Below are 57,325 nucleotides of genomic sequence, written 5' to 3'. Positions count from 1 at the left end.
CGTCACCGCCCGGCTCCATCCGGACGTCACCGCCCGTTTCCTCGTCGAGCTCATCGAAGAGGCGTAAGCGATGGCCGACGGGATGGCCTTCATCCGGACGCCGCCGCACCAGCTGGAGGCGGAGCAGGCGCTTTTGGGGGCGATCCTTTTGGACGGCGAGGCGATCGTCGCCGTCTCGGATTTCGTCCGGCCGGACGACTTCTACCGGCCGGCACACGGGAAGATCTTCGCCGCCATGCTCGCCGTCGCCGAAAGCGGCGAGCCGATCGACGCCGTCACCGTCGCTGCCGAGCTCAAGCAGCGGGGGGCCCTCGAAGAGATCGGCGGCGCCGCCTACCTCGCCGAACTTCAGGCGATGGTGCCGACCGCCGCCCACGCCGCCTACTATGCCGGCATCGTCGCGGAAAAGGCCCTCCTCCGGCGGCTCATCCAGGCGGCGACCCGGATCGTCGAGCGGGCGTACGATGAGGCGGATGACGTCGAGACGATTCTCGCCGAGGCGGAAAAGGACATCCTCGCCTTAAGCGGCGAGCGGTCGCGGCAGGGTTTCGTGCGCCTGAGGGACATCCTCACCGAGACGTACGTCCGGCTCGACCGCCTCGCCCGGCGGGAAGGGACGCTGACGGGCCTCGCGAGCGGCTACGACGATTTGGACCGCCTCACCTCGGGACTGCAGAAGAGCGACTTCATCGTCGTCGCTGCCCGGCCGTCGGTCGGGAAGACCGCCTTCGCCCTCAACATCGCCCAGAACGTCGCCGTCCGGGGCGGGGCGCCGGTGGCGATCTTCAGCCTCGAGATGTCGAGCGAGCAGCTCGCCCAGCGGATGCTCGCCGCCGAGGCGATGATCGACGGGCACAAGCTTCGGACCGGTTCCTTTTCGCCGGACGATCCCGACTGGGAAAAGCTCATCGCCGCCATCGACGTCCTCTCCCGGGCGCCGATTTACATCGACGACACGCCGGGGCTGACGGTATTCGCCATGAAAAGCCGCCTCCGGCGCCTCATGCGGGAGACGGGCCCCCTCGGTCTCATTGTCGTCGACTACCTGCAGCTCATCGCCGGCCGGGGACGCCCGGGAGAAAGCCGCCAGCAGGAGATCTCCGAGATCTCCCGACAGCTCAAAGGGCTCGCCCGGGAGTTCGAGGTTCCCCTCCTGGCCCTGTCGCAGCTTTCCCGGGCCGTCGAGCAGCGGCAGGACAAGCGGCCGATGCTCTCCGACATTCGCGAAAGCGGCAGCATCGAGCAAGATGCCGACGTCGTCGCTTTTTTGTACCGGGACGACTACTATCACCCGGATACCGACGAGCCGAACGTCGTCGAGGTCATCGTCGCCAAGCACCGGAACGGCCCGACGGGGAAAGTGCGGCTTGCGTTTTTGAAGGAGTATAACAAATTTGTCAATCTTGCGCCAGCCTATCGGGATGAGAGTATGATGCAAATATAATCAAATAAGAATCATTTGCAGCTCGGGTCGGTTGCCCCTCCCGATATCCCGTGGTATCGTGTACAAAGAATTGAAAACCCCGTTCGTCCGCTGGCCGGCCGCCCCCACGCGAGGAGGAGCGCATGGACACCGAGACGATCCGACGGCGGCTTTTGGCCGCCTGGGGAGAGGGGAAGCGGGGGTGGCGGGCGGCGGTCGCCTTCCTCCGGCCGCGGCGCCGAGAAGGGGCGTTGGCCGCCCTCATCACCGCCGCCCTCGTCGCCGCCGGCTTCGGCGTGGACCGGTACGTCGAAGCCCGGACGGTGACGCTTTACCGCGTCCTCGTCGACGGCGAAGACGTGGGCGCCGCCTCATCGCCGGACGCCGTCGACGCGTGGATCCAAAGCCGCCTCCGGCAGGCGTCCGCCCGGGCGGACGGCGCCCGGGCCGTCGTCGCGAACGCCCTTCAGTTTCGCGCCGAACGGGTGTATCGGGGACAGGCCGACGACGCCGGCGTCCTTGCGGCGCTCGGCGAGCGGCTCGCGGTGAAGGTCGAGGCGGTGCGGCTCGTCGTCGATGGGAAGACGATCGGCGTCGTCAAAAACCGCGCCGCCGCCGAGGCGATCGTCGGCCGGGTGGCGGCCAAAGTCGCCCGGGAACCCCTCGTCTACGACGGCAAGGCGAAGACGGTGAAGATCGCCCGGCTTTCGGCTCCGGCGCCGAAGCCGGAAGCGGAGACGGTTGTCGACGCTGCGCTCAAAAACGACGTCGAGATCGTCCCGGCCGTCGTCGATCCGGAAGCGGTGGACGACGAGACGGACGTCGAAGCGCGGCTCATGGGCGAAGACGGGGAAGCGAAGGTCGTCATCCAGCCGGGCGACACCTTAAGCGGCATCGCCGCCCGATACAACATGAAGCTGGACGATCTTCTCGCCTTAAACCCCGGCCTCACGCCGGAGACGATCCTCCAGATCGGCCAGGAGATCCTCGTCCGGCGGGCGAAGCCGGAAATCGTCGTCCAAACCGAGACGACGAAGACCGTCCGGGTGCCGATGCCGTACACGACCCGGACGATCGAAGACGCCTCGCTCTACAAAGGCGAACGCCGGGTCCAGCAACCCGGAAAAGACGGCGTCAAGGAAGTCACGTATCGCCTCACGCGGGAAAACGGCGACGTCGTCGAAGAGACGGTGGTGGACGAACGGGTGATCACGCCGCCGGTGGAAGCGGTCATCGTCGTCGGCACGAAGCCGCGGCCGTCGGCCCCTGCCGGGCAGTTCCTCTGGCCGACCCGGGGCGGCTACATCACGAGCGGCTACGGCTGGCGCTGGGGGAAGTTTCATCCGGCGGTCGACATCTCCGGCGTCGCCGACCGGACGATCGTCGCCGCCGCCGCCGGCACCGTCACCTTTGCCGGCTGGGACGGCGGCTACGGCAATCTCGTGAAGATCCGCCACGCGGGCGGGTACGAGACGTGGTATGCCCATCTCGCCCGGATCGACGTCTCCGCCGGCCAGTCGGTCGGCCAGGGGCAGCCGATCGGCGCCATGGGCGCCACCGGCCACGCCACCGGCGTGCATCTCCATTTCGAAATTCATCACAACGGCCAGGCGCAGGACCCGACGAAATACGTCGGCCGTCGCTAGCGTCCGGTCGGGCGGCCGGATGGCGGCCCGCTTCGGCGGGCCGCCTTTTTTCTACCGCCGCCTCCGCTCCCGCCGGGATTTCGCTATGCCGGGATTTCGCTATAATGAAAAAAACGGCCGCGAGAGGTGGCGCGGGATGGAGCCGGGGCCGGAGACGATTCTCATCATCGAAGATGAGGCGCCGATCGCCGATATCGTCGCCTACCACCTGGAAAAGGCGGGCTTCCGCGTTCGGGTGGCGGCGGACGGGGCGTCGGGGCTCGCCCGGGCGGCGGAAGACGGCGTCGATCTCGTCATCCTCGACCTCATGCTCCCCGAGCTCGACGGCCTCGACGTCCTCCGGCGGCTCCGAAACGTCCGGAACGTCCCCGTCATCATCGTGTCGGCCCGGGACGCCGAGGCGGACAAAGTCGTCGGCCTCGAGCTCGGCGCCGACGACTATGTGACGAAGCCGTTTTCCGCCCGGGAGCTCATCGCTCGGGTGCGGGCGCAGCTTCGCCGGGCGAAGGCGCCGGCGCAGGAAGCGTCCCGGCTTCAGGTGTTCGACCTCGTCATCGACTTCAAAGCGGTCGCGGTGACGAAGAAGGGCCGGCCGGTGGCGCTCACGCCGCGAGAGTTCGACGTCCTCGTCGAGCTCGCCCGGCACCGGGGGCAGGTGCTTTCCCGGGAGCAGCTCCTCGGTCGGGTCTGGGGCTACGGCTTCGTCGGCGACGTCCGGACGGTCGACGTCACCGTCCGGCGTCTCCGGGAAAAGGTGGAGGACGACCCCGGAGCGCCGCGGATCGTCCTCACCCGCCGCGGCGTCGGCTACTTCATCCCGAAAGACGAAGGACCCGGCCCGTGATGCGCCTCTGGACGAAGCTCGCCGCAAGCCTCGGCCTCATCCTCGTGTTTGCCTTTGAGGCGGCCGGCGCCTTCGTCTTCCGGAGCGTCGAAGGCGCCCACCTCGAGCGGTTTTCCCGGGCGCTGGCGGCCCAGGGGGAGCTTCTCGCCTTTCACCTGGCGCCGTACGTCGCCCGGGCGTCGGGGGAGCGGGAAGATTTCGTCCTGGCGGACATCGACAACGTGCTCAAAAATCTTTCCTCCCTCGCCGGGGCGCGGGTGCAGGTCTTGGGCGCCGACGGCGTCATCCTCGCCGCCTCGCCGCCGGATTTCGGCGCCGTCGGGCTCCGGAACACGGCGCCGGAGGCGAAAAGCGCCCTCGCCGGCATGCCCGCTTCCCGCCGGGGGATTCAGGAGGGCCTCGGGCGGGCAGAGCTCCTCGCGGTGCCGATCGAGCACGACGGGGCGACGGTCGGCGCCGTCCTCCTCGTCGCTTCGATGGAAGAAATCTATGCGGACGTCGGCCGCATCATGCGCCTTTACGTCGCCTCCGCCGCGCTGGCGCTGGGGCTTGCGATCGGCGTCGCCGGGCTCATCACCCGGGCGATCGCGGCGCCGGTGGAGGCCTTGACCCGGCAGGCGGAGGCGATGATGGGCGGGGACTTCGGCGTTCGGGTGCCGGTGTACGGAGAGGACGAGATCGGCCGCCTCGCCCGGGCGTTCAACACCCTCGCCGACCGGCTCAAAGACGCCCTGGACGCGTCCGACCGGGAGCGGCGACGGCTCGCCTCGATCCTGACCCACATGAGCGAAGGCGTCCTCGCCGTCGACCGGGAGGGGCGGCTTACGGCGATCAATCCGAAGGCGATCCGGTTGCTCGGCCTGACCGGATCGGCGGAACGGTGGATCGGCCGGCCGGCGGAGGCGGCCTTCGGGCTGGCGCCGGAAGAGGCCGAAGGATCGCTCTTTTCCCGGCCGGGGACGTTCTTGTTCGACACGCCGGAGGGCCGGACCGTTCGGGTGACGACGTCGCCGGTGGCGGAGGCGGGGGGCACGGGGGCCATCATCGTCCTCGTCGACGTGACCGAAGATAAGCGGCTGGAGGCGCGGCAGAAGGCGTTCGTCGCCGACGTGTCGCACGAGCTGAAAACGCCGCTCACGACGATCAAAAGCCATGTCGAGGCGCTCCTCGACGATCCGCCGCCGCCGGCGGTGCAGGCGAAGTTTCTCGCCACCGTCGCCCGGGAGACGGAGCGAATGATCCGCCTCGTCGGCGACCTCCTCTTTCTCGCCCGGCTGGAAGGGGAGGCGGCGCCGCTTCGCCGGGTGCCGCTTTCGCTCGAGCGGCTCGTCCGGGGCGCGGCAGAGCGGTTCCGGCCGGCTTTCCGGCAGGCCGGCATCGCCCTCGCCTTAGAGGCGGCCGGCGCCGATCTGTGGGCGGACGGCGACTGGGACATGCTCGACCGGGTGCTGGACAACGTGCTGTCCAACGCCCTCAAGTTCACGCCGGCGGGGGGGCGGGTGACGGTGACGCTTGGTCCGGCGGACGGCGGGGCCGCCGAGATTCGCGTCGAAGACACCGGCGTCGGCATCCCGGAGGAGGCCCGGGAGCGGGTATTCGAGCGGTTTTACCGGGTGGACAAGGCCCGCTCCCGGGCCCACGGCGGAAGCGGCCTCGGACTTTCGATCGCCCGGGAGATCGTCGAGCGGCACGGCGGCACGATCCGGGCCGAAGGGCGGCCGGGCGGCGGGACGGCGATCGTCATCCGCCTGCCGGCCGTCTCAAAGGCCGGTGGGGCGCCGGAGGCCGGAAGGGAGGCGTCCACATGGCCCGGGTAAAAAACGTCGCCCTGGCGCTTTTGGTGGCCTTAAGCTTCTGGCTGTCGGTCGCCCTCTGGCTTCCGCCGGCGCCGACGGCCTCCGTCGGGGAGACGCCGTACGCGGCGCCGATCCGCTTCGATCGGGAGGCGGCGCCGGAAGCGCTGCTTATGCCGACGCTCTCCGGCGCCGCCGGGGCCGACGGGACCTTCCTTCTCCCGCCCGAGGCGCCGGCGGTCGCCGCGGCCTTCGACGCCCTGCGCCGCTTGCCGGCGGAACGGACCGCGCCGCCGGAGGACCTTCCGCCGGGGCGTCCTGGCGGGTGGGTGCTGCCGCCTGCCGCCCCGGCGCCCGCGGCGAAAAGGCCGGAAGGCGGGGCGCCGGGCGGTGGGGCGGCTCCCGACCGGCCGCCGGGCGAAAGCGCGGCCGGCGAGGGAGGGAGGAGGCCGGAAGGACCGGGCACCGCTGGCCGGTCTCAGCCGCGGCCGGGGCTTTACTTCGCCTGGTCGGTCGGGCTTTCGCCGGCGTTCTTTTCCCGGCTGTTTCCGGACTGGCCGCCGCCGACCTTGCCCGAGGTCGACGCGCTCTGGGTTGCCTTCGAAGAGGCGGGCGCCGTCGCCACGGCGATCGACGGGGCGACCGGACGGGCGGAGGCGTGGCGTCTTCAGGCGGAGGAGGCCCTCGTCCAGACGGCGCTCGCCGGCGGCGAGACGATCCCCCTCGTCCCGTGGGCTCCGCCGCCGGCGGTCTTTGCACCGGCCATCCCGGCCGCCGGGGCGGAGCTTTCCGCGGCCGTCGTCCGGGCGATCGGCCTTCCGCCGGAGGCGGCGGCCGAGGCGCTCCTCGGGGATCTCGGGGCGCTTCGGGAAGCCCGGGAGCGGGACGGGACGTGGCTCCTTTCGGACGGCGCCCGGAGCCTCCGCCTCGACCCGCGGCAGGGGACGCTGGATTATTTCGCGCCGGCCGCGGGCCGGCCGAGGCCGGCCCGAGAGGCGTTCGAGGCGGCGGTCGCCTTCGTCAACCGCCACGCCGGATGGGGCGACGGGGATCGGCTGCTTGGCATCGGCGCGACGGCCGACGGCACCGTGTTTCACTTCGGCGGCACCGCCTCCGGCTTTCCGATCACCGGCGCCGCCCGGGCGGTGCGGGACCTCGTCGTCGTCGTCGACGGCGGCGAGGTCGTCCGCTACCGTCGGGGGCTTTTTCGCTGGCTTCCGCCGGACGGCGACGGCCGGGCGCGGCTTCCGGGCGTTCAGGAGATCCTGACGGCGCTCGAGGCGGCGGGCCGCCGGCCGGAGGCGGTCCGCCGCTCCCAGCTCGTCTTCGTCGGAGAAAAGACGGCGTCGCCGGACGCCTATCGCCTCGTCCCGGCGCTTCTCCTCTGGGCCGACGGGGACGTCCTCGTCCTGCCTCCCGATGAGGCGGAAGGGAGGCCGCCGGGATGAACTGGGAACGGGCCAAAACGTTTCTCCTCGTCGCCTTTCTCCTCCTCGACCTCTTTCTGTGGGCCGAGTGGCGAGCGTCGAGGCGGGAGGCGGCGGTGATCGAAATGAGCGGCGAGGCGGAGCTCCTCCGGAGCAAATTCGCCCAGCTCGGGCTCACGGTGCCGGAGGGGAAGGGGCCGCCCCCGGCGCTTCGCTATTTTTCCCTGGAAAAAGAGAGGCCGGCCCCGGCGGCGTCCGGCGACGGGCCGGCGGTGCGGCGCTTTGCCTACGATCCGGAGACCGGGGAGCTTGTCCTCCGCTGGGCGCCGCCGGTCAAGACGCAGGCGCTTGCGGGGGCGGAGTGGCTCCGGGCGTATCTTCCCGGCGCCGGCGAACTCCGGCCGGCGGACGGCGGCGGGTGGATCGAATTCGTTGAAGGTTATCCGTTGTTTGAGGCGCGCCTCGATCCGGAGGAAGGGCCGGGCGGCGTCGTCGGCCTTCGGGGCCGCTTCTGGATCGTCGGCGAAGGGGGCGATCCGCGGCCGCTCATCCCGCCGGCGGTCGCCGTCTACGCGCTCGCCGATCGGGGGCTGATTCCGCCAGGGAGCCGGATCGAGGCCGTTTTGCCGGGGTACCGGCGGGTTCAGCCGACCGGCGGCGAATCGTTCCTCGTGCCGGTCTGGCGGGTGGTGACCGGGGCGGGCGCCCTCGATGTGAACGGATTTCTCGGCACGCCGATTCCCGACGGGCCGCCGCGGCCCGAGGACCGCGGGTCCGTCGAACGAACGGATGAGGGATGACGGTGCGTTACAGCATTCTGGCGAGCGGCTCGTCGGGGAACGCGTTTTACCTCGAGGGCGGCGGCATGCGCTTTCTCGTCGACGCCGGCGTGAGCGCCCGGCGGATTCAGGCGGCGCTCGGGGCGTTCGGCGTAACGCTTACGGCTCTGGACGGCATCTGGATCAGCCACGAGCACGACGATCACGTGCGGGGCCTCTGGACGCTCCTCAAGCGGGCGCCGGTGCCGCTCTTTATGAACCCGAAGACGTACGCGGCCCTTTCCCCCCGGCTCGAGGCGCTCCGGGCGGAAGGGGCGGCGTTCCGGCTGCACCTCTTTCCGAGCGGAACCCGGCACCGGTTTCGCGGCCTCGACGTGACGACGTTTTCCGTCTCCCACGACGCCGCCGACCCGATGATGTTTCATTTTGCGGAAGTCGGCGGGCCGTCCCTCGCGCTGGTGACCGATCTCGGCGTCGTGCCGGATCGGGTCAAGGCGGTCATCGAGGGGGCCGATGCGTACGTGTTCGAGGCGAATCACGACGCGGCGCTCCTCTGGGGCGGCCGCTATCCGTGGCCGATCAAGCGGCGGATCGCCAGTCCGGTGGGGCACCTCTCGAACGAGGAGGCGGCCCATGCTCTGGCCGACGTCGTCGGCCCGGCGACGCAGCGGATCCATCTGGCGCACCTGAGCCGGGAAAACAACCGGCCGGATCTGGCCCTTCGGGCGGTGGGGGAGATGCTCGTCCGGCGGGGGCGCCACGCCCGTCCCGAGGCGATCCTCGACGTCGCTCGGCCGGATGTTCCGTCGCCGCTTTTTCCGCTCGAGCGGTCGGGCGTTTGGGCCGGCCGGTTGCCGGCGGGCGAAAACGGGCACACTGGATAAGGCCACCAACGCCAGCAAGGCAGGGATGACCGGTGGATCCTTATCGGGTGTTTGACGACCGGCGCCGCCCCCACCGATCCGGCTTTTGGCCGGTCCTCTTCGGCGCCGCCGTCGGGGCGGCCGTCACGGCGGCCGTCATGGCGGCGGCCCTCGAGCGCCTTCCGGCGCCGGGACCCGCCCCGATGGCGCCGCGGGAGGCGCCGGCGGTTCCGTCCCGAATGCGCGTCGAGGTGACGAGCGCCGTGAGCGACGTCGTCGAGCGGACGGAGGTCGGCGTCGTCGGCGTCGTCAATCTGGCCGAGCAGCCGGGATTCTGGGAGCGGCGGACGGCGCCGCTCCTTCAGGGGACGGGGTCGGGCATCATCTTTGCCGATGACGGCCGCTCGCTCTTCGTCGCGACGAACCATCACGTCATCGAGGGAGCCGGCGCGGTGGAGGTCGTCTTCCCGGACGGCTCCCGCGCTCCGGCGACGGTCCGGGGTGCCGACCGGCTGAGCGACCTCGCGGTGCTCCAGGTGTCTCGGCCGGCCGGACCGTATGCCGTCCTTCCGTTCGGCGACTCCGACCGGCTCCGGGTCGGGGAGCCGGCGATCGCCATCGGCAATCCGCTCGGCCTCGAGTACTCCCGGACGGTGACCGTCGGCGTCATCAGCGCCACCAACCGAAGCATCCCGGTCGACCTCGCCGGCGACGGGCACGTCGACTGGGAGCTGGACGTCGTCCAGACGGACGCGGCGATCAATCCGGGCAACAGCGGCGGCGCGCTCCTCAACATCGCCGGCCAGGTGATCGGCATCTCGAGCGCCAAGATCAGCGAAGTCGGCGTCGAGGGGATCGGTTTCGCCATCCCGTCCAACTTCGCCCGGCCCGTCCTGGAGGCGCTGGCCACGGCCGGGCGGGTGGTGCGCCCTTACCTCGGCATCGGCGTCAAGGACCTTCAGGAATTTTCCTCCGACGACTGGGCGACGACGCTCCGCTTGCCCCGGGGCGTGACGGAGGGGGTCGTCCTCGTCGACGTGGCGCCCGGATCGCCGGCGGCCGGCGCCGGCCTCAAAGAACTCGACGTCATCGTCGCGCTGGACGGGCAGCCGACGCCGACCGGCGCCGTCCTGCGCAAATGGCTGTACACAAAAAAACGCCCCGGCGATGCGGTGCGAATCGCCTTTTTCCGCGACGGCGTCCGCCGGGAGGCGACGGCCGTCCTCGGGACGATGCCGTAGGGCTTCATCCGGCGCGCCGGCCGGCGGCGGGCGGGAGAGAGGAAGCGGGAATGTACCGGTTTTCCGTCGTGGCAGTCGGGCGGCTTCCGGCGCCCCTCCGGGCCGCCGCCGAACACTATCGGCGGCGGCTTTCGCATCTGGCGGCGGTGCGGGAGATCGAGGTGCGGGAGGCGGCCGGTCCATCGCCGGAGACGGCGGCGGAGCGGGAGCGGGTTCGGGCCGACGAAAGCGCCCGGGTGCTCCGGGCGACGCCGAAAGGCGTCTTCCGCGTCCTCGTCGATCCCCGGGGGACGATGCTCACTTCGGAAGCGCTGGCGGCGCATCTCGACCGCTGGGGCATGGCCGGCCGGTCGGACATCGCCTGGCTCATCGGCGGAAGCGAAGGATTTTCCCGGGAAATGCCCGAGGCCGTCGATTTCGTCTGGTCCCTTTCCCCGCTGACGTTCCCCCATCCGTTGGCCCGGGTGATCGTCTACGAGCAGCTGTACCGGGCGCTTAAGATCCTCCGGGGGGAACCGTACCACAAATAGCGAAACGTTTTGGCGCCGGTCAAAAAGGCGCGGGGCGGCCGGCGCCTCGGGGCTGTGCCGCGCGTCTGAAATCGGGGAGGGGAAACCGTGGCCGAGGAAAAAGCGCTTTCGATCGGCGCCCTGGCGGCGCAAACCGGGGTCAGCCGCGACGCGATCCGGCTGTATGAGGCGGAGGGACTCCTCCGGCCGCTCGGCCGAACGCCGGCCGGCTACCGGCAGTTTGCGCCGGAGGCGGTGGATCGGGTGCGGCTCATCCGGACGCTTCAGGCCCTCGGGTTTACGCTCAAAGAGATCGGCCGCTTCATGGCGATCGTCGACCGCGATGCCGCCCGATGCGATCGGATCGGCGACTTCATCCGCGCGAAGCGGGAGGAGGTCGCCCGGAAGATCGCCGCCCTCCGGCAGCTGGAGGCGCTTCTTGCCGATCTCGACCGCCGCTGCCCGCACCTCGACGACCTCTTCGCCTGTCCCGTCGTCGACCACCTCCGGTGGACGGCGGTGGCTCTCGCCGGAGAGGGCGGCCGTTCCGCCGACGCGGCTGGTGCGCGTCCGGGGAATCCGGTATAATTTTCCTGGCATCGCGCTGGACGGGGGGTGAAACGCGTGGACGAAGCACTCCGGGATTTGAGCCGGCGCCGCTACGCGACCTGGTTGGCGGCGCCGCTTTCGCCGGAAGAGCGATCGGAGCTCGAAGGCCTTTCGGAGGCTGACGTCTTCGACCGCTTTTACCGCCACCTCGCCTTCGGCACCGGCGGCATGCGAGGGGAACTCGGCCTGGGGACGAACCGGATGAACGTCTACGTCGTCCGGCGGGCGACCGCCGGGCTCGCGGCGGCGCTCCGGGAACAGGTCGCCGGCCACCGGCCCCGGGTCATCATCGCCTACGACTCCCGCCGGGGGTCCCGGCGGTTTGCCGAGGCGACGGCGGAGGTGCTCGCCGCCTTTGACGTCGAGGCGCTCCTCTTTCCGGAGGTGACGCCGACGCCGGAGCTGTCGTTTGCCGTGCGAGCGCTTGCGGCCGACGCCGGTGTCGTCATCACCGCGAGCCACAATCCGCCGGAGTACAACGGCTACAAGGTCTACGGCCCGGACGGCGTGCAGATCACGCCGGAGGTCGCCGAGCGGATCACCGCCCACATGGCGGCTTACGACGACGTGTTTCGGGTGCCGGTGCGGCCCCTTTCGGAAGCCCGGGCCGCCGGGCTGGTGCGGGACGTCGGCCCGGAGATCGAGGCGGACTACCTGGCGCGGGTTGCCGGCCTCGGCTTCCGGGCACCGGACGATCCGGCGAAGGGGGCCCTGTCGATCGTCTATACGCCGCTTCACGGCGCCGGCGGCCGCCCGGTGCTGGAGGCGCTCCGGCGGGCCGGCTTTGCCCGCGTGCACGTCGTGGCGGCGCAAAAAGAGCCGGACGGCGACTTTCCGACGGTGGCGGTGCCGAATCCGGAGGAGCCGGAGGCGTTCCGTCTCGCCCTGGCGGAGGCGCGGCGCCTCGGCGCCGACCTCGTCCTCGCCACCGATCCGGACGTCGACCGGGTCGGCGCGGCCGTCCGGACGGCGGACGGGGAATACGTCCTCCTAAACGGAAACGCCATCGGGGCGCTCCTTCTCGATTACCTCATCGCCGGCCGCCGCGCCCGGGGGACGCTCCCGGCGGGCGGGGCGGTGATCAAGACGATCGTCACCGGCGACCTCGGCAAAGCGATCGCCGAAGCGAACGGCCTTCGGGTCTACGAAGTGCTCACCGGCTTTAAGTTCATCGGCGCCCTCATCGGCGCGCTCGAACGGGAGGGCGTTCCGTTTATTTTCGGCTACGAGGAAAGTTACGGCTACCTCGCCGGCGACTTCGTCCGGGACAAGGACGCCGTCCAGGCGGCGGTCCTCCTCGCCGAAGCGGCGGCGCATCACAAGGCGGAAGGCCGGACGCTCGTGGGCGCCCTCGCCGCGCTTCATCAAACGTACGGCGCCCACGCCGAGCGGCTCCGGTCCCTCACGTTGAAGGGCGCCGAGGGGGCGGCCCGGATCGGGCGGATGATGGCCGCCCTCCGCTCGGCGCCGCCGAAGGCGCTGGCGGGTCTTCCCGTCGTCGAGATCGAAGATTACCGCGCCGGCGCCGTCTTGGACGCCGCCGGCCGGCCCCTCCGGAAGCTTGCGCTGCCTCAGGCCGACGTGATCAAGGTTCGTCTCGAGGGCGGCGCCTGGGCGGCCGTCCGGCCGAGCGGCACCGAGCCGAAGATCAAGGTGTACGTCGGCGCCGTCGCCCGGGAGCGGGAGGAGGCAGAAGCCCGGGCGGAAGCCCTCGCCGGGGCGCTCGTCGAGCGCCTCGAGGCGGTGCCGTAAGCGCCGGCGCCGCGGGCCGTTGACATCCGAGAGCCCGGCGCGTACAATGGACCCAAAATCGAGGCGTGGCGGTTCCTTCGGGGCAGGGTGAGGCCCGGGCCGAGCCTTTGGCGCGGGCCAATTCCCGACCGGTGGTGATGCCGAAGGCCAAGCCTTCGGACGAGTCCACGAGCGGCCTCCGGCGACTCGGAAGCCGCAGGAGTTTGGTGCGAATCCAACACCGACGGTACAGTCCGGATGGGAGAAGGAAACGGCCACGGCGAAAGCGGGAGCGGCATGGCCGGCGGGCCCGCCGGGCGGGTTTGGCCGGAGATGCCGGGGGACTCGTATTGTCTTGGGACCTGCCCGCCTTGCCCGGCCGACTTCATCCGACCCCGAAGCGCTGTGCTTCGGGGTTTTTTCGTGCGCCGGAGGCCGCCTGAGGAGGAGGGAGGCGCATGTCGGACGAGCGGTGGATGGCGCTTGCGCTGGAGCTCGCCCGGGGGACGCGGGGTCAGACGCACCCCAATCCGCGCGTCGGGGCCGTGATCGTCCGAGACGGCCGCGTCGTCGGCCTCGGGGCCCACCTTCGGCCCGGCGAGGCCCACGCCGAAGTGCAGGCGCTCCGGATGGCCGGGGAGGCGGCCCGAGGGGCGACGATGTACGTGACCCTCGAGCCGTGCAACCACACCGGCCGGACGCCGCCGTGCACGGAGGCGATCATCGCCGCCGGTCTCAAGCGGGTCGTCGTGGCGGTAGAGGATCCGGATCCCCGGGTGCGCGGCGCCGGCATCGCCCGGCTTCAGGCCGCCGGCCTTGAGGTCGAGGTCGGGCTTTTTCGGGAAACGGCGGAAGCGATCAACGCCCCGTATCTCACCGGACAGGCGCTCGGCCGGCCGTACGTCTGGCTGAAGCTCGCCATGACGCTCGACGGCCGCATCGCCGCCGCCGACGGGCGGAGCCGGTGGATCACCGGCGAGGCGAGCCGGCGCCGGGTGCACGAGCTTCGGAGCGAAGCCGATGCCGTTCTCGTCGGGAGCGGCACCGTTTTGGCCGACGACCCCGACCTTTCGGCCCGCCTTCCGGGCGCCCGGCAGCCGCTCAAAGTCGTTCTCGACGGCCGGCTTCGCACGCCACCGGAGGCGCGGCTTTTTTCCCGCGGCGAGGTGCTCATCGTCACGACGCCGGAGGCCGACGAGGCCAAAAAGGCGGCGCTTCGGGCCCGGGGCGCCGAGATCGTCACCGGCCCCCGGGACGTGGCCTTTGCCCTGCAGGTCCTGTTCGAGCGGGGCATCCGCCTCGTCCTCGTCGAGGGCGGGGCGACGGTCGCCGGGGCCTTCTGGGCGGCCCGGGCGGTCGATCGCGTCAGCCTGTTCGTGGCGCCGAAAATCCTGGGCGCCGGGCTTCCGACCCTCGCCGGGCCGCCGGTCCCTCTCGAAGCGGCGGTGCCGCTTGAGGCGCTGGAAGTCGAGCGGCTCGGCGAAGATCTCGTCATCACCGGTCGGCCGCGGTTTATGCAGGCTTCATCCGGTCGCACGGAAGAAGCGGCGAGGCGCCGCCTATGAAAAGAGGCCGGCGGCGAAGACGGGCGTCGTCGCGAAAAGCGGGCCGGCGGAGGGTCGGCCGCCGCTTCGGCCGGGAAGGAGACGGAGCGATGTTTACGGGGTTGATCGAAGCGATCGGGACGATTCGGGCGGTCGAACCGAAGCCCGCCGGCGGGCGGAGGCTTCTCCTTGAACTTCCGGAACGCCTGGAGCTTCACGTCGGCGATTCCCTCGCCGTCGACGGCGTCTGCCTGACGGCCGTCGACGTCCGGGGGACGCGCGTGGCCGTCGACGTCGTTTTGGCGACGGAACGGGCGACGACCTTGGGCGAGGCGGCGCCGGGGCGGCGGGTCAACGTCGAGCGGGCGCTTTCCGCCGGCGGCCGGTTCGGCGGCCATTTTGTCACCGGACACGTCGACGGCATCGGCACGATCCTCGCCGTCCGTCCGGAGGCGGGCCCGGGGGCCGGGACCGAGGTCTGGATCGAAGCGCCGGCGGCGGTCACGCCGTACCTCGTCCCGAAGGGGAGCATCGCCGTCGACGGCGTGTCGCTCACGATCCAGGCGGTCGAGGGGACGGCGTTTCAGGTGGCCCTCATCCCGCACACCTCGGCGGCGACGACCCTGGGGGAAAAGGGCGTCGGCGCGCCGGTGAACCTGGAGGCCGATCTCATCGCGAAGCTGGTCGTCCGGGCCCTCGAGCCGTACGGGCGGTTTTTCGGCCGGCCGGACGGCGCCGGAGGGATCGGGCGATGAGCGAAGGGGCGACCTTTTCCGCGGTCGAAGCGAAGGTGGAGGCGGCGCTTAAGCGCCTCCGCGCCGGCGGCCTCGTCATCGTCGTCGACGACGAAGGGCGAGAAAACGAAGGCGATCTCGTCGGCCTTGCCGAGCGGGCGACGCCGGAGATGGTCAACTTCATGATCACCGAAGGGCGGGGGCTCGTCTGCGCGCCGATGGCGCCGGAGGTCGCCGATCGGCTGGCGCTTCCCCCGATGGTGCCCGAAGCGGCGGAGACGGATCCGTTCGGGACGGCTTTCACCGTCTCCGTCGACGCCCGGGAATCGACGACGGGCATTTCCGCCCATGAACGGGCGGCGACGCTCCGGGCGCTCGCCCGGCCCGACGCCGGGCCGGACGACTTCCTCCGGCCGGGGCACATCTTCCCCCTGCGGGCCCGGCCCGGCGGCGTCCTGGCCCGCCGGGGCCATACGGAAGCGGCGGTCGACCTCGCCCGGCTCGCGGGCGCCGCCCCGGTCGGCGTCATCTGTGAGATTCTGGACGAAGACGGCCGCCCGGCCCGGGGGGCGGCGCTGGAGGCGTTTGCCCGCCGGCACGGCCTCATGGTCCTCTCGGTGGAAGACGTCGTCCGCTACCGGCGGCGGGTCGACCCGCTGATCGAGCGGGTCGGCGAGGCGAAGCTCCCGACGGAAGCCGGCGATTTTCGCATCATCGTCTACCGGGAGCGGGCAAGCGGCGCAGAACACGTCGCCCTTGTCCCGGATGCGGGGGGCGAGCGCCCCGGCGCGACGCCGGACGCCGAAGCGGCCGGCTTGGGCGGGGCGGAAGGCATCGATCCGCCGCTCGTCCGGATCCACTCGGAATGCCTGACCGGCGATGCGTTCGGCTCGCTCCGGTGCGACTGCGGACCGCAGCTTCAGGCGGCCCTCGAGCGGGTGGCCGCCCCCGGCCGCGGGGCGGTCCTCTACCTCCGGCAGGAGGGGCGGGGGATCGGCCTCGGGAACAAAATCCGGGCGTACGCCCTTCAGGACGCGGGCCTCGATACCGTCGAGGCGAACCACCAGCTCGGCTTTCCGGCCGACGCCCGGGACTATGCCGTCGCGGCGGAGATGCTCGTGGACCTCGGCATGACGGAGATCGCGCTGCTTTCGAATAATCCGGCGAAGATCCGAGGGCTTCAAGCCCTCGGCATCGCCGTCGTCCGGCGGGAGCCCCTCGTCGTCGCGCCGGGGCCCCACAACCGCCGCTACCTGGAGACGAAGCGCCTTCGCCTCGGCCATTGGCTCTAGGCCGGAGAAAGGCGGCCGGCATGCGCCGCCTGCAGCGGCCGGCCGCCTAAGGCGACGCGAGGTTTCGGAGAGGGGGAGTTTGGTGCGGACGTTTGAAGGCGACTACGACGCCCGGGAGCTCAGCTTCGGCATCGCCGTAAGCCGCTTCAACGGCCTCATCACCGAAGCGCTTTTAAGCGGGGCCTTGGGCGCCCTTCGGCGGCACGGCGCCGATCCGGATCGCATCGACGTCGTCTGGGTACCGGGGGCGTTTGAACTTCCGTGGGCGATCGGCATGCTCGCCCGCTCCGGGCGCTACGACGCCCTCATCGCCCTCGGGGCCGTCGTCCGCGGCGCGACGGCCCACTTTGATTATGTCGCCGGCGGGGCGGCCTCCGGCATCCAGAACGTCATCGCCGCCACCGGCGTGCCGGTCGCTTTCGGGGTGCTCACGACGGATACGCTGGAGCAGGCGTTCGAGCGGGCCGGGACGAAGGCGGGAAACGCCGGCGAACGGGCGGCGATGACGGCGATCGAACTCGCCTCGCTCCGCCGGAAGCTCGGGACGGGGCAACTTTTGGCGCCGGGCGGACAAAACGGCGTTGAAACGTGATAAGATAAGGGGCGGACGGAGAAAGGAGCGACGGGCCGATTGCGATGAACGATCGCTTTCTCCGGGCCGCCCGGAAGGTGCCGGTCGACCGGACGCCGGTCTGGTTCATGCGCCAGGCCGGGCGGTACGACCCGGAGTATCACGCCTTGAAAGGCCGCCTTTCGTTCAAGGACATCGCCCGCCTTCCGGAGGTGGCGGCGGAGATCACCGCCCTTCCGGTGAAAAAGCTCGGCGTCGACGCCGCCATCCTCTACGCCGACATCATGACGCCGGTCGAAGGCGTGGGCCTTTCGTACGACATCGTCGCCGGCGTGGGCCCGGTCGTCGAGCGGCCGATCCGCTCCACCGAGGACGTCCGGGCCCTCGGCGCCTTTGATCCGGCGGCGGTCGCCGGCGTGTTCGAGGCGATCCGGCTCGTCAAACGATCGCTTTCCGTGCCCCTGATCGGCTTTGCCGGCGGGCCGTTTACGCTGGCGAGCTACCTCATCGAGGGGCGTCCGACCCGGACGTACCGGGAGACGAAGCGGCTCATGCTGCGGGCCCCGGACGTGTGGACCGAGCTCATGGAAGCGCTCACCGCCATGACCGTCCGCTACCTCGAGGCGCAGCTCGACGCCGGCGCCGATGCGGTGCAGCTGTTTGATTCCTGGGCCGGGCACCTGGCGCCGGTCGACTACGAGCGGTATGCGCTGCCGTACGTCCGGCGCATCTTTCAGGCTCTGGCGGGCCGGCCGGCGGTGAAGATCTATTTTCCCGGCGTCGCCTCCGGCGAGCTTTTGCCGCTTCTCCGCTCGCTTGCGATCGACGTCGTCGGCGTCGACTGGCGGGTGCCCCTGGCCGAGGCCAATCGCCGCCTGGACGGCCGGTTTGCCCTGCAGGGGAACTACGATCCCCTCTGGCTGGAGGCGCCGCCGGACGTCCGTCGGGCCTACGCCCGGACGGTCGTCGACGCGGGCCTTCAGGCGCCGGGGTTTATCTTCAACCTCGGCCACGGCCTCTACCCCGAGGCGGAGCTCGAGGCGGTGCGGGACCTCGTCGCCACCGTCCAGGAATATTCGGCCGAGCGCCTCGCCGGCCGGCGGGTCGGCGAAGGTTCGGCGGCCGGCGGACCGCCGGCGGTCGGGGGGCCTTCGGCCGGAGCCGGGGATGGGCCGGAGCGAGGTGAAGCGCGGTGAAGGAGCCGATCGGCGTGCTCGTCATGGCCTACGGCACGCCCCGGAGCTTTGCGGAAATCGAAGCGTACTACACCCACATCCGCCGCGGCCGCCGACCGTCGGAGGCGGAGCTTCACGATCTCGAACGCCGCTACCGGGCGATCGGCGGCACGTTTCCTCTCCGGGAAAACACCGAACGGCAGGTTCGGGCGCTCACGGACGTCCTGGAAGCCCGCCGTCCGGGGGAGATGGTCGTCCGGCTCGGCCTCAAGCACGCCCCGCCGTTCATCGAAGACGGCGTCGAGGCCCTTCGGGCCGCCGGCGTGCGGCGGGTTGTCGGCCTGGTGCTCGCCCCGCATTATTCGGCTCTGTCGGTCGGCGAGTACTTCGCCCGCGCCCAAAAGGCGGCCGACGCCGCCGGACTTGCCGCCCGCTTTATCGAGCGCTACGGCGACGATCCGGCCCTCATCGCCCTCTTCCGGGATCGGGTAGTCGAGGCGCTCCGGGCCTTTCCGCCGGCGTCGAAGGTGAAGGTCGTCTTTTCCGCCCACAGCCTGCCGGCGCGCGTCCGGGCGATGAATGACCCGTACGAGGCGGAACTCCTCGCGACGAGCCGGCTCGTCGCCGACGCCGCCGGCGTCGCCGACTGGACGTTTGCCTTCCAGAGCGCCGGGCAGACGCCGGAGCCGTGGCTCGGGCCGGACATCCTGGAGGTGCTGCCGGCCCTTCGGGCCGAAGGCTACGGGGGCGTCCTCGTCGCTCCGATCGGGTTTGTGACGGAACACCTCGAAATCCTCTACGACCTCGACATCGAGGCCCGGGCCGAAGGGGAGCGGCTCGGCCTCGACGTCCGGCGCATTCGGATGCCGGACGATGATCCGCGCTTCATCGGCCTTCTCGCCGATCGGATCGAGGCCGCGCTCAGGGCGTGGGAGGCGTGACGCGGGTCGTCGTCGTCGGCGGCGGGCTCGCCGGCCTCGCGGCGGCGTACGCCCTGTCGCCGGCTGCCGGCGCGCCGTGGCGCCTTCCGGCCGAGCGGTTGCCGGAGGTCGTCGTCGTCGAGCGCTCGCCGCGGTTCGGCGGCAAGATCGACACCGTCCGCCGGGACGGCTACGTCATCGAGCGGGGACCGGATTCGTTCCTTGCCCGGAAGCCGGCCGCCCGGCGGCTCGTCGCCGCCCTCGGCTTGGACGGCGAGGCGGTCGGCACCGGGCCCGAGGGCCGCGGGGCGTACGTCTTCTTCCGCGGCCGTCTGCACCCGCTCCCGGAAGGAATGGCGACGGGCATCCCGACCCGGCTCGGGCCGCTCGTCCGGACGGGCCTCCTGAGCCTTCGGGGAAAGGCCCGGGCGGCCCTCGAGCTTTTTCTCCCCCGGGGCCCGGCCGGCGATGAGGCCCTCGGCGCCTTTTTGACCCGCCGCTTTGGCCGGGAGGTGACGGATCGCCTCGCCGGCCCGCTCCTTTCCGGCATCTACGCCGGAGACGTGGACCGGCTGAGCGTCCTGGCGACGTTTCCGCACCTGAAGGCCCTCGAAGCCCGCCACGGGAGCCTGCTCCGGGCGATGCTCGCCGGGCCCCGGGAGCGGCCGCCGGCGATCGATCCCCCGTGGCCGGAGGCGGTCCAAAGCTCGACGTTCGTGAGCTTCCGGCGCGGCCTTTTGACCGTCGTCGAGGCGCTGACGACCGCCCTCGCCGCCGGGGGCGCCCGCCTCATCGCCGGCCGCGGCGCCGTGGCGATCCGGAAGGAGGGGTCGGCGTACGCCGTCGCCCTGGAGGGCGGCGAGGCGATCCGGGCCGAGGCGGTCATCTTGGCGGTGCCGGCGGCGGCGGCCCGGGCGCTTTTGGGGCCGGCGGGAGAGGCGTTTTTGCCCCTCGAAGCGGGGACGCCGTACGCCTCGGTGGCGAACGTCGCCGTCTGGACCGAAGCGGCCGCCCTCTCGGCGCTCCCGCCGGGGTCGGGGTTTGTCGTCGCCCGGGACGGGCGGCCGGCGATCACCGCCGTGACCTGGACGACGCGCAAGTGGCCCCATACGACGCCGCCGGGCGGGGCGCTTTTTCGCGTCTACTTCGGCGACGCCACGACCGACGTCGCCGAGCGGCTCACCGATGCCGAGCTCGAGGCGGCGGCGCTTTCGTTTCTCCAGGAGACGTCCGGCGTCCGCCGGCCCCCGGCGGGCGTCCTCGTCAGCCGGTGGCGGGCGGCGATGCCGGCGTACGGCGTCGGCCACCGGGAGCGCCTCTCGGCGCTCCGGGCGGCCCTCGAAAGGACGCTTCCCGGCATCTTCGTCGCCGGGAGCGCTTATGACGGCGTCGGGCTCCCCGACGTCGCCGAAAGCGGTCGCCGGGCGGCGGAGGCGGCGCTTGATTACCTTCAAGGGGGCGGCGCTCCGGCGCCAGGCGCCGGCGGGCCGCCGGAGGGAAAGGAGGCAGGGGCTTGAGCATTCACATCGGGGCCGAGCCCGGGGCGATCGCGCCGAACGTGCTGCTCCCCGGCGATCCCCTCCGGGCGAAGATGATCGCCGAGACGTACCTCGAAGGCGCCGTTCAGTACAGCCGGGTGCGGAACATGTTCGGCTACACCGGGACGTACAAGGGGGTGCCGGTGTCGGTCCAAGGGACGGGCATGGGAATGCCGTCCATCTCGATCTACGTCCACGAGCTTCTCCGCGACTACGGCGCCCGGCGCCTCATCCGCGTCGGCACGTGCGGGGCGCTCCAGCCGGAGCTCAAGCTCCGGGACGTCGTCCTCGCCATCGGCGCGGCGACGGACTCGCAGATGAACCGGCTCCGGTTTTACGGGATCGATTACGCCCCGACGGCCGACTTCCGGCTGCTTCAGACGGCGGATGCCGCGGCCCGCGCTCTCGGCGTGCCGGTGAAGATCGGCAACGTCTTTACGACCGACAGCTTCTACGCCGACGACGACCGGCCGCTTCAGGCGCTCATCGCCTACGGCACGCTGGCGGTGGAGATGGAGACGGCGGCCCTCTACACCCTCGCCCACAAGTTCCGGGCCCAGGCGCTTTCGGTCCTCACGGTGAGCGATCATCTCGTCACCCGGGAGGAGACGACGGCCGAAGAACGGGAACGGACGTTTCGGCAGATGGTCGAGATCGCTCTCGAGGCGCTCGTGGCCGAAGCGGCCCGGGAGGGATGACGCCCGGCGGCGGCGCGGGACGACGGATCGGCGCCGGTCGATCCATCTTGCAAAAAAAGACTCCTTCTCCGGGAAGGAGTCTTTCTTTTTTTGTCGAACTCCTTCCGTTTGGGAAGGAGGAGCTCGATGAGACGCCTGAAGGCGCTCGTCCGGCGCCTCGGCCGGCCGTGGCACGTGCAGATCGTCCCGGGGGATGCCGGCGAGATCCGCCACGTCCGCCTCCGCGGCTGGATGCTGGCCCTGGCGCTGGGCGGGGTCGCGCTTTTTTGGCTCGGCTTCACCCTGGCCGTGTTGGCGTTCGTCTGGAGCCGGCAGGCGCTTTTGGCGGCCGAGGCGCGGCTCGAAGCCGTCCGGGGCGAAAGCCGGCAGGCGGTCCGGCAGGCGGCGGAAGAGTCGAATCGTCTGCGGGATGAAAACCGCACCCTCCGGAGCCGGTATGAGGAGCTTTTCGAGCGGCTTCGCCGGCTGGAAGAAACCGTCGAAACGAACGACGAACGGTTGAAATCGATCGCGCCGCCGACTTCGAAGGCGCCCGCGAAGGGGCAGGCGGTCTTCCTCGCGGCCAAGCGGGAGACGGCCCGGATCGCCGCCCTCACCGCCCGGCCGCTCGCGGCCGGCGCGCCGCCGGCTTCGGCGCTCGTCGAGGCGGCGGAGCGGGGGCTTTCCGCCCTCGAAAAGGCGGCCGCCGCCCAGGGGGCGGCGATCGAGGAGACGGCGGCGGAAGTCGAAGCGTATCGGGAACGCTTGCGCCGGACGCCGGACATCGCCCCGGCGGCCGGCCGGGTGACGAGCGGGTTCGGCTTTCGCCCGGATCCGTTTACGCGAACGCAGCGTTTTCACGAAGGCGTCGATTTTGCCAATGCCGTCGGGACGCCGGTCGTCGCGACGGCGAAGGGGACGGTCGTCTTTGCCGGACGGGACGGCGGCTACGGCCTGATGGTCGAGATCGACCACGGAGGGGGGCTCTCGACGGTGTACGCCCACCTGTCGGCGATCGCCGTCCGGGTCGGCGAAACGGTGGACAAAGGGGCGGTCATCGGCCGCATGGGAAACACCGGCCGGAGCACCGGACCGCATCTGCACTACGAAGTGCGCCGCTACGGCCGCCCGGTCGACCCGGCGCCGTATCTGGGAGGGGAGATCCGTGTGGAAGCGGGAGAAGCCCAGGACTGAGTCGCCGGCGGGCATGACGGTCATCGACGCCGGCACGCGGCTCGAAGGCCATCTGTTCGCCACCGCGGCGGTCCGGATCGACGGCACCGTCGAAGGCGACGTCACCGTCGAGGGGGCGCTCGCGATCGGCGCCACCGGACAGGTGCACGGGACGGTCCGGGCCCGGGAAGCCCACATCGCCGGCAAGGTTCGCGGGGATCTGTTCGTCGCGGAAGCGCTCGTCCTCGAGCGGACCGCCGACATCGAGGGGACGGTGGAGTACGCCGTCCTCGCGGTGGAAGAAGGGGCGTCCCTGACGGGAACGGTTCGGAAAAAGGCGGCCGATCCGCCGGCGGAAGACGGCGGCCGCCGGAGCCGCTTTCAGACCCGCATCCGGCCCCACGCGGCGGCGCCGGAGCCGGGAGAGGCGGCGGAACCGGACGCCTGACGGAGCCCGCCGTCCGGGGTCCGGCCGGGCGCGGCCTCTTTTTCCTCCCGTCGGTCGCCGGGGCGCTGCGGAGGCATAAGGCAAACCTTTCCGTTCACACTATGATCGACGCCACCGCGATGAGGAAAAGGGGTGGACGCATGCAGCCGATCGACTGGCCGGCCGAGTGGGCCGGCTTCGTCCTCGAAGCCGAGGAGACGGTCGAAGAGATCCCGGCGCTGGCCCTCCGGCTCGTGCACCGGCCGACCGGGGCGCGGGTGCTGGCCCTCCTGGCCGACGACGACAACAAAGTGTTCGCCGTCGCCTTCCGCACCCCGCCGGCCTCGTCCAACGGCCTGCCGCACATCCTCGAACATTCGGTGTTGAACGGCTCTCGGAAGTACCCCCTCAAGGAGCCGTTCGTCGAGCTGGCGAAGGGATCGCTGAATACGTTTTTGAACGCGATGACCTATCCGGACAAGACCGTCTACCCCGTCGCAAGCCGGAACGAAAAAGACCTCTGGAACCTGATGGACGTCTACCTCGACGCGGTGTTTTTCCCCAACCTCAAAAACGATCCGATGATTTTAAAACAGGAAGGCTGGCACTACGAACTCCGCCGGCCGGAAGACCCCCTTCTCATCCGGGGCGTCGTCTACAACGAGATGAAGGGCGCCTACTCCTCGCCGGAGGGCGTCCTCTACCAGGCGCTCCAGAGCGCCCTTTATCCGGATACGCCGTACCGTTTCGACGCCGGCGGCGACCCCGACGTCATCCCGACGCTCACGCAGGAGGAGTTCGTCCGCTTTCACGACACGTATTACCATCCGTCCAACGCGTATTTCTTCTTTTACGGCGACCTCGACCTTAAGGCGGCGCTCAAAAAGCTCGCCGACGACTACCTCGCGGCGTTCGGCCGCCGGCCAGCAGGCGCCGCCCCGCTCCGCCAGATGCCCTTTGCCACCGCCAAGACGGTTCGCGCGCCGTACGCGATCCCGGCGGGGGACGACCCGACCGGCAAGGATTTTCTCGCCGTCGGCTTCGCCGCCCACGACGCCCTTGACGTCGAGACGGCCCTCGCCTTCGACATCCTGAGCTACATCCTCCTCGACAGCCCGGCGGCGCCCCTCAAAGAGGCCCTCCTCCGGGCGGGCTTCGGCCGGGACGTCTTCGGCCTCTACGAGCCGGCGCTCCGGCAGCCCCTGTTTGCCGTCGTCGCCAAGGGCGCCCGGCGGGAGGATCTCGAGCGGTTCGATGCGGCCGTCCGGGAAATGCTTTCGCGCTTTGCGGCGGCGGGGCTTCCGCCGAAGCTCGTCGAGGGGGCGATCGCCCGGAAAGAATTCCAGCTCCGGGAGGCGGATTTTCGCGGTTACCCGAAGGGGCTCGTCTATCTCCTTTCCGCCCTCACGACGTGGCTTTACGACGGCGACCCGCTGGCGCCGCTCCGCTGGGAACCGGCCCTGGAGACGATCAAGCGGGAGGCGCCCCACGGCTACTTCGAGCGGCTCCTCCGGACGCGGCTTCTTGCCAACGAGCATCGGGTCCGACTCGCCCTCGAGGCGACGCCCGGGCTCGAGGAAGAAAAGCAGGCGGCCCTCGAAAAAACCCTTGCCGAGCGGAAAGCGTCTCTCTCCGAAGCGGAAAAGGCAGCCCTCATCGCCGAGACGGAAGCGCTTCTTCGGCGCCAGACGACGCCGGACGATCCGGAAGCCTTAAAGGCGATTCCGATCCTCTCCCTCGACGAGGTGCCGAAGACCGTCGAGCCGATTCCGACGGCGGCGGAGACGGTCGCCGGGACGACGCTTCTCGTGCACGCGCTGCCGACGAACGGCGTCGTCTACGGCAGCCTCTATCTTTCCCTCGCCGACGTCGCCCCGGAGGACCTTCCCCGGCTGTCGGCCTTAAGCGCCCTCCTCGGCCGCATAGACACCCGCCGGCGGACGTACGGCGAACTCGCCACCGCCCTTGACCTCGCCACCGGCGGCTTCCGGGCGTCGGTCGAGACGATCGAGCGGGCGGACGGCTCGGGCTATACGCCGTACCTCGTCGTCCGCTTCAAGGCGCTTCGGCCGAAGCTGCCCGAGGCGCTCGCCCTCGTCCGGGAAATCCTCACCGAAAGCCGCTTCGATCACGTCCGGCGGGTCCGGGAGCTTTTCGACGAACAGGCCTCCCGCCTCGAAATGAGCCTGTACGACCGAGGCCACCTCGTCGCGGCGGGGCGGATGCTCGCCCTCTTTTCGCCGGCGGCCAAGGTCCGGGATCTTACCGGCGGCATCGCTTATTTTCACGCTCTCAAAGGCTGGCTCAAGGATGAGCGGGCATTTCGGGACGTCGTCGAGGGGCTGGACGGCCTCCTGCACCGGACCGTCCGCCGGGCCGCCCTCCTCGGCTCGGTCACCGTCGATCCGGACGGCGCCCCGGCGTATCGGGCGGCGTACGCCGCCTTCCTTGAGGCCCTGCCGGAAGGTACGCCGCCCCGGCCGGCGCCGCCGCCGGAGGTCGGCCGCCTGAGGAGCGAAGGCCTTCTTTCGGCGGCAAAGGTCCAGTACGTCGCCAAGGGGTATAACTTCCGGGCCCTCGGCTACGGGTACACCGGCCGGCTGGAAGTGCTCCGGACGCTCCTTACCTACGACTACCTGTGGAATCGCGTCCGGGTCCAGGGGGGCGCCTACGGGAGCTTCGTCACCTTCGACCGGAGCGGGAACGTGGCCTTCGCCTCTTACCGCGATCCGCACCTCGACGAGACGCTGGCCGTCTTCGACGAGGCGCCGGCCTTCATCGAGCGGTTTTCCGCCGACGGGCGGGAGATGACCAAGCTCATCCTGGGCACCGTAAGCCGCCTCGACCGGCCCCTGACGCCGGCGATGAAAGGCGAGCGGGGCGACTACCTCTATCTTGCCGGCCTCGACGAGGCGACCCTCAACGCCGAGCGGGCGGAGATCCTCGCCACGACGCCGGAGGACATCCGCCGCCTCGCGCCGCTTGTCCGGGACGTCCTCGCCCACGGCCGGATCGCCGTCCTCGGCGGGAGCGAGCGCCTGCGGGCGGCCGGCGACCGCTTCGACGTCCTCACCCGCGTCACCGACGACTGAACGCCGCCCGACGGGTCGCGTCGGGATCCGGCGGCGGCGGAAACGAAAGGCGGAGGAGCCCGCCGCCCTCCCCGACGAGGGCGGAGGTGCCGCCGCAGGCGGCGACCAGCCGCCGGAGGGCGCCGACCGCCTCCCGGACCGCTCCGCCGGCCGGCGCGGCGGGAAGGCGGATCACAAGCCCCCGCCCTTCCTCGGCCACCGTGATCCGGAGGGGGTCCGGCGAGACGTCCCGGACGGCGTCGGTGAGGAGATCGAGGGCGGCAAGAAGCTGCCGGCGGTCCACCCACGCCGGCCGCTTCCCTTCGCCGCTTACGGCCACCGCCTCCGGGTCCGGCCGCTTCGCCCGCCAGCGCTCAAGCGCCGGGAGAAGGACGAGGGCCTCAGGCCTGGGTGCCTCCGGCGCGTAGACCAGCGTCATGCGGTCGAGCGTCACCTGCATCGCCTGAAGCGCTTCGGCGACCGGCGCCCGCCACGGCGGGGAGAGGGCTTCGGGATGGGCGGCGAAGTACCCCATCACCGTGGCCAGCGGGTTCCGAAGCCGGTCGGCGACGTCCCGAGCGAGGGCGGTGGCCCGATCGGCGGGGGCGGCGGCCCGAACAAGCGCCCGATGGGCGACGGCCCAGGCGTCGAGCGCCCGGTCGACCGGCGCCTCGCGGCCGAGCATCAGCTCGAGGAAGGCGGCGCCGCCCGGGGCGCCGAAGTCCGCCTCTGAACCCGAGACCGCCGGGCCGGCGAGGCTCGTCCACCGGTGGAACAGCCGGTGCGGGTGTTCGGCGCCGACGAGCCAGGCGGCCCGCTCCCGCTTAAGGGCAGCGTCGAGCGCCGTCGGCGGATACGATCCCCCCCGCTTCAGGCCCGGCCGGAGGCCGTACGGCCGTCGGGTGAGGGGGTGATCGGCCGGCGAGACCGCGAGCACGCGCCCGGCGGCGTCGGCGATGAGCCAAAACGGCCGCCACGCCGCCGCAAGGCGTTCCTCGGCGGCGCGGGCGGCGGCGTCGAGCAGGCGGCCGAAGCCGGGCGCAGGGGAGGCGACATCGTAGCGCCGAAGCGGCTCTCCGGCGACATCCTGCCCGGCGTAAGCCCGCCAGAGGGCGAGCACCGTCGGGCGAACCGGCGGCCGGGGATCGCCCGCCTCAAAAAAGGCCCGCCAGGCGTCCAGCGCCGGATCGTCGTCCGGCCCCTTCTGCCCGGCGGCCAGAGGGAAAACCCGATCGGGCGACATCGCGACGACTCCGTTAGGCCGACCGGACCATCGCCGGCGGCCGAATTCTTATGCTATAATAAAATGAATTGGGATGATCGGACAAGGGACCAAAGGAGGCGTCGGCGATTACCGTCCATGAGCGGCTGATCGCGCTGGAAGGGATCGAAGGGGCCGGCAAGACGACCGTCGCCGAACGGCTGGCGGCGCGCCTTCAGGCCCTCGGCCACGCTGTCGTGCGGACCCGGGAGCCGGGCGGCGTGCCCCTGGCGGAGAAGATCCGCGCCCTCCTCCTGGACGAGGCCGGGGAGGCGCTCGACGCCGGCGCCGAAGCCCTTCTCTTTGCGGCCGCCCGCCGGCTTCACGTCCGGGAGATCATCGCGCCGGCGCTCGCCGCCGGGCGCTTCGTCCTCGTCGACCGCTACATCGACTCCTCGCTCGTCTACCAGGGGCTCGTCGGCGGTGCCGGCCTCGAGGCGGTCCGGGCGATCAATGCGTTTGCCGTCGGGGATTACTTTCCGGCGGTCACCGTCCTCTTGGACCTCGATCCGGACGAGGCGCTCCGGCGCCTGGCCGCCGATCGGCGCCGGGCGGCGAGCCGCTTCGACCGCCGGCCGCCGGCCTTTCACCGGCGCGTCCGGGACGGCTACCTCCGGCTGGCCCGGGAGGCCCCGGAACGGTTTATCGTCGTCGACGCCGGGGCGCCCCTGGAGGCGGTGGTGGAGGCGGCCTTTTCGGCCCTTCGGGCCCGCTACGGTCTGTAGCGCCCGGCGCCGCGGCGCGGGCCGGCCTTCGCCGGGGAACGCCCCCCGGTCTCCGAACGTCTGCCCTCCGTCCGAAAGGCTGACCCAGGCTGACCGAGAAAGAAGGGACACGATGCGCTACGCCCTCGCCGTCGATCTCGGCGGCACGTCGATCAAGTTTGGCCTTGTGAGCGAAGCGGGCGACATCGTCCTCCGGCACGAGCGCTCGACGCCGAAAGCCGGCGGCCCTCCGGCGGTTGTCGCCGCCATCGCCGAAGGGCTTCAGGCGCTCCTCGCCGGAGAGGCCGCCCCGGCCCTCGCCGGCGTCGGCATCGGCATCCCGGGCCTTGTCGATCCGGAGACAAAGACCGTCTCCCTCGCCCCGAACCTCGGCTGGGCCGACGTCCCGGCCGGCGCGCTGTTCGCCGAGGCGCTGCCGTGGCCGGTGGCGCTGGAAAATGACGCCCGGGCCGCCCTCCTCGGGGAGCGGTGGCGGGGCGCCGCCCGGGGCGTCGACGACGTCCTCCTCGTCACGCTCGGCACCGGCGTCGGCGGCGCCGTCTTGAGCGGCGGCCGCCTCCTCCGGGGGGCGCGGGGCCTGGCCGGCGAGATCGGCCACCTTCCGGTCCATCCGGCCGGCGCCCGCTGCGGCTGCGGCGCCGTCGGCTGCCTGGAGACGGAAGCGTCGGCGACGGCCCTCGTCCGGCACGTCGAGGCGGCCCTCCGCCGGGGGGAGCCGTCGGCGCTGGCGGGCCGCCCCCTCTCCCCGGTGGCGATCGCCCAGGCGGCGGAAGCCGGCGACGCGGTCGCCCGGGCGGCCTTCGACCGCGTCGGCCGCTTTCTCGGCCTCGCTTTGGCCGGGCTGGCGAACGCGTTGAACCCCGCCTTAATCCTCCTCGGCGGCGGGTTGGCGTCGGCGGAGGCCCTCTTCCGGCCGGCGATGAGGGCGGCCTTTTCGGCCCACGCCCTGCCGGCGCACCGGGCGGCGGTCGACATTCGCCGGGCCGCCCTCGGGAACGACGCCGGCCTCGTCGGCGCCGCCTACGCCGTCTTTTCCGCCGCCGTCGCCGGCTGAAGCCAAAGGCGGCGAAACGGCCCGGCGCCCGGGAGGAAGCGCCGCCGGCGCCGGAGGCTAGCGCCCGGGGATCGGGTCGCCGAACAGCTGCCGAAGCCGGTCGATGAGCGATGCACGCCGCCCGGCCGGAGGAGCCGGCGGCCGGCCTTCCCGTTCGGCCGGCCCGGAGCCTGCCACAAGGCCGCACGGTGCCGGCGGTTCGGTGCCCCGGACGAAATAGACGAGCGTTCCCCGGCCGCACGTCGCCCGCCCGCTCGCTTCGTCGACGTAAGCGGCGGCGACGCCGTCCGGGATCGGAAACAGGTGCGGCGGGACGTTCTGAAGCGCCCCCTCCAGCACGTCCGCAAACAGATGCTTGGCGATCGGACCGGCGATCCGATCGTCGATCGGCCGGGCGTCGTCCCGACCGACCCAGACGACGACGGCAAGATCCGGCGTGTAGCCTGCCATCCAGGCGTCGGTCGCCGTCGTGCCGGATTTTCCCGCGACAGGACGGCGGATGTCGGCGGCGATGAGGGCCGCCGTCCCCATCGCTTCCGGCGTTTCGCCGACGTCGAAGACGCCCTCCAAAAGCCGGGTGAGGACGAAGACCGTCGCCGGATCGGCCGCCAGCTCCCGCTTCGGCCGGGCCTCGTAGAGGACCCGGCCGTCTTTCGTTTCCACCCGCTCGACGAGGTGAAGCGGCGCATGGAGGCCGCCGGCGGCGAGGGTGGTGTACGCCTCGGCGAGCTCGAGGGGCGTCACCCCCTGCGCGCCGAGGGCGAGGGCCGGAACCGCCGGAAGCGGGGATCGGATGCCGAGGTCGTGCGCTCGCCGGACGACCGCCTCGGCGCTGGCGGCCATGAGGGCCGAGACGGCGTAAATGTTGTCGGAGCGCTTGACGGCCCGGAGCATCGTGATCGGGCCGTAGTAACGGTCGCCGTAATTTTTCGGCGCGTACGTCCGACCGCCGTCGTAGACGAAGACCGTCGGTTTGGAGTCGACGACGGAAAGCGGCGTCATGCCGGCCTCGAGGGCGGCGAGGTAGACGATCGGCTTGAAGGCCGACCCCGGAGGCCGGCGGGCGGCGGTCCGGTCGAACGGTTCGGTGCGAAAGTCTCGGCCGCCGACGAGCGCCCGGATGCCGCCGTCCGCCGGATCGGCGGCGACGATCGCCGCCGTGAGGCCGTCGGCGTCGCCGGCAGGGAGGCGCCGGGCGAGGGCGGCTTCGGCGGCCTGCATCGCCTTCGGGTCCAGGGTGAGGGTCACCGTGAGCCCGGCGTACGGCTGGACGGCCCGGGGGAGGCCAAGCTCGGCCTCGAGAAACCGGACGGCCGCCTCCCGGGCGTAGCCGTAAAGGTCCGGCGCCTGTTTGCGCCGGACGAGGGCCAGCGGCGCCTCGGCGGCCCGGGCCGCCTCTTCCGGCGAGAGGGTGCCGGCGTCGACCATCGCCCGGAGCACCTCCCGCCGCCGGGCCAGCGCCGCCTCCGGGTGACCGAACGGCTCGTAGAGTGCCGGCCCTTTGGGGATGCCGGCGAGGAGCGCCGCCTCGGGGAGGGTGAGTTCGGCGGCCGATTTGCCGAAGTAAAGCCGGGCCGCCGCCTCGACGCCGTAGGCGCCGTTGCCGTAGTAGATCGTGTTCAAGTACCGTTCGAGAATGGCTTCCTTCGTCAGCGTCCGCTCGAGCTTGAGGGCCAAAACCGCCTCCCGGAGCTTCCGGCTCCACGTCCGCTCGTGGCTCAAATAGGCGTTCCGGGCGAGCTGCTGGGTGATCGTGCTCCCGCCTTCAATCAGGCGACCCGCCCGGAGGTTGTGGACGAGGGCGCCGGCGATGCGGATCGGGTCGAGGCCGAAATGCCGGTAAAACCGCCGATCTTCCACCGCCAGCGTCGCCTCGATGAGCGCCGGGCTGATCGCCGAAAGGGGCACCTCGACCGGCGCGTCCCCGCCCGGAAGGGGCGTCCCGTCGCGAAACCGCCAGTCGATGCCCGGCCGCTCCGGCGGCGGAAGCGGTCCGGTGTTCACGTAAAGAAAAACGACGACCCCGGCGAGCCCGAACCCGACGAGCCCGATCAGCCTGGCGATCCAGCGGGCGATGCCGAAAAGCCGCCGCACGCGCTTCCCTTCTTTCCGGTCCAAACCTGTCCTGCCAAGTCGCCTTCTTTTTCCAGTATGGGAGGCGGCGGCGCCGGTCATACGTCCGGCGGCGGATCCGTCCGGCGGCCGCCGTTTCGCCCGGCGACATCGGCCGCTTTTTCTTCGGCGACCGGGGCGCCGCCGGGCCCTTGCGCCGGCGGGCGAAACGATTATAATCGCTCTGAAAGCCCGGCAGGGCCGGGCGATTTTCACGAGAGCGAGGTCGGGACCGTGGAGCTCTGGTTTACCGAACATCAGACCGAAGGCTTCGGCATCACCGCCCGCATCCGGCGGGCGCTTCACAGCGAGACGACGCCGTACCAGCGCCTCGACGTCCTGGAGACGGAGGCGTTCGGCACGATGCTCGTCTTGGACGGCATGGTCATGACGACGGAGCGGGACGAGTTCGTCTACCACGAGATGATCGTTCATCCGGCCCTCGTCACCCATCCGGCGCCGCGGCGGGTGCTCGTCGTCGGCGGCGGGGACGGCGGCGCCGTCCGGGAGGTGCTCAAGCACCCGGCCGTGGAAGAAGTCGTCCTGGTGGAGGTCGATCGGGCGGTCGTCGAGGCGTCCCGGCGGTATCTGCCGTCGATCGCTGGCGCCCTCGACGATCCCCGGGTCCGGATCACGATCGGCGACGGCTTCGAGCACATCGCCCGGGCCGAAGCCGCCTACGACGTCATCCTCGTCGACTCGACGGAGCCGGTCGGGCCGGCGGTGCGGCTCTTTGAGGCGGGCTTTTATGCCGGCATCAAAAAGGCGCTCCGGCCGGAGGGGCTTTTCGTCGCCCAGACGGACAACCCGTGGTTCAAGCCGGCCCTCGTGCAAAAGACGTTCGCCGCCATCGCCGGGACGTTTCCCCTCGCCCGGCTGTACGTGGCCAACATCCCGACGTACCCGAGCGGCCTCTGGACGTTTACGCTCGGTTCCCTGCGGCACGATCCCCTCGCGGTGCCGCCGGAGCGGATCCCCGACCTCGACACCCGGTACTACACGCCGGCCATCCACCGGGCGGCGTTCGCCCTGCCGCGGTTCGTCGAGCGGCTGCTCGCCGACGGTTTCGCCGCCGCCGGCGGGGAGACGGCCCTCGCCTCCGGCGCGCCGGCCGGCGGGGAGGGCGGCCGATGATCGTCCCCGAGGCCGAATCCGGCCGCCGCTTCCTCGGGTCGAAGGGGGAGGCGGAGGCCGCCGTCGTCCTCTTCGGCGCCCCGATGGACTGGACGGTGAGCTTCCGCCCCGGCGCCCGCTTCGGCCCCGAGGCGATCCGCCGGGCGTCGGTCGTCCTCGAGACGTACAGCCCCGCCCTGGACGGTGACCTCGCCGACGTCCTGTATGCCGACGCCGGCGACGTCGCCCTGCCGTTTGGGAACACCGCCCTCGCCCTCGAGCGGCTCGAGGCGGTCGCCGCCGGCCTCGTCGCGGCGGGGAAGGTCCCGTTCGCCCTGGGCGGCGAACATCTCGTGAGTCTTCCCCTCGTTCGGGCGGTCCGCCGCCGGTACCCCGACCTCGCCGTCGTCCACATCGACGCCCACGCCGACTACCGGGAGGCGTACGAAGGGGAGGTCCTGTCCCACGCGACGGTCATCCGACGGATCGCCGAGGCGGTCGGCGGCGGGCGCGTCTTTTCGTTTGCCGTCCGCTCCGGCACGGCGGAGGAGTTCCGGGCGGCCCGATCCGAACTCCGCTTTTTCCCCTTTGCCCTCGCGGAGCCGCTCGAAGCGGTCCTCCCGGAGCTCGCCGGCCGGCCGGTCTACCTCACCGTGGACATCGACGCCCTCGACCCGGCCTACGCCCCGGGGACCGGGACGCCGGAGCCGGACGGGATATCGCCGGCGGAGCTTTTTTCCGCCCTCCGGCGCCTCGCCGCCGCCGGCGTCCGCCTCGTCGGCGCCGACCTCGTCGAAGTGGCGCCGGCGTACGATCCGACCGAGCGGACGGCCGTTCTCGCCGCGAAGATCGTCCGGGAGCTTTTGATCGGCTTTTGGTCCCGCCGCCGGAGTGTGCTATAATAGAAGCACAACTTTGAGCGAATGCTCATTCATTCGGCAGAAAGGCGGGATCGACCGGCGATGTGGCTCGTGGTGAACGCCCTCCTGTTTGTCCTCGTCACCGGCTACGCCGTCTGGCTGTTTGCCCGGCTCCTGGCCGCCCGAATCGCTTTCATCCGGCTCGGCCGGCCGGAAGCGCTTCCCGGCGACCGGGGCGAGCGGATCCGGGGCTTTGTCCGCTACGTCTTCGGCCAGAAGAAGCTCCTCAAGGACCGGAAGAGCGGGCTGATGCACGTCGTCTTTTTCTACGGCTTCATCATCATCCAGTTCGGGGCGATCGACCTCTTTCTCAAGGGGCTCGTCCCGGGGATGCACCTTCCGGTGCCGTTTTACCCCGGCTTTCTCTGGCTGCAGGACGTGACGGTCTTTTTGGTGCTCATCGCGCTCCTTTTTGCCGTCTACCGGCGCTATATTGAGCGGCTCTGGCGGCTCGAGCCGACGCTCAAGGCCGGCCTCGTCTACATTTTTCTCGGGGTCCTCCTCCTCTCCCTCATGCTCTCCGGCGCCTTCGAGCTCCGGATGCACGGCCTCGCCTGGGACCCGTACCGGCCCGTCGCGAGCGCCGTCGCCGCCCTTTTCCCCGGCATGAGCCCGTCGGCGGCGACCGGGGCCTTTTACGCCGCCTGGTGGCTGCACCTCCTCGATCTCCTCGCCTTCCTCGTCTACATCCCGCAGTCGAAGCACATGCACCTCATTATGGCGCCGGTGAACACGTATCTCCGGCGTCTCGGCCCGCCGTCGAAGCTCCGGCCCATCGACTTCAGCGACGAGACGGCGGAGACGTTCGGCGCGGCGAAGATCGAAGATTTCACCCAGAAGCAGCTCCTCGACCTGTACGCCTGCGTCGAATGCGGCCGCTGCACGAGCATGTGCCCGGCGTCGAACACCGGAAAGGCCCTTTCGCCGATGCACCTCATCGTCAAGCTCCGGGACCATCTCACGGAAAAGGGCGCCGCCGTCACTTCCCGCTCGCCGTGGCTGCCGGAGGCGCTTTTTGCGACCACCCGGGGCGTCCGCCTCGCCCGGGGCGACGAAGCGCTCCGGGAGGAGGTGTTCGCCCGGCGCCTCGCCGGCGACGTCATCAGCGAGGCGGAGATCTGGGCCTGCACGACGTGCCGGAACTGCGAGGACCAGTGCCCGGTGATGAACGAACACGTCGACAAGATCATCGACCTCCGGCGCTACCTCGTCATGACCGAAGGGTCGATGCCGCCGGAGGCCGCCCGGGCCATGCAGAACATCGAACGGCAGTACAACCCGTGGGGGATCAGCAAATCGGAGCGCCTCGCCTGGCGGAAGCAGGCGGAGGCCGGCATCGCGCCGACGGTGAAGGAAAACCCCGACTTCGAATATCTCCTCTGGGTCGGCTCGATGGGCTCGTACGACGCCCGGAGCACGAAGATCACCCGGGCGCTGGTGAAAATCTTAAACCACGCCGGCGTAAACTTCGCCGTCCTCGGGGAAGAAGAGAAAAACTCCGGCGACACCGTCCGGCGGCTCGGGAACGAATTTTTGTTCCAGCAGCTCGCCGAGGAAAACGTCCGCCTCTTCGAGCGCTACGGCGTCAAAAAGATTCTCACGTTCGATCCGCACGCCTATAATGTCTTTAAAAACGAATATCCCGACTTCGGCTGGCAGGGGGAGGTCGTCCACCACACGGAGCTTCTCGCCCGGCTGATCGACGAAGGGAAGCTCGTCCCGACCCGACCCGTCGAAAAGACGGTGACGTATCACGACTCGTGCTATCTCGGCCGCTACAACGGCATCTTCGATGCGCCGCGGCGGATCCTCCGGGCGATCCCCGGCGTTCGGCTCGTGGAGATGGATCGGAGCCGGGAAAACGCCATGTGCTGCGGCGCCGGCGGCGGCCTCATGTGGATGGAGGAGCGGGAGGGGATCCGCGTCAACCTCCTTCGGACGGAGCAGGCCCTTAAGACCGGCGCCGGCCTCATCGCGAGCGCCTGCCCGTACTGCCTGACGATGATGGAAGACGGTCTCAAGCAAAAAGAGGCGGAGGCGGAAGCGTACGACGTCGTCGAGCTCCTTGCCCGCTCCCTCGGGCTTTTGGACGAAGCGCCGGAGGCGGAAGCCCGGGTCTCCTAGGCGCCGCTTAAGCCCTCGGACGGGCCGGACACCCGGCCAGGCGGCGGTCCGTGCGGCAAACGCCCCGGGAGCGTCCGGTCCGCCCGCCGGGCCGGAAGGCGGGATGGGGAGCACGGGACGAGAGGAAGGAGGCATTTGCGATGCGGGAAGTCGTCATCGTCGCCGGGAAGCGGACGCCGTTCGGTCGCTTTCAGGGGGCGCTCAAGCCCTTAAGGGCCGTCGAGCTCGGGGCCGCGGCGATTCGGGCCGCCCTCGAGGAGGCCGGCGTGGACGGCGCCGACGTCGACGAAGTGCTCATGGGCATGGTGCTCACCGCCGGCGCCGGCCAGATCCCGTCTCGGCAGGCGGCCCGCCTGGCGGGGCTTCCGTGGTCGACGCCGTCGGTGACGGTGAACAAAGTGTGCGCCTCGGGGCTCAAGGCCGTCACCCTGGGCGCCCAGAGCATCAAGGCCGGCGACGCCGACGTCGTCGTCGCCGGCGGCATGGAGTCGATGTCGAACGTACCGTACGCTGTCCCCCGGGCCCGGGAAGGCCTCCGGATGGGCGACGGGGTGCTCCTCGACCTGATGGTCTACGACGGGCTCACGTGCGCCTTCCACGGCGTCCACATGGCCCAGCACACGAACCGCGTCGCGCGGGAGTACCGCGTGAGCCGGGAAGCGCAGGACGCCTTCGCCCTCGAAAGCCACCGCCGGGCGGTGCGGGCGACGGAGGAAGGGAAGTTCGCCGAAGAGATCGTCCCGGTCGCCGTCCCGCAGCCGAAGGGGGGCACGGTCCGGGTCGAGCGGGATGAGGCGCCGCGGCCGGACACGAGTCTCGAAAAGCTCCGGGCGCTTGCGCCGGTCTTCGACGCCGACGGGACGATCACCGCCGGGAACGCCCCCGGGGTGAACGACGGCGCCGCCGCCCTCGTCCTCATGAGCGGCGAGGCGGCGGCGGAGCGGGGGGTGCGTCCGCTGGCCCGTCTCGTCGGCTACGCCCAGGTGGCGGAAGAGGCGCCGTACATCGCCACCGCCCCCGCCCGGGCGATCGAGCGGTTGCTCCAAAAGACCGGCCTTCGCCTGTCCGACATCGCCGTCATCGAGATCAACGAGGCGTTCGCCGCGGTGCCGATCATCTCCGGGCGGCTTTTGGGCCTGACCGACGAGGACTTCGCCCATCGCCTCAATCCGAACGGCGGCGCCGTCGCCCTCGGGCACCCGATCGGCGCAAGCGGCGCCCGGATTCTCCTGACGCTCATCCGGGAGCTTCGGCGCCGGGGCGGCGGCTACGGCATCGCCGCCATCTGCAGCGGCTCCGCCCAGGGCGACGCCGTCCTCGTCCGGGTCGACTGACGCCCGTCGTCCGGCGCGGTCGACGGGCGACCGAGGCCCGGCGGGCATCGCCCGCGGCGGGCGTCCGACCACAAAGGGGGGGTGGCCGTGAGCGGCCCGAAGGACATCCCGACGTTCGTCAAGGACGAACGGCTGGTGGAGATGCGCCGGGAGCAGATCGTCCGGGCCGCCGTCCGCCTGTTTATCGAAAAAGGGTTTCACCGGACGACGACCCGGGAGATCGCCCAGGCGTCCCGCTTCAGCATCGGCACGCTGTACGAGTACATCTCGTCCAAGGAAGACGTCCTCTACCTCGTCTGCTATGACATCAACGCCCGGATGCGGGAAGGGTTAGAGCCGCTGGAGGCGCTCGAGGCGCCGCCGGATGCGCTCCTTAGGCTGGCCATCGAGCGGCTCATCCGGGTCGTCGACGCCATGGACGACGAGGTGCTCCTCATCTATCAGGAATCGAAGTCGCTCCTTCCGGAGGCGCTCAAGGACGTCCTCCGGCGGGAGGCGGAGATCGTCGCCTTCTTCGCCCGCCTGCTTCGGGCCGGCCGGGCGCAAGGGGTGTTTCGCATCGCCGAGGAGGACATCGACCTCATGGCGGAAAACATCGTTGTCCTGGCGGAGATGTGGGCGTTTCGCCGCTGGGCGCTTCGCAAAAAATATTCGATCGAGCGATTTATCGCCACCCAGACGCGGCTCCTTCTGGGCGAGCTCGGCGTCCCGGCGGAAAGCGGCCGGCCGTCGGAGGGACGGCCCGCTGCGGTGGGGCCGTCAGACGTCCGGCCGGCGGAGGATTGACGGCCCGGCGCTTGCGGATAGAATGAAAAAGCGGAGGGATGCCGATGACAGGCAGCCGCGTGGAAGCGGAAGACGTCCGGGAGACGGCGATGATCGACCTCGCCCATCGCCTGCTTTTGGAGCACGGCTCGGCGCTCAACTTTCGCGAGCTGTTTCGCCGCATCGCGGAGCTCAAGGGGTTTCCGCCGGAAGAACACGACCGCTGGCTCGTCCAGTTTTACACCGACCTCAATACCGACGGCCGCTTCGTGAGCTTGAGCGACGGCGAGTGGGGGCTTAAGGCCTGGTACCCGACGGAGCAGTATGAAGACGGCGCCCAGTATCTCGCCCTCATCGGCGACGAGCTCGACGAGGAGCTCGACGTCCTCGGCGAGGAGGAAGAGGGCCTCGGCCTCGAGGAAGAGGAGGAGCGCCTCGATCTCGACGACGAGGGACTCCTCGACGACGAAGGGCTGGACGAGGCCTTAGACGACCTCGATCCCCTCGAGGACGAGCCTCTGGGCGGCGACGAGCTGCTTGCGGAGGACGAGGAAAACGACTAAAATAGGCGAAGGGCATCGGGAAAAGCAAACGCCCCCGCGGGCGCTTTTGCTTTTCTTTTATTTTTTTTGGCGGATTTCTGGGTGGATTTTGGACGGAAAGGACCGCGCGCGCCATGAACGATCCACGTTCGACCCGCTTCATCTTCGTCACCGGCGGCGTCGCCTCGTCCCTCGGGAAGGGCATCACCGCCGCCTCCATCGGCCGCCTCCTGAAAAGCCGCGGCTTCCGGGTGGCGATCATGAAGCTCGACCCGTACATCAACGTCGATCCCGGCACGATGAACCCCTACCAACACGGCGAGGTGTTCGTCACCGGGGACGGGGCGGAGACGGACCTCGACCTCGGCCACTACGAGCGGTTCATCGACCTCGAGCTCACGCACCTTTCCAGCGTCACCGCCGGGAAGATCTACGCCAGCGTCATCGCCAAGGAGCGTCGCGGGGACTACCGGGGGGAGACGGTGCAGGTCATCCCCCACGTGACGAACGAGATCAAAAGCCGCATCTACGCCCTGGTTGACGAAAGCCGGCCGGATTTTCTCATCGCCGAGATCGGCGGCACCGTCGGCGACATCGAGTCGCTGCCGTTTCTGGAGGCGGTGCGGCAGATCCGGCACGAGGTCGGCCGCGGAAAGACGGCGGTCGTCCACGTGACGCTCGTGCCGTACATCAAGGCCGCCGGCGAGCTCAAGACGAAGCCGACGCAGCACAGCGTCAAGGAACTCCGGAGCATCGGCATCCAGCCGACGATCATCGTCTGCCGGGCGGACCGATCGCTGCCGCCGGAGGTCAAGGAAAAAATCGCCCTTTTTGCCGACATCGATGCTCGGGCGGTCGTCGAGGCGGTCGACGCCGAAACGCCGTATGAAGTGCCGCTCCTTCTCCAAAAAGAAGGGCTCGACGACGCGATCCTCGCCCATTTCCACCTCACGGCGCCGCCGGCGGACCTCGCCGAGTGGGCCCGGCTCGTCGAACGGTTGAAGCGGCCGGAGACGGCCGTCGAGATCGCCCTCGTCGGCAAGTACGTCGCCCTTCACGACGCCTACTTGAGCCTCGTCGAAGCGCTGAAGCACGCCGGAAGCGCCCTCGGCGCCGAGGTCCGGCTGCGCTGGGTGGCGGCGGAGGCCCTCGAGGCGGGCGGCGAGGCGGAGGCGCTGGCCGGCGTCGCCGGCATCCTCGTCCCCGGCGGCTCCGGCGATCGAGGCGCCGAGGGGAAGATCCGGGCGATCCGCTACGCTCGGGAGACGGGCGTGCCGTTTCTCGGCATCGGCCTCGGGATGCAGCTTGCGGCGGTCGAATACGCCCGGAACGTCCTCGGCTTCCCGCGGGCCGGGAGCGTCGAGGTCGATCCGGCGGCGGACCCGGCGGTCGTCGTTCCGGTCCGCCCGGCGGCCGAGGGGGAAGATCCCCGGAGCGCCTTATGCCTTGGGAACGTCGCCCTTTCCTTCGCGCCGGGGTCGCGCCTTCAAGCGGCATACGACGCCGAAGGGGGCGTCGAGCGCGTCCGGCACCGGTTCGCCCTGAACCCGGCGCTCACCGATGTCCTGTTCGGCGGCGAACTTCGGGTCGCCGCCACCGGCCAGGGCCGGGTGCAGGCGATCGAGCTTCCGTCGCACCCGTGGTACGTGGCGACGCTCTATCATCCGGAATTCACCTCCCGCCTCAACCGCCCGAACCCCCTCATCCGGGCGTTTCTCGCCGCCGCCCTCGAGCATCGCTTTTCCGCTTCCGAACCGCCTTCGACTTCGAAAGGGGCGGCCGGCCGGTCGCAGTGACCGGCCGGCTTTTTTCGCCTGCCCCCGCACCGCCGTACCCGAAAGCTCCTTTTTGCGGTATAATTCTTTTCGGAAGCGTTTGATTCTGACCGGCGGCCGGCGGTGAAGGGAGGGAAGGTGATGGCGGACATCTTGGTGGTGGACGATCAGGCGGGCATTCGCCTTCTGCTGAAGGAAATCCTCGAACGCCAGGGGCATACGGTTCATCTGGCGGCGGACGGCCGGGAAGCCCTCGGCGCCATCCGGGCGCAGCAGAGGTCGTTCGATCTCATCCTGCTGGACATGAAGCTCCCGGGCCAAAGCGGCCTCGAGGTGCTTCGCGCCTTGCGGAACGAGGGGTTAAAGGTCCCGGTGATCATCATGACCGCCTACGGGGACGTCGAGCAGATCCACGAGGCGCGGCGCCTCGGCGTCGAGACGTATCTCGCCAAGCCGTTTGACATCGCCGAGCTTTCGCACGAGGTGGCCCGGCATCTCTCGCCGGCCGTCTGATCCGGCCCGCCGGACCGGTCTTTGGCCGATCCGCCGCCCGGTCGATCAGGCGGCCATTTTTGTTGTATAATAAGGATATCATCATAAGGGCACAATCGACCGATCGCCCGGGCGGGCGCCGGATCGGATCGGGCCGACCCCCGCCGGCGCCGAGCGCGGGGACGGTGGGGAGGAGAAGGTGCGCGATGCCGCTCGTTGCGATGACGGAACTCATGCGGCGGGCAAAGCGGGAGCGGTTTGCCGTCGGGCAATTTAACATGAACAACCTCGAATTCGTGCAGGCGATCATGGAGGCGGCGGAGCTCGAGCGGGCGCCGTTGATCTTCGGCGTGAGCGAAGGCGCCCTCAAGTACATGGGGGAGCGCTACGTCGTGGCCCTGGCCCGGGCGGCGGTGGAAGGAAGCGACATCCCGGTCGTCCTCCACCTCGACCACGGGTCGAGCTTTGAAAGCGTGATGCGGGCGATCCGGGCCGGCTTTACGTCGGTCATGTTCGACGGTTCGCATCTTCCCTTCGAAGAGAACGTCCGCCTGACGCGGGAGATCGTTCGGGTGGCCCACGCGATGGGCGTCTCCGTCGAAGGGGAGATCGGCCGAATCGGCGGCGTCGAAGATGACCTTTCGGTCGAGGACGAGGAGGCGCAGATCACCCGGCCGGAGGAGGCGATCCGCTTCTTCGAAGAGACGGGCGTCGACGCGCTGGCGATCTCCGTCGGCACGGCCCACGGGATCTACAAAGGGCGGCCGAAGATCCGCTTCCACGTCATCGAGGCGGTCGCCCGGGCGATCGAGGCGCCGATCGTCCTCCACGGCGGCTCCGGCGTGCCGGAAGAAGACGTTCGGCAGGCGATCGCCCTCGGCGTCGGGAAGATCAACGTCAACACGGAAAACCAGGTCGCGATGACCGAAACGATCAAACGGATCTTTGCCGAAAAGCCGGACGTCTACGACCCCCGCAAATACCTGGGGCCGGCCCGGGACGCGATGCGAGAGGTCGTCCGGGCGAAGATGCGGCTTTTCGGTTCGAGCGGAAAAGCCTGACCGGGGAGGTGAAGCCCGGCGAAGCCGGGCGCGTCGGTGAAGCTCTTTTTGGATTCCGCCAACATCGAGGAGATCCGGGAAGCCCACGCCCTCGGCGTCTTGAGCGGCGTGACGACGAATCCGACGCTCGTGGCCAAGGAAGGGCGGGATTTTCACACCGTCATCAAGGAGATCATCGGCATCGTGAGCGGCCCCGTGAGCGCCGAGGTCATCGCCACCGACGCCGACGGGATGGTCGAGGAAGGGAAGCGGCTCTTTGAACTCGGCCCGAACGTCGTCATCAAGGTGCCGCTCACGAAAGAGGGGCTTCGGGCGACGGATCGGCTCGCCCGCCTCGGCATCCCGACGAACGTGACCCTCGTCTTTACGCTGAACCAGGCGCTCGTCGCCGCCCGGGCCGGGGCGACGTACGTCTCGCCGTTCGTCGGCCGTCTGGACGATATCGGCCACGACGGCATCGCCCTCGTCGAAGACATCGTGCAGGTGTTCGAGCGGCACCACCTCGACACCGAGGTCATCGCCGCGAGCATCCGCCACCCGGAGCACGTCGCCCGAGCGGCCCGGGCCGGGGCGCATATCGCCACCGTCCCCTACGCCGTCTTGATGAAGCTGATCGAGCACCCGCTCACGGCTCAGGGGCTCGAGCGGTTTCTGGCCGACTGGCGCCGGGCCCGAGGCGCGGAGCCCGTCCCGGGCGCCGGCCCGAAAGGAGGATGACGGATGGCGCTCTGGCTGTTTCCCTTGCTCGCGGTGTTCATCAGCCTGTTTTTCGCCCTCGACGTCTTCCGCGCCTGGCAAAAAAGGCGGCGGCCGTCCGACGGGCTGTTTGCCCTGTCGCTCTTCCTCTTTGCGGCGGCCGCCTTCGGCGAATTTTATGGAAGCGCTTTCGGATGGAACCCGGTGATGTACAAGATTTATTACTTCCCGGCGATCGCCCTCGTCGCCTTCATGGCCGCCGGGACGTTGTATGCCCGCGGGTCGAACTGGCTGAGCCGCGGGTACCTCATCGCCGCCGTCCTCCTTTCCGCCGCCTTCCTCGTCGCGCTGATCGCGGCGCCGGTCGACCCGGCGATCTGGACGATGAAGGGGCCGGTCGGCGGCGAGTTCATGCCGGGTTCGGTGCGGATCTTCAGCCCGCTCCTTTCCGCCGTCGGCGGACTCATCTTGCTCGGGAGCGCGGCGTATTCCTGGTGGCAGACGCGCCGAGACGGCTTTCTCATCATCTTTGCCGCCGCCCTTGTCTTAAGTTCCGGCGGGGTGCTGGCCAAATACGTCGCCCTGCCGGAAGTCCTGCCCTTGACGGAGCTCATCGGCATCGCGCTGTATTACGCCGGCATCCTGCGGCTCGGGGCGGCCGCCCGCCGGGCGACGGAGGGCGGGGAGAAGGCCGCCGGATCGCGGTCGTAGGGCCGGGCCGCCGAGCGCGAGAACCGGTCGAACCGTAACAGGCCGGAACGCACGGGGGAGGTGCCGGAGATGGAGCGAAGCCTCACGTTAGAACTCGTCCGGGTGACGGAGGCGGCGGCGATCGCTTCGGCCCGCTGGCTCGGCCGCGGCAAGAAGCACGAAGCGGACGAGGCGGCGACGAAGGCGATGCGGACCGTCTTCGACACGGTGCCGATGAAAGGCGTCGTCGTCATCGGCGAAGGGGAGATGGACGAGGCGCCGATGCTCTACATCGGCGAACGGCTCGGCATGGACATCCCCGGCGCGCCGGAGGTCGACGTCGCCGTCGATCCGCTGGAGGGGACGAACATCGTCGCGAACGGCACGTGGAACGCCCTCGCCGTCGTCGCCGTCGCGGATCGGGGCAATCTCCTGCACGCGCCGGACATGTACATGGAAAAAATCGCCGTGGGTCCGAAGGCCCGGGGGGCGGTGCACCTCGACGCGCCGGTGGAAGAAAACCTGAAGGCCGTCGCCCGGGCCCTCGGCAAGGACGTCGAGGACGTCGTCGCCGTCGTCCTCGACCGGCCCCGGCACGCCCGGCTGATCGAGGAGATCCGCCGGGCGGGCGCCCGCATCAAGCTGATCCCGGACGGCGACGTGTCGGCCGCGATCCACACCGCCTTTCCCGAATCCGGCATCGACATCCTCTTCGGCATCGGCGGCGCGCCGGAAGGCGTCATCGCCGCCGTTGCCCTGAAGTGCCTGGGCGGCGATTTTCAAGGCCGCCTCGTGCCGCAAAGCGACGAGGAGCGGCGGCGGATGCGGGCGATGGGCATCGCCGACGAGCGGCGCATCCTCGCCCTCGACGATCTCGTCAAAGGCGACGACGCGATCTTCGCCGCCACCGGCGTCACCGACGGGGAGCTCCTTCGCGGGGTGCGCTTTACCGGCACGTCGGCCCGGACGCACTCCGTCGTCATGCGGTACAAATCCGGAACGATCCGCTTCATCGAGGCGGAGCACCGGCTGGAACGGAAGCCCGACTTCGTCGTCCGCTGAGTCCGCCGAAGACGGTTCGGCCGAAGGAGGTGCGGGCGGTGACGGACGTCCCGATGGACGCTGTCGTCGAGAGGCCGGCCGCCGCCGGCTATCCCGTCCGTCCGGCGCCGCCGAAGGGCGCCGCCCCTTCCGCTCGCCCGGCGCCGGCTTCGCCGGGACCGGACGCTCCGGCAAAGCCGGCCGCCGTCGCCGCGAACGTGCGCTACCGCCACCTCGCGGCGCGCTTTCCGGTGGTCCCGGCGGGCCGGCCGGAGCCGCGGCGTCAGGAGGCGGCGCCGACCTACGGCCCCCCCGTTCACCCGACCGGCGCCCGGCGGCCGGCCGCCGGCATACCGGCGCCGCCGGGAGACGGGGCGGCGCTTTCGGCCGGGGAGGCGTCCCGGGAAGCGGCGGCCCTTCCGGCGAACGACGCCCCGGCCGTCGCCGGGCCGGTCCCCTTTCTCTGGCCGGTGGAGGCGCCGCGGGTGACGAGTCCGTTCGGTCCCCGGTGGGGGCGGTTTCACTACGGCGTCGATCTCGTGAGTGCGCGGGGGGATCGGATCATCCGGGCCGCCCGATCCGGCATCGTGCGGCTGAGCGGCCGCCTTGCCGGCGGCTACGGCAACCTCATCATCCTCGCCCACGGCGACGGCCTGGAGACGACCTATGCCCACCTCGCCCGGCGCTTCGTCCGGGAAGGAGAGTTGGTCCGCGCCGGAGAGCCGATCGGTCTCATGGGCGCCGAGGGGCATGCGACCGGCATCCACCTTCATTTCGAAATCCGGCAGAACGACCGTCCCCTCGATCCCCTGCCCCTGCTCCGGTCCGCGGGGTGGGCCGGGACAGGGGCCGCACGGCCGTCCGGGGGGTGACCCCGCCCGGGCCGGGATCGGTCGGCCTCCGGCGAGGCGGACCGGCTCGGGCGACGGAGCCTCGCGAGGGGATCGGGGGCCGGGACCGGTCCCTTGCGGTGCCGTCGGGACCGTGGTATAATGAAGGCCGTTTGCTCGAAGGATCCGCGACGGACGTTCCGGGACCCCGCCTCGGGCGGCGAGGAGGTGAAGGCATGAAAAAGGACATCCATCCGACCTATCAGAAGGCCGTCGTCATCTGCTCGTGCGGCAACACGTTTGAGACCGGCTCGGTCAAGCCGGTGCTCCGGGTCGAGATCTGCTCGGCGTGCCACCCCTTTTTCACCGGCAAGCAGAAGTTCGTCGACACCGGCGGCCGGATCGACCGGTTCCGGAAAAAGTACAACCTGCCGTCCTGACCCGCCGGGAGCGGGCTCGACCGGCCGCACCCGGCGGCTTTTTTTGCCTGCGGTGCCGTTTGCGCCGGCGCCGGTGCCACGGCGGCGCTGGAAAGAAGATCGCCTCAACCGCCGCCCGGCGGCGAGCCATGCTAAGGGCGAGGAGGTGGAACAGGCGATGAAAAAGCCGCTCCTTCCCCTGGCCGCCCTGGGCCTGGCCGCCGCCCTCGCCGCCTGCACGCCTCAGCAGTCGACGACGGGCATGGGCGAGCGGACGCCGACCGACGTGACCTACCGCGGCACGGCGCCGCAGGCGACGCCGATCGTCCCGGACGGCGCAGCCCGGGTCACCCCCGGCGCCCCCGCGGCGCCGGAGACGGCCTATCCGCCCGCCCGGACGCCGGGCATGCGGCCGACGGCGACCGGCGAGCGAGTTCCGTCGCCCGGACCGTGGGGGACGCCGAATCCGAACGCCCTCCCGGATCTGAACGCGGTGGCGACGCGGATGGCCGGCACCGCCGCCTCCGTCCCCGGCGTCAACCGGGCGACGGCGGTCATCGTCGGCAACACGGCGTACGTCGGCCTGGACATCGGCGACGCCGTCCCGCGGGATCAGGCCCTCCAGATCGAGCGGATGGCCGCCGATCGGGTCGCCCGGGCCTATCCGGAGTACAACATCCGGGTCACCTCGGACAAAGGCCTGATGCAGCGGATCGGCACCCTCGGCGAGCGGCTCCGCGGCACGCCGGACGTGACCCGCTACCGGAGCGACATCGATTATCTCAACCGTCACCTCGCGCCGGCCGCCCGGTAACGGCCGGGGCCCGTGCACGACCGCCGGGTCGTGCACATTTTACATAGATTGCCTTCGGAAGGCTTTTTTTATATCATAAAAAAGTTATCGATTCACCTCCGCGCCGCGGCGGCGCGGGGGTCGCCGATGATCGGGAGCGGGGGGAGACCGGTGTTCGAACGCTTGGAGGCGATCGTCCGGCGCTTTGAAGCGCTTGAAGCGGAGCTCGCCGACCCGTCGGTCCTCGCCGATCCGGCCCGCTATCAAAAGCTCGCCAAAGAGGCGGCGGAGCTCGAACCGACCGTCGCCGCTTACCGGGCGTACCGCGATCTCGTCGCCCGGCGGGAGGAGACCCGGGCCCTTCTCGAGGCGGCGGACGACGACGCCTGGCGGGAGCTCGTCAAGGAGGAGCTTTCGGCGATCGAAGACGCCCTCGAGCGGGCGGAAGCGGAGCTCCGGAGCCTCCTCGTGCCGAAGGACCCGAATGACGACAAAAACGTCATCCTCGAGATCCGAGGCGCCGCCGGCGGGGAAGAGGCGGCGCTGTTTGCCGCCGATCTGTTTCGCATGTACAGCCGTTACGCCGAGGCCAAGGGCTGGAAGGTCGAAGTGCTCGACGCCCATTACACCGACCTCGGCGGCATCAAGGAAATCGTCTGCCTGATTCAGGGCCGCGGGGCGTACAGCCGGCTCAAATTCGAATCGGGGGCGCACCGGGTGCAGCGGGTCCCGGTCACCGAATCCGGCGGCCGCATCCACACGTCGACGGCGACGGTGGCGGTGCTGCCGGAAGTCGAGGACGTCGACGTCGAAATCCACGAAAAAGACCTTCGGATCGATACGTTCGCCTCGAGCGGCCCCGGCGGCCAGTCGGTGAACACGACGATGTCCGCCGTCCGCATCACCCACCTGCCGACCGGCATCGTCGTGAGCGTCCAGGACGAGCGCTCTCAGCACCGAAACAAGGAAAAGGCGATGAAGATCCTCCGGGCGCGGCTTTATGAACGGATGCGGGCAAAGCAGGAGGCCGAGCTCGCCAAGACCCGGAAGGCCGCCGTCGGCACCGGGGAGCGAAGCGAGCGGATCCGGACGTATAACTTTCCGCAGAATCGCGTCACCGACCACCGGATCGGGCTCACGCTCCACCGGCTGGACGCCGTCCTCGAAGGAGCGCTCGACCTCATCATCGAACCGCTCCTCCTTCACGAGCGGGCGGCCAAACTTTCGGCGATGGAAGGCGCCTGAGGGGCGGTTCGGCGGTGCGTGATCAGCTTTCGGTTGCCGAAGCGTATCGCATCGCCCGGGCGCGCCTCGCCGGCCGGCCGGACCTCGACGCGGATCAGGTCGCCGCGTGGCTCCTCCGGCATCTCCTCGGCCTCGATGGGACGGCCTTCGCCCGGCGGTTCGTCGATCCGGCGCCGACGGTCCCCCGGGCGGCGTTTTTTCGCCTGCTCAGGCGGCTCGCCCGGGGCGAGCCGTTTGCCTACGTCGTCGGGACGGCGCCGTTTGCCGGGGAAGAGCTTGCCGTCGGGCCGGGGGTGCTCGTCCCGCGGCCGGAGACGGAAGGGCTCGTCGAGCTCGTCGCGGCGGAGCCGGCGTGCGCCGAACTTCGGACGGCCCTCGACCTCGGCACCGGAAGCGGCGCGATCGCCGTCCTCCTCGCCCGGCGCTGCCCGACCTGGACCGTGACCGGCATCGACCAAAGCCCCGTCGCCGTCCTCTACGCCCGGGAAAATGCCCGCCGCCTCGGCGTACGGTTGCGGGTCCGCATCGCCCTGGCGTCGATCGAGGCGTACGTCCCGCCGGCGCCGGCCGACGTCCTCGTCGCCAACCCGCCGTACGTGCCGGAAGGGGCGGCCGTCTCTCCGGCCGCCCGCTTCGAGCCGCCGGGCGCCCTCTTTGCCGGCCCCGACGGCCTCGCCTTCTACCGCCTCATCGCCGCCCGTCTCGCCGCCTTCGTCCGCCCCGGCGGCCTCGTCGCCCTGGAGATCGGCGCCGGGCAGGCGGCGGCCGCCCTCGCCCTCCTTCGGGCCGCCGGGGTTCGGGAGCTCAGCGTCCGGCCGGATTTTCGCGGCCTCGACCGGTACGTCTTCGGACGGGCGCCGTGACGGCGCCGCCCGAGTCGCGGCATGACACCCGCCTCGCCGCCTTTTTCGCCCCGGCGGGGCGCCGTTTTGGCGTCGGCGTATAACGCCCTCCCGCCGCTGGCGAGACTGGAGGCGGGAGGGAGAACGGATGGATCGTCCTCAGCTCGATGTCGTCTGGCTTCATCGATCCCGCCGGCAGGCGCTCGGGCCCGCCGGTTGGGCCTTATGGCTTTTTTTCGCCGCCTTCCTTGCCGCTTTCCACCCGGCGCTTCCGCCGGAGGCGATCCGGCTTCGCGTCGTCGCCCACAGTGATCACCCGCGGGATCAGGCGATCAAAGCCGCCGCCGCCGCCGCCGTCCTCGCCGTCCTCGCGCCGGCCGTCTCTGAAGCGGAAGCGGAGGGGCCTGCCGCCGTCCGCCAGGCCGTCCTCCGATCGCTCCCGGCCGTCGCCGCGTCCGTCGAGCGGGTCCTTAGGGAAAACGGAGCCCCGTACGGCGCCCGGATCGCCTTCGGCCGCCAGCCGTTTCCGGCCAAGCCGTTCGGCGACCGGTGGCTTCCGGCCGGCGACACCGAGGCCCTCGTCGTCACCCTCGGCGCCGGCCGAGGCCACAACCTCTGGTGTGTCTTTTTTCCGTCCCTCTGCCTCACCCGGGAAGCGGTGCGGCCCAAGGCCCTCGCCGCCCCGCCGACCGAAGGCCCGGGAAAGGCCGGGGCGAAAGACGGCGCGGCCGCGCCGACGGCGCCTAAGGGCGGTGCGGAGGCGGTCGGCGGGACCACACCGGCGGCGGGCGGCGCGCATGGCGCCCCGGCCGGCGCTTTCGCCGGCTCTCCGCCGGGCACCTCGGACGCCGCTTCAAAGGAAGCCGGTGAAAGCGGCGGCACGGGCTTTGAGGTCCGCTTCTTTTTCCTCGAACGGCTCATGGCCTGGTGGGCGCGGTTCCGGTCGTGATGGACGTCCCGGGGGCCGGCCGCCGGGGCGCCCGGAGGGGAAGGTTGGCGTCGTGGCGGCCGCCCAGGGTCCAAAAGGAGCGTCCGTGCCGGTCCGGCTTGCGCCGGGCCGGTTTTTCGGCTATAATGTCCACAAAATAAAAACAAGTGTACACCGAGGAGGTACGGCAGTGGGAGGGAAACCGGCCCCGGTTGCCGTCGGCCTGCTGGGATTCGGCACCGTCGGATCCGGCGTCGTCCGGCTGATCGCCGAACACGCCGAAGAGCTGGAAGCGGAACTCGGTCAGCGGCTGGTCGTCAAGCGCATCCTCGTCCAGGACCCGGCGAAGGAACGCCCGGTGAAGGTGCCGCCGGAGGTGCTCACGACCGATCCGGGGGTCATCCTGGACGATCCGGAGATCCGGATCGTCGTCGAAGTGATCGGCGGCCTCGAACCGGCCCGGACGCTCGTCCTCGAGGCGCTCCGGCGGGGCAAGCACGTCGTGACCGCCAACAAAGACCTCATGGCGCTCTACGGCGCCGACCTTCTCGCCGTCGCCCGGGAGCACGGGGCGGACCTGTACTTTGAGGCGAGCGTCGGCGGCGGCATTCCGATCATCCGCACCCTGATGGACGGGTTTGCGTCCGACCGCATCACCCGCATCTACGGCATCATCAACGGCACGACGAACTACATCCTCACCCAGATGAGTCGTCAGGGCCGCTCGTTCGACGAGGCGCTCCGGGAAGCGCAGGCCCTGGGCTACGCCGAAGCCGACCCGTCGAGCGACGTCGACGGCCTCGACGCCGCCCGGAAGATGGTCATCCTGGCGACCCTCGGCTTTCACATGCCGATTGCCCTCGACGACGTCGCCGTCCAGGGCATCCGGGGGCTCGACCGGAAGGATATCGCCTATGCCGACGAGTTCGGTTACACCGTGAAGCTTCTCGGGACGGCGATCCGGGACGACGGCTCCGTCGAGATCGCCGTGCAGCCGACCCTCGTGCCGAAAGATCATCCGCTGGCCAACGTGAGCGACGCCTTCAACGCCGTCTTCGTCCACGGGGAGGCGGTCGGCGAGACGATGTTTTACGGCCAGGGGGCCGGCTCCCTCCCGACGGCCACCGCCGTCATGAGCGACGTCGTCGCGGTGATCAAAAACATGCTGCTCGGCGTCTCGGGCAAACGCCTCGGCCGGCCGCTTCGGCCGAAGCGTCTGAAGACGCCGGCGGAGATCGTCGGCCGCTACTTCTTCCGCCTGACGGTCGACGACGCGCCCGGCGTGCTCGCCCACATCGCCCGAACGCTTTCGGAAAGCGACGTGAGCATCGAGCGGATCGTCCAGGTGCCCGACCCGGCGGCCCGCACGGCGGACATCCTCATCATCACCCACGCCGCGACGCAGGCCGCCCTGGACGCCGCCCTCACGCGCCTGAGAGACCTTTCGGCCCTCCGGGCGATCCACGCCGTCTTCCGGGTGCTCTGACGCCCGGCGCCGGATGCTCGGCTCTGAAAGGAGGGGACGGGACGGCCGGGGTTCCCGGCCGCCGGATGACCGTGACCCGCGTCCTCGTCGTCGAACCGCATGCCCGGGAAACCGAACTGCTCACGGCGCCGGCGATCCGGGAGGCGGCCGCGATCCTCCGGCGGGGCGGCCTCGTCGCCTTTCCGACGGAGACCGTCTACGGCCTCGGCGCCGTCGCCACCGACGCCCGGGCGGTGGCGAATCTGTTTGCCGCCAAAGGCCGGCCGGCGGACAACCCGCTCATCGTCCACCTCGCCGCCGCCGAAGACGCCGCCCGCGTCGCCCGGGACATCCCGCCGGAGGCCTGGCGGCTGTGGGCCCGCTATGCCCCGGGCCCGCTCACCCTCGTCCTCCCGTCCCGGGGGACCGTCGCTCCGGCGGCCCTCGCCGGCCTGCCGACCGTCGCCGTCCGCATCCCGGCCCATCCGGTCGCCCGCGCGCTCATCCGGGCTGCGGGCGCCCCGATCGTGGCGCCGAGCGCCAACCGCTCCGGACGGCCCAGCCCGACGACGGCGGCCCACGTTCTCGAAGACCTCGCCGGCCGCATCGACGCCGTCGTCGACGGCGGCCCGGCCGGCATCGGGCTCGAGTCGACGGTCCTCGACGTCACCCGCCGCCCGGCGGTCGTCCTTCGCCCCGGCGCCGTGACCGTCGAGATGCTTGAGGCCGTCCTCGGCGACGGCGCCGTCGTCGATCCCGCCGCCCCGCTCCGGGACGGAGAGGCTCCCCGGTCGCCGGGGATGAAGTACCGGCACTATGCGCCGGACGTCCCCCTCGCCCTCCTCGACCTCGAGGACGGGGCGGAGGCGGCCGTCGAGGCCCTGCGGGCGGCCCTCGCCGTCTCCGGACCGCCGCCGGCGGTCATCGCGACGGAGGAGGACGCCGCCCGCCTCCGGGCGCTCCTCGCCGCGGCAGGCGTCCCTTCCGACCGGCTCCTCTGGGTGATCGTCGGACGCCGGTCCGAACCGGAGACGGTGGCGGCGGCCCTTTACGGCGCCTTTCGCTCGCTCCGGCCGGAGGCGGCCTCCCGGGCATTTTTCGTCCGCCTGCCGGAGACCGGCCTCTTCCGGGCGGTGATGAACCGCGTGCGGAAAGCAGCCGGCGACCCCCCTTTTCCAGGAAAAGACGCGGCGCCCGCCGCGCCGGCGCCGGAGTGAGGCGCCGGCCCCGGCCTCGGTCCCGGGGGCGGCCGGGTGCGGTGCCCCCGCGATGTTTCCGGTTCACGCCGCCGACGGCCGGAATGGGACTCGGCTCCGTCGCCGGCGGTTCGTGCCATGGATTTGCATCTTCCCGGCGTTCGCGCCATGAAGGAGGGGGACGATGCGGCCGAAGCGCGTCCTTTTCGTCTGCACCGGCAATACGTGCCGTTCGCCGATGGCCGAAGCCCTCGCCCGACGTCTCCTCGGCGAGGCGGCGGAGTTTCGCTCGGCGGGGCTCGCCGCCTGGCCGGGGGCGCCGGCGTCGGACGACGCCCGGGCGGTCGTCAAAGCGTACGGGGCCACCCTCGACGACCACCTCGCCCGGCCCCTCGACGCCGAAGCCCTCGCCTGGGCCGACGTCGTCCTCACCATGACCGAAGCCCAGCGGGACGTCCTCGTCCGGCGGTTCCCCGAACATGCCGAAAAGACGTTTGTGCTCGGGGCGTGGGTCGACGCGCACCGTACGGCCGCCGGTCGGGCGCCCCTTCGGGTCGGCGACCTCTCCGATCCGTTCGGCCTCGGGCGGGCCGCCTACGAACGGACCGCCGAAACCCTGCAGGCGCTCTTCGGCGCCCTCCGGGAAGTGTGGTATAATGACGCGAAAGACCGCGGCGATGGCGATCCGGCCGGCCCCGCCGGATCCGTCGCTCGCCCGAAGGGGGATTCGATGCGCATCGCCCTCGGCGCTGATCACGGCGGCTTTCGCCTGAAGGAAATCCTCAAGGCGTACGTTCAGTCCCTCGGCCACGAGGTGATCGACGTCGGCACGACGTCGGAAGACGCCGTCGATTACCCCGACTACGCCTTTCCCGTCGCGGAGATGGTCGCCCGGGGCGAGGTCGACCGGGGCATCCTTCTCTGCGGCACCGGCATCGGCATGGCCATCGCGGCCAACAAGGTGCCGGGCGTCCGGGCCGCCCTCGTCCACGACCTCTTTTCGGCCCGGGCGACCCGCGCCCACAACGACGCGAACGTCCTCACGATGGGCGGCCGCCTCCTCGGCTCGGATCTCGCCAAGGAGATCGTCCGCGTCTGGCTGGAGACGCCGTTTGAAGGGGGGCGTCACGCCCGCCGGATCGAAAAGATCGCCGCCCGGGAGGCCCGAAGCGAGGGGGCGACGGGGCGATGACGGCGGAGCGCCCGCCGCATCCGGCGGCGGAAGCCGGCCCGAACGCCGCCGATCCCGGCCCCGGCGCCGATCTCGTCCGGGAGATCGAGGCGGCGGTCGCCGAAGCCCTGAAGGCGCTCCTCGAGCGGCGCCCCCTCGGGCCGAAGCACCTCTTCGTCGTCGGGGCGAGCACGAGCGAGATCGCCGGCGGGCCGATCGGGAAGCGGCCGACCCTCGCCTACGGGGAGGCGATCGTCCGGGCGGTGGAAGCCGTTCGGGAACACCACGGGTTTCATACGGCCTACCAGTGCTGCGAGCACCTCAACCGGGCCCTGGTCGTCCGGCGGGAGACGCTGGAGGCGTTCGGCCTCGAAGAAGTCACCGTCCGGCCGGTGCCGGAGGCCGGCGGCGCCCTCGCCACCGCCGCCTACGACCTCTTGCCGGAGGCGGTCTGCGTCGAGGCCGTCCGGGCCGACGCCGGCCTCGACATCGGCGAGACGCTGATCGGGATGCATCTGAAACCCGTCGTCGTGCCGTTTCGGCCGCCCCGGCGGACCGTCGGGGCCGCCCGGATGACCCTCGCCTACAGTCGGCCGAAGCTCATCGGCGGGCCGCGGGCCCGCTACCCGGAGCCCCGATAAGCGGCCGGGGCCGCCCGGCTCGCCCAAGCCGGCTCCGCCGGGCGAAGGCGGCCGCTTCGGCGCGACGCCATCCATCGAGCGCCCCGGCTTTTTCCGCCGGGGCCGGAAAGGGAGAGGACGCGTGGAACAGTTAAGGGCCCAGGATCCGGACGTCTTCCGGGCGATTCAACAGGAGCTTGAGCGGCAGCGGTCTCACCTCGAACTCATCGCCTCGGAAAACTTCGTCTCCCCGGCCGTCCTCGAAGCGATGGGCACGGTGCTCACGAACAAATACGCCGAAGGTTACCCCGGCCGGCGCTACTACGGCGGCTGCACGTACGTCGACGTCGTCGAAGACCTCGCCCGGGAGCGGGCGAAGGCGCTCTTCGGCGCCGAGCACGCGAACGTCCAGCCCCACTCCGGCGCCCAGGCGAACATGGCCGTCTACCACGCCCTCCTCGAGCCGGGAGACACCGTCCTCGGCATGGACCTCGCCCACGGCGGGCACCTCACCCACGGGAGCCCGGTGAATTTTTCCGGGAAGCTGTACCGCTTTGTCGCCTACGGCGTCGACCCCGAGACGGAGACGATCGACTACGACGCCGTCTACCGCCTCGCCGAGGAGCATCGGCCGAAGCTCATCGTCGCCGGCGCGAGCGCCTATCCCCGGATCATCGACTTCGCCCGCTTTCGGGAGATCGCCGACGCCGTCGGCGCCCTCTTCATGGTCGACATGGCCCACATCGCCGGCCTCGTCGCCGCCGGCATCCACCCGAGCCCGGTGCCCTACGCCGACGCCGTCACGACGACGACCCACAAGACGCTTCGGGGTCCCCGGGGCGGGCTGATCCTCTCCCGGGAGCGCTACGCGAAGGCGATCGACAAGGCGCTCTTCCCCGGCATCCAGGGCGGGCCCCTCATGCACGTCATCGCCGCCAAGGCGGTCGCCCTGGGCGAAGCCCTTCAGCCGGCGTTCAAGCGCTACAGCGAGCAGGTCGTCAAAAACGCCAGGCGGCTCGCCGAGGCGCTTAGGGCGCGGGGCTTTCGCCTCGTCTCCGGCGGCACCGACAACCACCTCATCCTCATCGATCTCAGGAACCGCGGCCTCACCGGCAGGGAAGCCGAGGCGCGCCTTGATGCCGTCGGCATCACGACGAACAAAAACGCCATCCCCTTCGACCCCGAAAAGCCGAACACGACGAGCGGCCTTCGGGTCGGGACGGCGGCGGTGACGACGCGGGGGATGGACGAGGCGGCGATGGACGAGATCGCCGAGCTTTTCGACCTCGTCCTCACGCCGGAGCCCCGGCCCGGCGCCGAAGAAGAAGCCCGGCGGCGGGTTCAGGCCCTCGTCGAGCGCTTTCCGCTGTACGACGCCCTCGTGCCGGGCTACCGCCTCTGAGGCACCGCCCGCCGGCGCCCCGCGGCGCCGCGCCTCGGCGGGCGCCCCGGACGGGCCGGCCGGAGGGCCTGCGGTCCGTCGGAAGCGCCGGAGGGCGCGGCGGCCGGCGGGCCGCTTTTTTGGTTGTCGCCCTCCGCCTCAGCGCCCGGTCGGCGCCTCCGGATGGGCCGGCGCTTCCGGCAGCGCCCAGACGCGGTCGCCGAAACGGTAGAGCCGGATGGGCCGCCCGTAAAACGCCCGGAGCCGCCCTTCGGTCAGCGCCTCCGACCGGGGGCCGGCGAAAAAGACCTCGCCCCGCCTGAGGAGGAGCACCCGATCGAAGAGCGGGAGCACCTCTTCGAGGTGGTGGGTGACGTAGACGGCGGCGCCGTTCGTCTGCGAAAGGCGCCGGTCGATCGTCTCAAGGAGCGCCTCCCGGGCGAAGAGGTCGAGCCCCGCCGTCGGCTCGTCGAAGACGAAAAGCGCCGGGTCGGAAAAAAGAGCCCGGGCGAGGAGCGTCCGGGCCCGCTCGCCGTCGGAAAGCGTCGCGTACGGCCGGTCCATCGCCGCCCCGTCCAGACCGACCGCCGCGAGGGTCTCGCCGGCGGCGGCAAGGACGGCCGGCGCCGGCCGCTCCGGCGGCCGGACGGCGCCTCGGCGGCCCAGAGCGACGATCTCCCGGGGCGACTCGGGGCCGAACGCCTCCTTCAGTTCCCCGCCGATCCAGCCGATCTTCGCCTGAAGCGCCTCGACCGGCACCGTCCCGAGGCGGTGTCCGAACAGCCGGACGGTTCCGCGGGTCGGAAAAAGCCGCCCGGACAGAAGCCGAAGGAGCGTCGATTTGCCGGCGCCGTTTAAGCCGAGAACGGCCCACCGCTCCCCGGGGGCGACCCGCCAGGTGACGTCCTGAAGGAGCGGCCGGCCGTCCCGAACGACGCTCACCCCCTCGAGGGCGACGATCGGCCCGCCCGCCGTCTTCGCGCCGGGGGCCTCCCGGGCGTCCCGGTTTCGCTCTTCCCGCTCAACCATCCGCTCCATCCGCGCGGGCCTCCTCCCTGCGCCGGCGTCCGGCGCGTTTTTTCCATTGTGGGGGAGATCTGCTATAATGGTCAAGACCTCAGGCGATGGAGGCCGCGCGATGGGCAAAGTGCACATCTTCGATCATCCCCTCATCCAGCACAAGCTCAGTTTCATCCGCGACAGGCGGACGGGAACGAAAGAATTTCGCGAACTGATGAACGAAGTGGCCATGCTCATGGCCTATGAGATCACCCGGGACCTCCCGCTGGAAGAAATCGTCGTCGAGACGCCGGTGGCGCCGGCCCGGACGCGGGTCTTAAGCGGTCGGAAGATCGGCCTCATCCCGATCCTCCGGGCGGGCCTCGGCATGGTCGACGGCATGCTCAAGATCCTCCCGACGGCCAAGGTCGGCCACATGGGCGTCTACCGCGATCCGGAGACCCTAAAGCCGGTCGAATACTACGTCAAGCTCCCGAGCGACATCGCGGAGCGGGAGCTCATCGTTCTCGACCCGATGCTCGCCACCGGCGGCTCGGCGTCCCACTCGATCGCGGTCTTGAAAAACCGCGGCGCCCGGTCGATCAAGCTCATGGCGCTCATCGCCGCGCCGGAAGGGATCGCCTGCTTGCAGGCGGACCACCCGGACGTCGACCTGTACGTCGCCGCCGTCGACGAGCGGCTGAACGAGCACGGCTACATCGTCCCGGGGCTCGGCGACGCCGGCGATCGCCTGTTCGGAACGAAATGACCGCCCCGGCCCGCCGGCGCCTCCTCGTCGTCTTCGGCACCCGGCCGGAGGCGATCAAGATGGCGCCGCTCGTCCTCGCCCTCCGGGCGGTTCCCCGCTGGGAGACCCGGGTCGCCGTCACCGCCCAGCATCGGGAGATGCTCGATCAGGTGCTTCAGATTTTCGGCCTTCGGCCGGATTACGACCTCGATCTCATGCGGCCCGGCCAGACGCTTCAGGATATCACCGTCGGGGCGCTCACGGGGCTCCTGGACGTCCTCGACGACTGGACGCCGGACGTCGTCCTCGTCCACGGCGACACGACGACGACGTTTGCCGCGGCGCTCGCGGCGTTTTACCGGAAGGTCGCCGTCGGCCACGTCGAGGCAGGCCTCCGGACGTACGACAAGTACGCCCCTTATCCCGAAGAGATGAACCGGCAGCTCACCGGCGTCCTCGCCGATTATCACTTTGCTCCGACGGAGCGGGCGGCGGAGGCCCTCCGCCGGGAAAACAAGCCGCCGGAGCGGATCTTCATCACCGGGAACACCGTCATCGACGCCCTGAAGACGACGGTCCGGTCGGACTTTCACCACCCGGTGCTGAAGGCGGTCGGGGACCGGCGGATGCTCCTTCTCACGGCCCACCGGCGGGAAAACTGGGGCGCCCCCCTGCGGCGGATCTTCCGGGCCGTCCGCCGGATCGTCGACGCGTTCGGCGACGTCGCCGTCGTCTATCCGGTGCACCCGAACCCCGTCGTCCGGGAGGCGGCGGAAGCCGTCCTCGGGGATCACCCCCGGATGCACCTCATCCCGCCCCTCGACGTGATCGCCTTTCACAACGTCATGGCCCGGGCGCACCTCATCCTCACCGACTCCGGCGGCATCCAGGAAGAGGCTCCCTCCCTCGGCAAGCCGGTCCTCGTCCTCCGAGACGTCACCGAGCGGCCGGAGGGCGTCGCTTTCGGCGTGCTCAAGCTCGTCGGCACCGACGAGG

General features: G+C 70.7%; 52 protein-coding genes, 2 pseudogenes and 1 riboswitch (2 of these 55 only partly in view). Of the genes and pseudogenes, 51 read left to right on the top strand and 3 right to left on the bottom strand.

Annotated features, from left to right (window positions below; translation table 11 throughout):
• The 23 genes from rplI to K2M58_RS12245 form a co-directional block, all read left to right on the top strand.
• On the top strand, positions 1-67 hold the final stretch of the coding sequence (gene rplI, locus K2M58_RS12355) for a 50S ribosomal protein L9 (protein WP_220677785.1). Its footprint begins 380 nt before the window's first position; only the last 67 of its 447 coding nucleotides appear in the window; its start codon lies off the left edge, out of view; its stop codon occupies positions 65-67.
• 3 nt (positions 68-70) lie between these two features.
• Positions 71-1,444 (top strand): replicative DNA helicase, encoded by a 1,374-nt coding sequence (gene dnaB / locus K2M58_RS12350; protein WP_220677784.1) that lies wholly within the window; start codon positions 71-73, stop codon positions 1,442-1,444.
• A 122-nt stretch (positions 1,445-1,566) separates the two neighbouring features.
• A complete protein-coding gene (locus K2M58_RS12345; RefSeq protein WP_220677783.1) occupies positions 1,567-3,069 on the top strand; it encodes a M23 family metallopeptidase in 1,503 nt (500 codons plus the stop codon).
• A 136-nt stretch (positions 3,070-3,205) separates the two neighbouring features.
• Positions 3,206-3,913, top strand: coding sequence for a response regulator (locus K2M58_RS12340; RefSeq protein WP_220677782.1), 708 nt, complete (start codon positions 3,206-3,208; stop codon positions 3,911-3,913).
• Positions 3,913-5,730, top strand: a complete 1,818-nt coding sequence (locus tag K2M58_RS12335) for a HAMP domain-containing sensor histidine kinase (RefSeq protein WP_220677781.1) — start codon at positions 3,913-3,915, stop codon at positions 5,728-5,730. The genes K2M58_RS12340 and K2M58_RS12335 overlap by 1 nt, the downstream gene beginning before the upstream one ends.
• Positions 5,718-7,154, top strand: a complete 1,437-nt coding sequence (locus K2M58_RS12330; protein ID WP_220677780.1) for a hypothetical protein — start codon at positions 5,718-5,720, stop codon at positions 7,152-7,154. The genes K2M58_RS12335 and K2M58_RS12330 overlap by 13 nt, the downstream gene beginning before the upstream one ends.
• A complete protein-coding gene (locus tag K2M58_RS12325; RefSeq protein ID WP_220677779.1) occupies positions 7,151-7,933 on the top strand; it encodes a two-component system regulatory protein YycI in 783 nt (260 codons plus the stop codon). Before K2M58_RS12330 ends, K2M58_RS12325 begins: the two co-directional genes overlap by 4 nt.
• 2 nt (positions 7,934-7,935) lie before the next feature.
• Positions 7,936-8,796, top strand: coding sequence for an MBL fold metallo-hydrolase (locus K2M58_RS12320; protein WP_220677778.1), 861 nt, complete (start codon positions 7,936-7,938; stop codon positions 8,794-8,796).
• 32 nt (positions 8,797-8,828) lie between these two features.
• Entirely contained in the window at positions 8,829-10,016 is a 1,188-nt protein-coding gene (locus K2M58_RS12315) for a S1C family serine protease (RefSeq protein WP_220677777.1), read from the top strand.
• 50 nt (positions 10,017-10,066) lie between these two features.
• Positions 10,067-10,546, top strand: coding sequence for a 23S rRNA (pseudouridine(1915)-N(3))-methyltransferase RlmH (locus K2M58_RS12310; protein ID WP_220677776.1), 480 nt, complete (start codon positions 10,067-10,069; stop codon positions 10,544-10,546).
• Between the two features lie 87 nt (positions 10,547-10,633).
• The gene (locus K2M58_RS12305; protein WP_220677775.1) at positions 10,634-11,113 is read left to right on the top strand and encodes a MerR family transcriptional regulator; all 480 of its coding nucleotides are present in this window, start codon (positions 10,634-10,636) and stop codon (positions 11,111-11,113) included.
• Between the two features lie 36 nt (positions 11,114-11,149).
• On the top strand, positions 11,150-12,886 hold the full coding sequence (locus tag K2M58_RS12300; protein WP_252393488.1) for a phospho-sugar mutase: 1,737 nt from the start codon (positions 11,150-11,152) through the stop codon (positions 12,884-12,886).
• Positions 12,887-12,955: 69 nt separating this feature from the next.
• Positions 12,956-13,139, top strand: a riboswitch (FMN riboswitch).
• A gap of 184 nt (positions 13,140-13,323) precedes the next feature.
• Entirely contained in the window at positions 13,324-14,430 is a 1,107-nt protein-coding gene (ribD, locus tag K2M58_RS12295) for a bifunctional diaminohydroxyphosphoribosylaminopyrimidine deaminase/5-amino-6-(5-phosphoribosylamino)uracil reductase RibD (protein ID WP_220677774.1), read from the top strand.
• Between the two features lie 89 nt (positions 14,431-14,519).
• Positions 14,520-15,164 (top strand): riboflavin synthase, encoded by a 645-nt coding sequence (locus K2M58_RS12290; RefSeq protein ID WP_220677773.1) that lies wholly within the window; start codon positions 14,520-14,522, stop codon positions 15,162-15,164.
• Positions 15,161-16,435 carry a 3,4-dihydroxy-2-butanone-4-phosphate synthase gene (gene ribB, locus K2M58_RS12285; RefSeq protein WP_220677772.1) on the top strand — a complete coding sequence of 425 codons (1,275 nt, stop codon included), beginning with the start codon at positions 15,161-15,163 and terminating at the stop codon, positions 16,433-16,435. The genes K2M58_RS12290 and ribB overlap by 4 nt, the downstream gene beginning before the upstream one ends.
• Before the next feature lie 82 nt (positions 16,436-16,517).
• Positions 16,518-17,027 carry a 6,7-dimethyl-8-ribityllumazine synthase gene (ribH, locus tag K2M58_RS12280; RefSeq protein ID WP_220677771.1) on the top strand — a complete coding sequence of 170 codons (510 nt, stop codon included), beginning with the start codon at positions 16,518-16,520 and terminating at the stop codon, positions 17,025-17,027.
• 44 nt (positions 17,028-17,071) lie between these two features.
• The gene (gene hemE, locus K2M58_RS12275; protein WP_354667522.1) at positions 17,072-18,202 is read left to right on the top strand and encodes a uroporphyrinogen decarboxylase; all 1,131 of its coding nucleotides are present in this window, start codon (positions 17,072-17,074) and stop codon (positions 18,200-18,202) included.
• Positions 18,199-19,122, top strand: coding sequence for a ferrochelatase (gene hemH, locus K2M58_RS12270; protein WP_220677770.1), 924 nt, complete (start codon positions 18,199-18,201; stop codon positions 19,120-19,122). Before hemE ends, hemH begins: the two co-directional genes overlap by 4 nt.
• Positions 19,119-20,618 (top strand): protoporphyrinogen oxidase, encoded by a 1,500-nt coding sequence (hemG, locus tag K2M58_RS12265; protein ID WP_220677769.1) that lies wholly within the window; start codon positions 19,119-19,121, stop codon positions 20,616-20,618. The genes hemH and hemG overlap by 4 nt, the downstream gene beginning before the upstream one ends.
• A complete protein-coding gene (gene deoD, locus K2M58_RS12260; protein WP_220677768.1) occupies positions 20,615-21,337 on the top strand; it encodes a purine-nucleoside phosphorylase in 723 nt (240 codons plus the stop codon). Before hemG ends, deoD begins: the two co-directional genes overlap by 4 nt.
• A gap of 126 nt (positions 21,338-21,463) precedes the next feature.
• Positions 21,464-22,510: a M23 family metallopeptidase gene (locus K2M58_RS12255; RefSeq protein ID WP_220677767.1), complete on the top strand. Its 1,047-nt coding sequence runs from the start codon at positions 21,464-21,466 to the stop codon at positions 22,508-22,510.
• Positions 22,482-22,937, top strand: a complete 456-nt coding sequence (locus K2M58_RS12250) for a bactofilin family protein (protein ID WP_156423454.1) — start codon at positions 22,482-22,484, stop codon at positions 22,935-22,937. The genes K2M58_RS12255 and K2M58_RS12250 overlap by 29 nt, the downstream gene beginning before the upstream one ends.
• 140 nt (positions 22,938-23,077) lie before the next feature.
• Entirely contained in the window at positions 23,078-26,008 is a 2,931-nt protein-coding gene (locus K2M58_RS12245) for an insulinase family protein (protein WP_220677766.1), read from the top strand.
• Here the strand turns inward: K2M58_RS12245 and K2M58_RS12240 are convergent.
• Positions 25,995-27,230, bottom strand: coding sequence for a hypothetical protein (locus tag K2M58_RS12240; RefSeq protein WP_220677765.1), 1,236 nt, complete (start codon positions 27,228-27,230; stop codon positions 25,995-25,997). The genes K2M58_RS12245 and K2M58_RS12240 overlap by 14 nt on opposite strands.
• Before the next feature lie 107 nt (positions 27,231-27,337).
• Between K2M58_RS12240 and tmk the strand changes: the two genes are divergently transcribed.
• Entirely contained in the window at positions 27,338-27,973 is a 636-nt protein-coding gene (gene tmk / locus K2M58_RS12235) for a dTMP kinase (RefSeq protein ID WP_354667538.1), read from the top strand.
• Between the two features lie 112 nt (positions 27,974-28,085).
• Positions 28,086-29,027 carry an ROK family protein gene (locus K2M58_RS12230; protein ID WP_220677764.1) on the top strand — a complete coding sequence of 314 codons (942 nt, stop codon included), beginning with the start codon at positions 28,086-28,088 and terminating at the stop codon, positions 29,025-29,027.
• Positions 29,028-29,084: 57 nt separating this feature from the next.
• Here the strand turns inward: K2M58_RS12230 and K2M58_RS12225 are convergent, their stop codons facing one another.
• Positions 29,085-31,121 (bottom strand): transglycosylase domain-containing protein, encoded by a 2,037-nt coding sequence (locus K2M58_RS12225; RefSeq protein ID WP_220677763.1) that lies wholly within the window; start codon positions 31,119-31,121, stop codon positions 29,085-29,087.
• 252 nt (positions 31,122-31,373) lie between these two features.
• Between K2M58_RS12225 and speE the strand changes: the two are divergent.
• The 24 genes and pseudogenes from speE to glyA form a co-directional block, all read left to right on the top strand.
• A pseudogene (gene speE, locus K2M58_RS12220) lies at positions 31,374-32,195 on the top strand (polyamine aminopropyltransferase); the annotation flags it as partial.
• 74 nt (positions 32,196-32,269) lie between these two features.
• The gene (gene speB / locus K2M58_RS12215) at positions 32,270-33,154 is read left to right on the top strand and encodes an agmatinase (RefSeq protein ID WP_220677761.1); all 885 of its coding nucleotides are present in this window, start codon (positions 32,270-32,272) and stop codon (positions 33,152-33,154) included.
• 60 nt (positions 33,155-33,214) lie between these two features.
• Positions 33,215-35,296: a (Fe-S)-binding protein gene (locus K2M58_RS12210; RefSeq protein WP_252393487.1), complete on the top strand. Its 2,082-nt coding sequence runs from the start codon at positions 33,215-33,217 to the stop codon at positions 35,294-35,296.
• A 140-nt stretch (positions 35,297-35,436) separates the two neighbouring features.
• Positions 35,437-36,630, top strand: a complete 1,194-nt coding sequence (locus tag K2M58_RS12205) for an acetyl-CoA C-acetyltransferase (protein WP_220677759.1) — start codon at positions 35,437-35,439, stop codon at positions 36,628-36,630.
• Between the two features lie 87 nt (positions 36,631-36,717).
• Complete coding sequence (locus K2M58_RS12200; protein WP_252393486.1) at positions 36,718-37,416, top strand: TetR/AcrR family transcriptional regulator; 699 nt, start codon at positions 36,718-36,720, stop codon at positions 37,414-37,416.
• Between the two features lie 44 nt (positions 37,417-37,460).
• Positions 37,461-37,958, top strand: coding sequence for a DNA-directed RNA polymerase subunit delta (rpoE, locus tag K2M58_RS12195; protein WP_220677758.1), 498 nt, complete (start codon positions 37,461-37,463; stop codon positions 37,956-37,958).
• 113 nt (positions 37,959-38,071) lie between these two features.
• Positions 38,072-39,733 (top strand): CTP synthase, encoded by a 1,662-nt coding sequence (locus K2M58_RS12190; RefSeq protein WP_220677757.1) that lies wholly within the window; start codon positions 38,072-38,074, stop codon positions 39,731-39,733.
• A gap of 120 nt (positions 39,734-39,853) precedes the next feature.
• Positions 39,854-40,225, top strand: a complete 372-nt coding sequence (locus K2M58_RS12185; RefSeq protein WP_220677756.1) for a response regulator — start codon at positions 39,854-39,856, stop codon at positions 40,223-40,225.
• Between the two features lie 185 nt (positions 40,226-40,410).
• Positions 40,411-41,265, top strand: coding sequence for a class II fructose-1,6-bisphosphate aldolase (gene fba / locus K2M58_RS12180; protein WP_220677755.1), 855 nt, complete (start codon positions 40,411-40,413; stop codon positions 41,263-41,265).
• Between the two features lie 36 nt (positions 41,266-41,301).
• Positions 41,302-41,982 carry a fructose-6-phosphate aldolase gene (fsa, locus tag K2M58_RS12175; protein WP_066201490.1) on the top strand — a complete coding sequence of 227 codons (681 nt, stop codon included), beginning with the start codon at positions 41,302-41,304 and terminating at the stop codon, positions 41,980-41,982.
• Between the two features lie 3 nt (positions 41,983-41,985).
• Entirely contained in the window at positions 41,986-42,672 is a 687-nt protein-coding gene (locus tag K2M58_RS12170) for a hypothetical protein (protein WP_066201494.1), read from the top strand.
• A gap of 69 nt (positions 42,673-42,741) precedes the next feature.
• Positions 42,742-43,713, top strand: coding sequence for a class II fructose-bisphosphatase (gene glpX / locus K2M58_RS12165; protein WP_066201691.1), 972 nt, complete (start codon positions 42,742-42,744; stop codon positions 43,711-43,713).
• Between the two features lie 29 nt (positions 43,714-43,742).
• Positions 43,743-44,564, top strand: coding sequence for a M23 family metallopeptidase (locus K2M58_RS12160; RefSeq protein WP_220677754.1), 822 nt, complete (start codon positions 43,743-43,745; stop codon positions 44,562-44,564).
• A 194-nt stretch (positions 44,565-44,758) separates the two neighbouring features.
• Entirely contained in the window at positions 44,759-44,962 is a 204-nt protein-coding gene (rpmE, locus tag K2M58_RS12155) for a 50S ribosomal protein L31 (protein ID WP_066201695.1), read from the top strand.
• Between the two features lie 145 nt (positions 44,963-45,107).
• On the top strand, positions 45,108-45,755 hold the full coding sequence (locus K2M58_RS12150; RefSeq protein WP_220677753.1) for a YhcN/YlaJ family sporulation lipoprotein: 648 nt from the start codon (positions 45,108-45,110) through the stop codon (positions 45,753-45,755).
• Positions 45,756-45,905: 150 nt separating this feature from the next.
• Positions 45,906-46,979, top strand: a complete 1,074-nt coding sequence (prfA, locus tag K2M58_RS12145; protein WP_289628255.1) for a peptide chain release factor 1 — start codon at positions 45,906-45,908, stop codon at positions 46,977-46,979.
• A 14-nt stretch (positions 46,980-46,993) separates the two neighbouring features.
• Positions 46,994-47,842, top strand: coding sequence for a peptide chain release factor N(5)-glutamine methyltransferase (gene prmC, locus K2M58_RS12140; RefSeq protein WP_220677751.1), 849 nt, complete (start codon positions 46,994-46,996; stop codon positions 47,840-47,842).
• A 127-nt stretch (positions 47,843-47,969) separates the two neighbouring features.
• Positions 47,970-48,770 carry a stage II sporulation protein R gene (locus K2M58_RS12775; protein WP_252393485.1) on the top strand — a complete coding sequence of 267 codons (801 nt, stop codon included), beginning with the start codon at positions 47,970-47,972 and terminating at the stop codon, positions 48,768-48,770.
• A 169-nt stretch (positions 48,771-48,939) separates the two neighbouring features.
• Positions 48,940-50,235 (top strand): homoserine dehydrogenase, encoded by a 1,296-nt coding sequence (locus K2M58_RS12135; RefSeq protein ID WP_252393484.1) that lies wholly within the window; start codon positions 48,940-48,942, stop codon positions 50,233-50,235.
• Positions 50,236-50,300: 65 nt separating this feature from the next.
• A complete protein-coding gene (locus tag K2M58_RS12130; RefSeq protein WP_220677749.1) occupies positions 50,301-51,431 on the top strand; it encodes an L-threonylcarbamoyladenylate synthase in 1,131 nt (376 codons plus the stop codon).
• Between the two features lie 163 nt (positions 51,432-51,594).
• Positions 51,595-52,026: pseudogene (locus K2M58_RS12770) on the top strand (low molecular weight protein arginine phosphatase); the annotation flags it as partial.
• 114 nt (positions 52,027-52,140) lie between these two features.
• Positions 52,141-52,602, top strand: coding sequence for a ribose 5-phosphate isomerase B (gene rpiB, locus K2M58_RS12765; RefSeq protein ID WP_252393630.1), 462 nt, complete (start codon positions 52,141-52,143; stop codon positions 52,600-52,602).
• Positions 52,599-53,222: a TIGR01440 family protein gene (locus tag K2M58_RS12120; protein WP_220677747.1), complete on the top strand. Its 624-nt coding sequence runs from the start codon at positions 52,599-52,601 to the stop codon at positions 53,220-53,222. The genes rpiB and K2M58_RS12120 overlap by 4 nt, the downstream gene beginning before the upstream one ends.
• Before the next feature lie 121 nt (positions 53,223-53,343).
• On the top strand, positions 53,344-54,603 hold the full coding sequence (gene glyA / locus K2M58_RS12115) for a serine hydroxymethyltransferase (RefSeq protein WP_220677746.1): 1,260 nt from the start codon (positions 53,344-53,346) through the stop codon (positions 54,601-54,603).
• A gap of 138 nt (positions 54,604-54,741) precedes the next feature.
• Here glyA and K2M58_RS12110 read toward each other — a convergent pair whose 3' ends face one another.
• Positions 54,742-55,620: an ABC transporter ATP-binding protein gene (locus K2M58_RS12110; RefSeq protein ID WP_220677745.1), complete on the bottom strand. Its 879-nt coding sequence runs from the start codon at positions 55,618-55,620 to the stop codon at positions 54,742-54,744.
• A 100-nt stretch (positions 55,621-55,720) separates the two neighbouring features.
• Here K2M58_RS12110 and upp point away from each other — a divergent pair, with 100 nt between their 5' ends.
• Together upp and wecB are read left to right on the top strand one after the other, a co-directional pair.
• Positions 55,721-56,350 (top strand): uracil phosphoribosyltransferase, encoded by a 630-nt coding sequence (gene upp, locus K2M58_RS12105; protein ID WP_220677744.1) that lies wholly within the window; start codon positions 55,721-55,723, stop codon positions 56,348-56,350.
• On the top strand, positions 56,347-57,325 hold the 5' portion of the coding sequence (gene wecB, locus K2M58_RS12100; protein ID WP_220677743.1) for a non-hydrolyzing UDP-N-acetylglucosamine 2-epimerase. It continues 194 nt past the right edge of the window; the window shows 979 of its 1,173 coding nt (coding positions 1-979); its start codon is at positions 56,347-56,349; its stop codon lies off the right edge, out of view. The genes upp and wecB overlap by 4 nt, the downstream gene beginning before the upstream one ends.

The organism is Hydrogenibacillus sp. N12 (assembly GCF_019645935.1).
Lineage (GTDB): Bacteria > Bacillota > Bacilli > Thermicanales > DSM-22653 > Hydrogenibacillus > Hydrogenibacillus schlegelii.
The sequence above is the reverse complement of the archived record's forward strand: the minus strand, read 5'-3'. Positions and strand labels throughout refer to the sequence as shown.

What these genes read in the sequence shown, in the direction of transcription:
- dnaB (WP_220677784.1), top strand. Translation starts at nt 71, where the DNA reads ATGGCCGACGGGATGGCCTTCATCCGGACGCCGCCGCACCAGCTGGAG.
- K2M58_RS12345 (WP_220677783.1), top strand. Translation starts at nt 1,567, where the DNA reads ATGGACACCGAGACGATCCGACGGCGGCTTTTGGCCGCCTGGGGAGAG.
- K2M58_RS12340 (WP_220677782.1), top strand. Translation starts at nt 3,206, where the DNA reads ATGGAGCCGGGGCCGGAGACGATTCTCATCATCGAAGATGAGGCGCCG.
- K2M58_RS12335 (WP_220677781.1), top strand. Translation starts at nt 3,913, where the DNA reads ATGCGCCTCTGGACGAAGCTCGCCGCAAGCCTCGGCCTCATCCTCGTG.
- K2M58_RS12330 (WP_220677780.1), top strand. Translation starts at nt 5,718, where the DNA reads ATGGCCCGGGTAAAAAACGTCGCCCTGGCGCTTTTGGTGGCCTTAAGC.
- K2M58_RS12325 (WP_220677779.1), top strand. Translation starts at nt 7,151, where the DNA reads ATGAACTGGGAACGGGCCAAAACGTTTCTCCTCGTCGCCTTTCTCCTC.
- K2M58_RS12310 (WP_220677776.1), top strand. Translation starts at nt 10,067, where the DNA reads ATGTACCGGTTTTCCGTCGTGGCAGTCGGGCGGCTTCCGGCGCCCCTC.
- ribD (WP_220677774.1), top strand. Translation starts at nt 13,324, where the DNA reads ATGTCGGACGAGCGGTGGATGGCGCTTGCGCTGGAGCTCGCCCGGGGG.
- K2M58_RS12290 (WP_220677773.1), top strand. Translation starts at nt 14,520, where the DNA reads ATGTTTACGGGGTTGATCGAAGCGATCGGGACGATTCGGGCGGTCGAA.
- ribB (WP_220677772.1), top strand. Translation starts at nt 15,161, where the DNA reads ATGAGCGAAGGGGCGACCTTTTCCGCGGTCGAAGCGAAGGTGGAGGCG.
- hemE (WP_354667522.1), top strand. Translation starts at nt 17,072, where the DNA reads ATGAACGATCGCTTTCTCCGGGCCGCCCGGAAGGTGCCGGTCGACCGG.
- K2M58_RS12255 (WP_220677767.1), top strand. Translation starts at nt 21,464, where the DNA reads ATGAGACGCCTGAAGGCGCTCGTCCGGCGCCTCGGCCGGCCGTGGCAC.
- K2M58_RS12245 (WP_220677766.1), top strand. Translation starts at nt 23,078, where the DNA reads ATGCAGCCGATCGACTGGCCGGCCGAGTGGGCCGGCTTCGTCCTCGAA.
- K2M58_RS12240 (WP_220677765.1), bottom strand. Translation starts at nt 27,230, where the DNA reads ATGTCGCCCGATCGGGTTTTCCCTCTGGCCGCCGGGCAGAAGGGGCCG.
- K2M58_RS12230 (WP_220677764.1), top strand. Translation starts at nt 28,086, where the DNA reads ATGCGCTACGCCCTCGCCGTCGATCTCGGCGGCACGTCGATCAAGTTT.
- speB (WP_220677761.1), top strand. Translation starts at nt 32,270, where the DNA reads ATGATCGTCCCCGAGGCCGAATCCGGCCGCCGCTTCCTCGGGTCGAAG.
- K2M58_RS12210 (WP_252393487.1), top strand. Translation starts at nt 33,215, where the DNA reads ATGTGGCTCGTGGTGAACGCCCTCCTGTTTGTCCTCGTCACCGGCTAC.
- K2M58_RS12205 (WP_220677759.1), top strand. Translation starts at nt 35,437, where the DNA reads ATGCGGGAAGTCGTCATCGTCGCCGGGAAGCGGACGCCGTTCGGTCGC.
- rpoE (WP_220677758.1), top strand. Translation starts at nt 37,461, where the DNA reads ATGACAGGCAGCCGCGTGGAAGCGGAAGACGTCCGGGAGACGGCGATG.
- K2M58_RS12190 (WP_220677757.1), top strand. Translation starts at nt 38,072, where the DNA reads ATGAACGATCCACGTTCGACCCGCTTCATCTTCGTCACCGGCGGCGTC.
- K2M58_RS12185 (WP_220677756.1), top strand. Translation starts at nt 39,854, where the DNA reads ATGGCGGACATCTTGGTGGTGGACGATCAGGCGGGCATTCGCCTTCTG.
- fba (WP_220677755.1), top strand. Translation starts at nt 40,411, where the DNA reads ATGCCGCTCGTTGCGATGACGGAACTCATGCGGCGGGCAAAGCGGGAG.
- K2M58_RS12170 (WP_066201494.1), top strand. Translation starts at nt 41,986, where the DNA reads ATGGCGCTCTGGCTGTTTCCCTTGCTCGCGGTGTTCATCAGCCTGTTT.
- glpX (WP_066201691.1), top strand. Translation starts at nt 42,742, where the DNA reads ATGGAGCGAAGCCTCACGTTAGAACTCGTCCGGGTGACGGAGGCGGCG.
- rpmE (WP_066201695.1), top strand. Translation starts at nt 44,759, where the DNA reads ATGAAAAAGGACATCCATCCGACCTATCAGAAGGCCGTCGTCATCTGC.
- K2M58_RS12775 (WP_252393485.1), top strand. Translation starts at nt 47,970, where the DNA reads ATGGATCGTCCTCAGCTCGATGTCGTCTGGCTTCATCGATCCCGCCGG.
- K2M58_RS12130 (WP_220677749.1), top strand. Translation starts at nt 50,301, where the DNA reads ATGACCGTGACCCGCGTCCTCGTCGTCGAACCGCATGCCCGGGAAACC.
- rpiB (WP_252393630.1), top strand. Translation starts at nt 52,141, where the DNA reads ATGCGCATCGCCCTCGGCGCTGATCACGGCGGCTTTCGCCTGAAGGAA.
- K2M58_RS12120 (WP_220677747.1), top strand. Translation starts at nt 52,599, where the DNA reads ATGACGGCGGAGCGCCCGCCGCATCCGGCGGCGGAAGCCGGCCCGAAC.
- K2M58_RS12110 (WP_220677745.1), bottom strand. Translation starts at nt 55,620, where the DNA reads ATGGAGCGGATGGTTGAGCGGGAAGAGCGAAACCGGGACGCCCGGGAG.
- upp (WP_220677744.1), top strand. Translation starts at nt 55,721, where the DNA reads ATGGGCAAAGTGCACATCTTCGATCATCCCCTCATCCAGCACAAGCTC.